At 70.2% G+C, this 44,435-nt stretch carries 43 protein-coding genes, 1 tRNA gene, 1 other RNA gene and 1 pseudogene (1 of these 46 cut by a window edge); 25 read left to right on the top strand and 21 right to left on the bottom strand.

The window, feature by feature from the left end:
* Positions 1–312, top strand: a pseudogene (locus MKK70_RS19110) (hypothetical protein); the annotation flags it as partial.
* Positions 313–553: 241 nt separating this feature from the next.
* Here MKK70_RS19110 and MKK70_RS19105 read toward each other — a convergent pair.
* The gene (locus MKK70_RS19105) at positions 554–1,228 is read right to left on the bottom strand and encodes an alpha/beta fold hydrolase (protein ID WP_243949359.1); all 675 of its coding nucleotides are present in this window, start codon (positions 1,226–1,228) and stop codon (positions 554–556) included.
* Between the two features lie 162 nt (positions 1,229–1,390).
* On the opposite strand from MKK70_RS19105, the gene MKK70_RS19100 reads away from it, so the two are divergent.
* From MKK70_RS19100 to MKK70_RS19065, 8 genes are all read left to right on the top strand, one after another.
* Positions 1,391–2,185, top strand: a complete 795-nt coding sequence (locus MKK70_RS19100; RefSeq protein WP_243949358.1) for an inositol monophosphatase family protein — start codon at positions 1,391–1,393, stop codon at positions 2,183–2,185.
* 70 nt (positions 2,186–2,255) lie between these two features.
* Positions 2,256–2,798 (top strand): adenine phosphoribosyltransferase, encoded by a 543-nt coding sequence (locus tag MKK70_RS19095; RefSeq protein ID WP_147725873.1) that lies wholly within the window; start codon positions 2,256–2,258, stop codon positions 2,796–2,798.
* Positions 2,799–2,990: 192 nt separating this feature from the next.
* The gene (gene rpmH, locus MKK70_RS19090) at positions 2,991–3,125 is read left to right on the top strand and encodes a 50S ribosomal protein L34 (RefSeq protein WP_082643292.1); all 135 of its coding nucleotides are present in this window, start codon (positions 2,991–2,993) and stop codon (positions 3,123–3,125) included.
* Positions 3,126–3,198: 73 nt separating this feature from the next.
* Positions 3,199–3,792 (top strand): ribonuclease P protein component, encoded by a 594-nt coding sequence (gene rnpA, locus MKK70_RS19085; protein WP_243949357.1) that lies wholly within the window; start codon positions 3,199–3,201, stop codon positions 3,790–3,792.
* Positions 3,782–5,626 (top strand): membrane protein insertase YidC, encoded by a 1,845-nt coding sequence (gene yidC / locus MKK70_RS19080; protein ID WP_243949356.1) that lies wholly within the window; start codon positions 3,782–3,784, stop codon positions 5,624–5,626. Before rnpA ends, yidC begins: the two co-directional genes overlap by 11 nt.
* 1 nt (position 5,627) lies before the next feature.
* A complete protein-coding gene (gene yihA / locus MKK70_RS19075) occupies positions 5,628–6,281 on the top strand; it encodes a ribosome biogenesis GTP-binding protein YihA/YsxC (RefSeq protein ID WP_147750177.1) in 654 nt (217 codons plus the stop codon).
* Positions 6,281–6,655 carry a DUF423 domain-containing protein gene (locus MKK70_RS19070; protein ID WP_243949355.1) on the top strand — a complete coding sequence of 125 codons (375 nt, stop codon included), beginning with the start codon at positions 6,281–6,283 and terminating at the stop codon, positions 6,653–6,655. The genes yihA and MKK70_RS19070 overlap by 1 nt, the downstream gene beginning before the upstream one ends.
* A gap of 65 nt (positions 6,656–6,720) precedes the next feature.
* Entirely contained in the window at positions 6,721–7,278 is a 558-nt protein-coding gene (locus MKK70_RS19065) for a sugar O-acetyltransferase (RefSeq protein ID WP_243949354.1), read from the top strand.
* 55 nt (positions 7,279–7,333) lie between these two features.
* Here the strand turns inward: MKK70_RS19065 and MKK70_RS19060 are convergent, their stop codons facing one another.
* A complete protein-coding gene (locus MKK70_RS19060; protein ID WP_243949352.1) occupies positions 7,334–7,996 on the bottom strand; it encodes a metallophosphoesterase family protein in 663 nt (220 codons plus the stop codon).
* Positions 7,997–8,240: 244 nt separating this feature from the next.
* Here MKK70_RS19060 and MKK70_RS19055 point away from each other — a divergent pair, with 244 nt between their 5' ends.
* Positions 8,241–8,648 (top strand): hypothetical protein, encoded by a 408-nt coding sequence (locus MKK70_RS19055; RefSeq protein WP_243949351.1) that lies wholly within the window; start codon positions 8,241–8,243, stop codon positions 8,646–8,648.
* A 58-nt stretch (positions 8,649–8,706) separates the two neighbouring features.
* Here the strand turns inward: MKK70_RS19055 and clpB are convergent, their stop codons facing one another.
* On the bottom strand, positions 8,707–11,337 hold the full coding sequence (clpB, locus tag MKK70_RS19050; protein WP_147725880.1) for an ATP-dependent chaperone ClpB: 2,631 nt from the start codon (positions 11,335–11,337) through the stop codon (positions 8,707–8,709).
* A 203-nt stretch (positions 11,338–11,540) separates the two neighbouring features.
* Between clpB and MKK70_RS19045 the strand changes: the two genes are divergently transcribed.
* Positions 11,541–12,311, top strand: coding sequence for an MOSC domain-containing protein (locus MKK70_RS19045; protein WP_243949349.1), 771 nt, complete (start codon positions 11,541–11,543; stop codon positions 12,309–12,311).
* A gap of 7 nt (positions 12,312–12,318) precedes the next feature.
* On the opposite strand, the gene MKK70_RS19040 is transcribed toward MKK70_RS19045, so the two are convergent.
* From MKK70_RS19040 to MKK70_RS19010, 7 genes are all read right to left on the bottom strand, one after another.
* Positions 12,319–12,564, bottom strand: coding sequence for a hypothetical protein (locus MKK70_RS19040; protein WP_147725882.1), 246 nt, complete (start codon positions 12,562–12,564; stop codon positions 12,319–12,321).
* A gap of 173 nt (positions 12,565–12,737) precedes the next feature.
* Positions 12,738–12,947: a hypothetical protein gene (locus MKK70_RS19035; protein WP_243949347.1), complete on the bottom strand. Its 210-nt coding sequence runs from the start codon at positions 12,945–12,947 to the stop codon at positions 12,738–12,740.
* Positions 12,948–13,221: 274 nt separating this feature from the next.
* Positions 13,222–14,589, bottom strand: a complete 1,368-nt coding sequence (locus MKK70_RS19030; RefSeq protein WP_147842541.1) for an aminotransferase class I/II-fold pyridoxal phosphate-dependent enzyme — start codon at positions 14,587–14,589, stop codon at positions 13,222–13,224.
* Positions 14,586–22,007: a type I polyketide synthase gene (locus MKK70_RS19025; RefSeq protein WP_243949345.1), complete on the bottom strand. Its 7,422-nt coding sequence runs from the start codon at positions 22,005–22,007 to the stop codon at positions 14,586–14,588. Before MKK70_RS19025 ends, MKK70_RS19030 begins: the two co-directional genes overlap by 4 nt.
* A 321-nt stretch (positions 22,008–22,328) precedes the next feature.
* Positions 22,329–23,657 carry a UDP-glucose dehydrogenase family protein gene (locus MKK70_RS19020; RefSeq protein ID WP_243949343.1) on the bottom strand — a complete coding sequence of 443 codons (1,329 nt, stop codon included), beginning with the start codon at positions 23,655–23,657 and terminating at the stop codon, positions 22,329–22,331.
* A 163-nt stretch (positions 23,658–23,820) separates the two neighbouring features.
* Entirely contained in the window at positions 23,821–25,968 is a 2,148-nt protein-coding gene (locus MKK70_RS19015; RefSeq protein WP_243949364.1) for a glycosyltransferase family 2 protein, read from the bottom strand.
* 19 nt (positions 25,969–25,987) lie between these two features.
* Positions 25,988–27,205: a hypothetical protein gene (locus MKK70_RS19010; RefSeq protein ID WP_243949341.1), complete on the bottom strand. Its 1,218-nt coding sequence runs from the start codon at positions 27,203–27,205 to the stop codon at positions 25,988–25,990.
* 234 nt (positions 27,206–27,439) lie between these two features.
* Here MKK70_RS19010 and MKK70_RS19005 point away from each other — a divergent pair.
* Positions 27,440–27,514, top strand: a tRNA-Val gene (locus MKK70_RS19005).
* A gap of 203 nt (positions 27,515–27,717) precedes the next feature.
* Here MKK70_RS19005 and MKK70_RS19000 read toward each other — a convergent pair.
* Positions 27,718–28,113, bottom strand: coding sequence for a TIGR02300 family protein (locus tag MKK70_RS19000; RefSeq protein ID WP_147842056.1), 396 nt, complete (start codon positions 28,111–28,113; stop codon positions 27,718–27,720).
* 178 nt (positions 28,114–28,291) lie between these two features.
* Here MKK70_RS19000 and MKK70_RS18995 point away from each other — a divergent pair, with 178 nt between their 5' ends.
* The gene (locus MKK70_RS18995) at positions 28,292–28,480 is read left to right on the top strand and encodes a hypothetical protein (RefSeq protein WP_147842055.1); all 189 of its coding nucleotides are present in this window, start codon (positions 28,292–28,294) and stop codon (positions 28,478–28,480) included.
* A 130-nt stretch (positions 28,481–28,610) separates the two neighbouring features.
* Here MKK70_RS18995 and ssrA read toward each other — a convergent pair.
* Positions 28,611–28,982, bottom strand: a transfer-messenger RNA (tmRNA) gene (ssrA, locus tag MKK70_RS18990).
* Positions 28,983–29,075: 93 nt separating this feature from the next.
* Here ssrA and MKK70_RS18985 point away from each other — a divergent pair.
* Positions 29,076–29,348, top strand: coding sequence for a DUF2312 domain-containing protein (locus tag MKK70_RS18985; protein ID WP_243932515.1), 273 nt, complete (start codon positions 29,076–29,078; stop codon positions 29,346–29,348).
* 53 nt (positions 29,349–29,401) lie between these two features.
* Here MKK70_RS18985 and MKK70_RS18980 read toward each other — a convergent pair whose 3' ends face one another.
* Together MKK70_RS18980 and MKK70_RS18975 are read right to left on the bottom strand one after the other, a co-directional pair.
* Positions 29,402–30,949, bottom strand: coding sequence for a GMC family oxidoreductase (locus MKK70_RS18980; protein WP_243949339.1), 1,548 nt, complete (start codon positions 30,947–30,949; stop codon positions 29,402–29,404).
* Positions 30,946–32,367, bottom strand: a complete 1,422-nt coding sequence (locus MKK70_RS18975; protein WP_243949337.1) for an alpha/beta hydrolase — start codon at positions 32,365–32,367, stop codon at positions 30,946–30,948. Before MKK70_RS18975 ends, MKK70_RS18980 begins: the two co-directional genes overlap by 4 nt.
* A 246-nt stretch (positions 32,368–32,613) precedes the next feature.
* Between MKK70_RS18975 and MKK70_RS18970 the strand changes: the two genes are divergently transcribed.
* The 3 genes from MKK70_RS18970 (at position 32,614) to rpsI (ending at position 34,369) form a co-directional block, all read left to right on the top strand.
* A complete protein-coding gene (locus MKK70_RS18970) occupies positions 32,614–33,192 on the top strand; it encodes a CoA-binding protein (RefSeq protein ID WP_243949335.1) in 579 nt (192 codons plus the stop codon).
* Positions 33,193–33,420: 228 nt separating this feature from the next.
* Complete coding sequence (rplM, locus tag MKK70_RS18965; RefSeq protein ID WP_147750196.1) at positions 33,421–33,882, top strand: 50S ribosomal protein L13; 462 nt, start codon at positions 33,421–33,423, stop codon at positions 33,880–33,882.
* Position 33,883: 1 nt separating this feature from the next.
* Positions 33,884–34,369, top strand: a complete 486-nt coding sequence (gene rpsI / locus MKK70_RS18960) for a 30S ribosomal protein S9 (protein ID WP_147842051.1) — start codon at positions 33,884–33,886, stop codon at positions 34,367–34,369.
* A gap of 136 nt (positions 34,370–34,505) precedes the next feature.
* On the opposite strand, the gene MKK70_RS18955 is transcribed toward rpsI, so the two are convergent.
* Positions 34,506–35,009 carry a hypothetical protein gene (locus MKK70_RS18955; protein ID WP_243932519.1) on the bottom strand — a complete coding sequence of 168 codons (504 nt, stop codon included), beginning with the start codon at positions 35,007–35,009 and terminating at the stop codon, positions 34,506–34,508.
* Positions 35,010–35,186: 177 nt separating this feature from the next.
* On the opposite strand from MKK70_RS18955, the gene argC reads away from it, so the two are divergent.
* From argC to MKK70_RS18930, 5 genes are all read left to right on the top strand, one after another.
* Positions 35,187–36,134 (top strand): N-acetyl-gamma-glutamyl-phosphate reductase, encoded by a 948-nt coding sequence (gene argC / locus MKK70_RS18950; protein ID WP_243949333.1) that lies wholly within the window; start codon positions 35,187–35,189, stop codon positions 36,132–36,134.
* A gap of 75 nt (positions 36,135–36,209) precedes the next feature.
* Positions 36,210–36,680 carry a DUF1348 family protein gene (locus MKK70_RS18945; protein WP_147858225.1) on the top strand — a complete coding sequence of 157 codons (471 nt, stop codon included), beginning with the start codon at positions 36,210–36,212 and terminating at the stop codon, positions 36,678–36,680.
* Between the two features lie 70 nt (positions 36,681–36,750).
* Positions 36,751–37,644, top strand: coding sequence for an acetylglutamate kinase (gene argB / locus MKK70_RS18940; protein ID WP_147727765.1), 894 nt, complete (start codon positions 36,751–36,753; stop codon positions 37,642–37,644).
* Between the two features lie 120 nt (positions 37,645–37,764).
* Entirely contained in the window at positions 37,765–38,478 is a 714-nt protein-coding gene (locus MKK70_RS18935; protein ID WP_243949331.1) for a pyrimidine 5'-nucleotidase, read from the top strand.
* Positions 38,475–38,879 (top strand): metallopeptidase family protein, encoded by a 405-nt coding sequence (locus MKK70_RS18930; protein WP_147727767.1) that lies wholly within the window; start codon positions 38,475–38,477, stop codon positions 38,877–38,879. The genes MKK70_RS18935 and MKK70_RS18930 overlap by 4 nt, the downstream gene beginning before the upstream one ends.
* A gap of 4 nt (positions 38,880–38,883) precedes the next feature.
* Here MKK70_RS18930 and MKK70_RS18925 read toward each other — a convergent pair whose 3' ends face one another.
* From MKK70_RS18925 to MKK70_RS18910, 4 genes are all read right to left on the bottom strand, one after another.
* Positions 38,884–40,128 (bottom strand): peptide ABC transporter permease, encoded by a 1,245-nt coding sequence (locus tag MKK70_RS18925; RefSeq protein WP_147842045.1) that lies wholly within the window; start codon positions 40,126–40,128, stop codon positions 38,884–38,886.
* A gap of 136 nt (positions 40,129–40,264) precedes the next feature.
* Positions 40,265–40,789 carry a DUF2937 family protein gene (locus tag MKK70_RS18920; RefSeq protein WP_147842044.1) on the bottom strand — a complete coding sequence of 175 codons (525 nt, stop codon included), beginning with the start codon at positions 40,787–40,789 and terminating at the stop codon, positions 40,265–40,267.
* A 71-nt stretch (positions 40,790–40,860) separates the two neighbouring features.
* Positions 40,861–41,862 carry a WD40 repeat domain-containing protein gene (locus tag MKK70_RS18915; RefSeq protein ID WP_147728007.1) on the bottom strand — a complete coding sequence of 334 codons (1,002 nt, stop codon included), beginning with the start codon at positions 41,860–41,862 and terminating at the stop codon, positions 40,861–40,863.
* A 49-nt stretch (positions 41,863–41,911) separates the two neighbouring features.
* Entirely contained in the window at positions 41,912–42,586 is a 675-nt protein-coding gene (locus tag MKK70_RS18910) for a YoaK family protein (protein ID WP_243949329.1), read from the bottom strand.
* A gap of 207 nt (positions 42,587–42,793) precedes the next feature.
* Between MKK70_RS18910 and MKK70_RS18905 the strand changes: the two genes are divergently transcribed.
* Both MKK70_RS18905 and MKK70_RS18900 read left to right on the top strand, forming a co-directional pair.
* Positions 42,794–43,219, top strand: a complete 426-nt coding sequence (locus MKK70_RS18905; protein ID WP_147728008.1) for a response regulator — start codon at positions 42,794–42,796, stop codon at positions 43,217–43,219.
* A 39-nt stretch (positions 43,220–43,258) separates the two neighbouring features.
* A complete protein-coding gene (locus tag MKK70_RS18900; RefSeq protein WP_147728009.1) occupies positions 43,259–43,624 on the top strand; it encodes a photosystem reaction center subunit H in 366 nt (121 codons plus the stop codon).
* A gap of 53 nt (positions 43,625–43,677) precedes the next feature.
* Here MKK70_RS18900 and MKK70_RS18895 read toward each other — a convergent pair whose 3' ends face one another.
* Together MKK70_RS18895 and MKK70_RS18890 are read right to left on the bottom strand one after the other, a co-directional pair.
* Complete coding sequence (locus tag MKK70_RS18895; protein WP_147728010.1) at positions 43,678–44,034, bottom strand: hypothetical protein; 357 nt, start codon at positions 44,032–44,034, stop codon at positions 43,678–43,680.
* Between the two features lie 4 nt (positions 44,035–44,038).
* The gene (locus tag MKK70_RS18890; RefSeq protein ID WP_147844422.1) at positions 44,039–44,266 is read right to left on the bottom strand and encodes a hypothetical protein; all 228 of its coding nucleotides are present in this window, start codon (positions 44,264–44,266) and stop codon (positions 44,039–44,041) included.
* Between the two features lie 56 nt (positions 44,267–44,322).
* Here MKK70_RS18890 and MKK70_RS18885 point away from each other — a divergent pair, with 56 nt between their 5' ends.
* A protein-coding gene (locus MKK70_RS18885; protein WP_187274659.1) for a hypothetical protein crosses the window boundary here: on the top strand, positions 44,323–44,435 show its 5' portion. Its footprint extends 31 nt past the window's final position; only the first 113 of its 144 coding nucleotides appear in the window; it begins with the start codon at positions 44,323–44,325; its stop codon lies beyond the right edge, outside the window.

The following is a 44,435-nucleotide window of genomic DNA, read 5'->3' as shown; positions in this document are numbered from 1 at the left end:
AAGGGCGGCTCCGTGCTGCTCGAGCCGGTGATGAAGGTCGAGGTCGTCTCGCCGGAGGAGTATACCGGCTCGGTGATCGGCGATCTCAACTCCCGCCGCGGCCAGATCCAGGGCCAGGACATGCGCGGCAACGCGAACGTCGTCAACGCCATGGTGCCGCTCTCTGGCATGATCGGATATGATCGACGGCTGCACTCGCTGGCTGGCGGTCGCGCTACGGTGGCCATGAGCTTCAGTCACTATGCTCCGGCATCATCGCCTGGTTGGGATCCATCCCCTCCGGCGGCGCCAGCGATGGCGTTGCGAGCATAAGGCTCGATTCGAGCGGCGCACGGCGATTGCGCCCTCGTCATGACGATAATGGTCGGTGCTGATGCCGCCCGGCAGCCAGACCGTCGGTCGGGGCCGACGCCGAACACGGCACCGTGACGCTTCTCCACTGCGAGCACCGGAAGGGCGAGAAGGCCTCGGCCAACGCGATCGCCTCGGATCTTCGCTTGGACGGGAACCGTCGCGTACCGGGACAAGCTGGACGGCGAAGCGGCGATGGCGCCTACCGTGCCGGGCCAATGACGTCGTCCGGCAGATCATGCAGATGGTCCGGGAAGCGGCCGTCCCTCAGGAAGGCGCCCGTCGCCTCAAACACGTCCGGATGGTTCATCAGCAGCGTATGCGCGGCATCCACGACAATCCAGTCGTGCGGTCCGGCGATGCGCGTGCGGGCGAGACCGACCAAGCCGTCGTGCGGGCCAGCAATGACACGTCCCGTGAACGGCAACCAAGCCCGCGTGCCGGCGATGATCCCGATCGAACAGGGTGGGATCGGCAGCTTGTCGGGCACGCCTGATCTCAGGTCGGCGAGTGCCGGACCAAGCATCGCCCGCGCGAGACGATACCGGAACAGGTGATCGGCCACTTCGCTGCCTCTGTTCGGCGGCGCCAACATCACGATAGCCCGAGAGTCATTCGGATCCGTCGCGAGGCAGCGCGCCACGAGTCCGCCCATCGAGTGGGTGACGAACGCGATGGCTCGACCGGTACGCTGCCGGAAAGCCTCGACCACAGGCTCGAGGCCCGTCGCACACGCATGAACCCCGCGGCTCTGCGAAGGATAGCCCGGGATGAGCGTTTGATGGCCCAGCGCTTCGAGGCGCCGCGCCAGCCGGGCCATGCTCCTCGGCGTCCGCCCAAGCCCGTGAAGCAGCACGATGGGGGTCAGTGACGACATCGCATCGCCTCGATCACCGCTCCTCGATTGCCAACCCGAATTGAATGCGGCGCCGGACCGGCCCGTGCGCGGATGACAGGCATACCCCGCCCGGCCCTCGATTCTGCGCCCGAGAGCGTTTAACGCGGCGTCAAACGACGCGCGAACGCTCGAGGCTCCCCGATGATCTCCTCCCCCCTGATGACCGTGATGGTCGATGCCGTGCGCAAGGCCTCGCGGGGGCTGCGGCGCGACTACGGCGAGATCGAGAACCTCCAGGTCTCGCGAAAAGGCCCCGGCGACTTCGTCTCGGCGGCCGACCGCAAGGCCGAGGAGGTGCTGCGCGACGCGCTGACGAAGGCGCGGCCGGGCTACGGCATGGTTCTCGAGGAATCCGGCATCGTCGAGGGCACCGACAAGAGCCACGTCTGGCACGTCGATCCGCTCGACGGCACCTCGAACTTCCTGCACGGCATCCCGCACTTCGCGATCTCGGTCGGGCTCGAGCGCGAGGGCCAGGTGGTCGCCGGCGTGATCTACGATCCGGTCAAGGACGAGCTGTTCGTGGCCGAGCGCGGCAAGGGCGCCTACCTCAACAACCGGCGCCTGCGCGTCTCGGGCCGGGTCGACATGGCCGACGCGCTGAGCGCCTACGGCACGCCCTATCTCGGCCGCGGCAACCATCCCCGCCTGCTGCGCGAGGTCGCCGCGGTGATGGCGGTCTCCGGCGGCACCCGCCGGATGGGCTCGGCGGCCCTCGACCTCGCCTACGTCGCCTGCGGCCGCCTCGACCTGTACTGGGAGCGCGACCTGCAGACCTGGGACATCGCCGCCGGCATCATCCTGGTGCGCGAGGCCGGCGGCTTCGTCACCTCGGCCGACGGCGCCTCGGAGCCCCTCGCCGTGAAGTCGGTGGCCTGCGGCAACGAGGGCCTGCACCGGGAGCTCGTCGCGATCCTGCGCAAGGTCAACGGCTGAGCGCCGAACTGGCCAGGGTGCGCGCCATCTGCTCTAAGCCGCCGATCACCACGAGGAAGGCCCGCCCGGCATGGAACGCCGCCACATCGCCCTGAAGGAATCGATCCGCTCGATCCCCGACTATCCGAAGCCCGGCATCGTGTTCCGGGACATCACCACGCTGCTCAGCGACCCGCGCGCCTTCCGCCGGGCGGTGGACGCTCTGGTGCATCCGTTCGCGGGCGGGCGGATCGATCAGGTCGCCGGCATCGAGGCGCGCGGCTTCATCCTCGGCGGGGCGGTCGCGCACCAGCTCTCGGCGGGCTTCGTGCCGGTCCGCAAGAAGGGCAAGCTGCCCCACAAGACGGTGTCGATCGCCTACACCCTCGAATACGGCACCGACGAGCTGGAGATCCACGTCGACGCGATCAAGCCGGGCGACCGGGTGCTGCTCGTGGACGACCTGATCGCCACCGGCGGGACCGCGACCGCGGCGGTGAACCTGCTCCGCCAGATCGGGGCCGAGGTGGTGGCCGCCTGCTTCGTGATCGACCTGCCCGAGATCGGCGGTGCGCAGAAGCTGCGCGACCTCGACGTGCCGGTGCGGACCCTGATGGAATTCGAGGGCCACTGACGCGCGCGGCGGCATCGGAGGCCCGCCAAAACGTTGACTCGGTAAATCCCATCCGCCATAAGCCGCGCAGTCGCGATGGCGCTCTGTTCGGGCGCCGTCCGCACGTGCATTCACAATTCAAAGACGCGTGAAGGTCGGGTGCGGCGTCAGCCGCCCGCGAGCGCGCCTCGACCTTTGGAGGCTTGAAGAGCCATGAAAAGAACCTACCAGCCGAGCCGCCTCGTCCGGAAGCGCCGTCACGGTTTCCGCGCCCGCATGGCGACCGCCGGCGGCCGCAAGGTCATCGCCCGTCGTCGCGCGCACGGCCGCAAGAAGCTCTCGGCCTGAGCGTGACCGTCGCGCCGCCCATCGCGGCGCGGAGGGTGCCCGAGGCGTGAGCGAGGCCGAGCTTCCCATGCCTATGACCGACTTGCCTGCGATCGATTTGCCGACGACGGATCTGCCGACGACGGATCGTGCGGCGATCGCGCGGCTGAGGCGGCGGCCGGACTTCCTGGCGGCGGCCGACGGGCGCCGCTTCCACACCGAGCGCCTGACGGCGCAGGGTCGCGTGCGCGAGGCGGGCGAGACCCGGGACGGCGAATCGATCGCCGGGCTCCATCTCGGCTTCACGATCACCAAGCGGGTCGGCCATGCCACCGAGCGCAACCGCATCCGCCGGCGCCTTCGCGCCGCGGTCGCCGAACTCGGGCCCGAGTTCGCCGCGGTCGCGGCCGACGTCGTGCTGATCGCCCGTCGCCCGGCGATCGACGCCGCGTTCGACATCCTCAAAGACGACCTGCGCCGGGCGATCCCCGCGGTGGCCAAGCCCCGCGGGCCGAGCGAGCGCGCCCGTCCGTCGCGCTCCGGCAAGCCGGGATCCGCGAAGGGCCGCGGCAAGGGGCAGGCGCCATCCCGGGAAGCGACGCCCCAAAGATCCGATCGCGCAGCGGCACCAGCCCGTGCGCCCTCAGCAACCTCGAACGCGTGCGACGGTGGCCCCGATGGGCAATGACAAGACGAATATGTTCGTGGCCATCGCCCTGTCGCTGGTCGTGCTGCTCGGGTGGAACTACTTCGTCGCCGCGCCGCGGGTCGAGCAGCAGCGCCAGGCCAACATCCAGAACCAGGCGGCCCAGCAGAGCCCCGGCGTGACGCCGGACGGCGTGCCCTCGCCGAGCCCGAAGGAGGGCGGCCCGGCCGCCCCCGTCGCCGGCACGCTGCCCAACGCCGCCACCGGCCCGATCGGCCGCACCGAGGCGCTCGCCCGCTCGCCGCGCATCAAGGTCGAGACCCCGGCGCTGGCCGGGTCGATCGCGCTCAAGGGCGGCCGCATCGACGACATCGCGCTGAAGAACTACCACGAGACCGTGGACGACAAGAGCCCGGAGATCGTGCTGCTGTCGCCGGCCGGGACGGAAGCGCCGTACTACGCCGAGTTCGGCTGGGTCGGCGCCGCCGCGGGCCCGCTTCCGACCAACGATACCGTCTGGACCGCCGACGGCCAGACGCTGGGCGTGAACATGCCGGTGACGCTGTCGTGGGACAACGGCGCGGGGCTGGTGTTCAAGCGCATCCTCGCCGTCGACGACAAGTACATGTTCACGGTCCGCGACGAGGTCGAGAACAAGGGCGCGAACGCCGTCACGCTCTATCCCTACAGCCTCGTCTCGCGCTGGGGTAAGCCGCACACCCAGGGCTACTACGTGCTGCACGAGGGCATGATCGGCGTGCTCGGCGGCGACGGCCTGCAGGAATACACCTACGACCACCTCGCCAAGGAGCCGGCCTACGGCGGGGCCGCCACCAAGGGCAAGGCCTGGGCGAACGTCACCGGCGGCTTCGTCGGCATCACCGACAAGTACTGGGCCGCAGCAGCGATCCCCGACCAGACGATGTCCTATACCGGCGCGTTCACCGAGCGCACCGACGGCGCGACCAAGATCTACCAGGCGAGCGTGCGCGGCGACGGCCGCAGCATCGAGCCGGGCGCCACCGCCTCGACCACCCAGCGCCTGTTCGCCGGCGCCAAGGAGGTCAACACGATCAACGGCTACGAGAAGAACCTCGGCATCAAGCAGTTCGACCTGATGATCGACTGGGGCTGGTTCCACTTCATCACCAAGCCGATGTTCCGGGCACTGGACTTCTTCTTTCACCTCTTCGGCAATTTCGGCGTCGCGATCCTGATCGTGACCTTCTGCCTCAAGCTGCTGTTCCTGCCGATCGCCAACCGCTCCTACGTCTCCATGGCCAAGATGAAGGCCGTGCAGCCCGAGATGACCTCCATCCGGGAGCGGTACAAAGACGATAAGATGAAGCAGCAACAGGCGATGATGGAGCTGTACAAGAAGGAGAAGATCAACCCCGTCGCCGGCTGCTGGCCGGTGCTGGTGCAGATCCCGGTCTTCTTCGCGCTGTACAAGGTCCTGTTCATCACCATCGAGATGCGTCACGCGCCGTTCTTCGGCTGGATCCAGGACCTCGCCGCGCCCGATCCGACCAGCATCGTCAACCTGTTCGGCCTGCTGCCCTTCGCCGCGCCGGACTTCGTCCATCTCGGCATCTGGCCGATCATCATGGGCGTGACGATGTTCGTGCAGATGAAGATGAACCCCGCCCCGCCGGACCCGGTGCAGGCGCAGATCTTCACCTTCATGCCGATCGTGTTCACCTTCATGCTCGGCTCGTTCCCGGCCGGCCTGGTGATCTACTGGGCCTGGAACAACACTCTCTCGGTAACGCAGCAATACGTCATCATGCGCCGCAACGGCGTGAAGGTGGAGTTGTGGGACAACCTGCGGAACACGTTCAAGCGCGGCGGCAAGACCGCGCCTGCGAAGAGCTGACGTGACACAGCAGGAGCAGGAAGATGCGGCGCTCGCCGAGAGCGGCCGCCTGCTGTTCGCGGGTGCGGCCGACTTCGTCGCGGCGGCGCCCTCGCTCGGGACGCTGCCGGCGATGGACGGCGTCGAGATCGCCTTCGCCGGCCGCTCGAACGTCGGCAAGTCGAGCCTCGTCAACGCGCTGACCGGGCGCAACACGCTGGCCCGCACCTCGCACACGCCGGGGCGGACCCAGCAGCTCAACTTCTTCCGGATCGGCGAGCGCCTGACGCTGGTCGACATGCCGGGCTACGGCTACGCCGCGGTCGGCAAGGAGAAGGTCGAGGCCTGGACCGACCTGATCCACGCCTACCTCAAGGGCCGCGCCAACCTCGCGCGGGTCTTCATGCTGATCGATTCCCGCCATGGGCTGAAGGGCATCGACACCGACGTGCTCGACGGGCTCGACAAGGCCGCCGTGAGCTACCAGATCGTGCTGACCAAGGGCGACGCCCTGAAGAAGTCCGAGATCGACGCGCGCATCGCCGGCATCCAGGCCGCGCTCGCCCGGCGTCCGGCGGCCTATCCGCAGATCCTGCTGACCTCGAGCCGCGACGACCGCGGCGTGCCCGAGCTGCGCGCCGCCGTGGCCCGGCTGATGGCCGAGCGCGGCGCCTGATGCTTGCCGTCAAGGATCGGGCCCTCGTCGCCCTGGCCTGCCTCGCCGGCGGGCTCGGCGTCGCAGCCAGCGCCGCAGCCGCCCACATCCCGGGGGCGGACAGCCTCAAGACCGCGGCGCAGTTCCTGCTGTTCCATGCCCCCGCGATCCTGGCCCTCGCCGGACTCGCCACCGCCGGCCTGACCCATGCGATCGCCACCCGGATCGCAGCCTGGGCGCTTGTGCTGGGCCTCGCGCTGTTCTCCGGTGACCTCGCGCTCCGCGCGCTTGCCGGGCAGCCGCTGTTCCCGATGGCCGCGCCGTCGGGCGGCATCCTGTTGATGGCGGGCTGGACCCTGGGGGCGATCGCGGCGTTCATCCCGGCCAGGCGTTGAGCCCCTGCCGGGACAGGCGCGGCTTCGACGACCGCTCTCTACGCCAACGGTGACGACGAGGCCCGATGTCGGGATCCGAGAAACAGAAGATGCTCGCGGGCGAGCTCTACCGCGCGGGCGATCCCGAGCTTCGTCGGGATGCCGCCGCCAACATGGCGTGGCTCGCGCACTACAACACCACGCTGGCGCTGCCGTCGGCCGAGCGGCACGCGCTGCTGGCCGCCCATCTCGGCGGCGTCGGCCCGAAGGCGGTGATCCGGCCGCCATTCCATTGCGACTACGGCTACAACATCACGCTCGGCCCGGAGGCGTTCCTCAACTTCGGCTGCGTGATCCTCGACGTGGTCGCGGTGACGATCGGTGCGTGCACGCAGATCGGGCCGGGCGTCCAGATCCTCACCGCGGACCACCCGCGCGATCCCGAGGCGCGCCGGTCCGGCCTCGAGTTCGGTCGCCCGATCGCGATCGGCGCCAACGTCTGGATCGGCGGGGCCGCCCTGATCCTGCCGGGCGTGACGGTGGGCGACGACGCGATCGTCGGTGCCGGCGCCGTCGTGACGCGGGACGTGCCGGCCGGCGCGACGGTGGTCGGCAACCCGGCGCGGGTCGTGGCTCCCCGATGATCGAGGGTTTGGGACGACTCGGCCGATCGCTTCGCATGGCGCAGGTCGGAGCCGGTCAGTCCGCCCGGACCTGCAAAAACGTCAGCGCCGGCCCCTGCGCATCCGAGAACACGCCCGCGGTCAACGCTCCGCCATAGACGGCGCCCGTGTCGAGGTTGGTCCGGAACGGGCGAACCTCCGGGTTGCCGCCGGTCTGCGGCGTGTGGCCGTGGACGACGTGGCGGCCGAAATCGTGATCCTCGGCGAGGAACGGCTCGCGGATCCAGAGGCGGTCCTGCACCTCGGCGGTCTCCGGGTCGGACCCCGGCCTGAAGCCGGCATGGACGAACCAGCGGCGGGCATCCGCATGCACCGTCTGCAGCCCTTCGATCCAGTCGAGCACGTCGCCGGGGATCGCGGCCGCCTCGTCCACGCCGAACGAGGCCAGCGTCTCCGCGCCGCCGTTGCGCAGCCACAGCGCGTCGGCTCCCGGGGTCGTCAGTGCGGAGAGCAGCATCGCCTCGTGGTTGCCCATCAGGCAGGCGACGCGCCCGGGATCGCTCCAGTGCAGGCGGCTGACCGTCCGCAGCACCCGCGCGCTGTCCGGGCCACGGTCGATGTAGTCGCCCAGGAAGACGAGGCGATAGGGCTCGCCCGCCGCATGGGCCTCGATGCGGGCGAGCAGGGCGTCGAGCAGGTCGGCGCAGCCGTGGATGTCGCCGATGGCGTAGGTCAGCATGTCAGCCGGATCGTTCCGTCGGTGGAAGGCCAGAAGCGCCGCGGACGGCGCGCGCGTCGCCGACGGCCAGAATGCATGGTTTGCCGCCCCGCACCACTCCGCCTGCCGGCGTCGCATTTCTCTCAACGCTGGGGTCGCGGATGTCACGAAGCTCCCGATGTCATGGGCTTCTCAATAACCATGATGTCGTGCGATAACCATGATGTCGTGCGATGTGATTGCGGTTTCGATTCGGAGACTCAAGATGAAACGCGTAATTGCATTTCTTCTGGCGACTTTTTACCTTGGCGTGTCTTCACATATCGCCTACGCACAATTTCTGGCTGACCAGGAGCGCGTCGTCGCGTCCGGCCAGAGCCAGAAGATCGGTTGGCGCATTTACCTCGATCCGGCCTGCCACTCGATGGGCGCCGGGTCGCTCGGCCTCATCGATCCGCCGCGGCTCGGCAGCGTCACGGTCCGTCAGGGACGGGAATATCCGAGCTTCGGCTTCTACAATCCGCGATCGCTGTGCAACACGCGGAAGGTGCCGGCGACGCAGCTGATCTACAGCACCGCCCCGGGAACGGTCGGTGAGGACAGCTTCACGGTCGAGTACATCGGGCCGCTCGGCAATCCGTTGCGGCAGCGATACCACGTCGTCGTGCGCTGAGCGCAGCGTTTCACGAGAACTGCGGCGCACCGGTTCGAAACCGGTGCGCCGCGCGAGGTCAGTTCAGCGTCACGTTGGCCGGCCGCCGCCGCGGCGCTGTCGCGGTGCCGGCGATGACGAGGCCGTCCGGCCCCACCGCCACCGGCACGCTCTCGCCGTCGTGGATCTTGCCCGACAGCAGCAGCTCCGCCAGCGGGTCCTGCACCGTCTTCTGGATCACCCGCTTCAACGGCCGCGCCCCGTAGGCCGGGTCGTAGCCGCGGTCGGCGAGCCAGGCGCGCGCCTCAGCATCGACGTCGAGGACGATCTTGCGCTCCTCCAGCAGCTTCTGGAGGCGGACGAGCTGGATGTCGACGATGGCGCCCATCTCCGCCCGCTTGAGCCGGTGGAACAGGATGATCTCGTCGATCCGGTTCAGGAACTCCGGCCGGAAGTGGCTTCGCACCACGCCCATCACGTCGTCCCGCACCGCGTCGGTGTCCTCGCCCTCGCTCTGCGCCACCAGATACTCGGCCCCGAGGTTCGAGGTCATGATCAGCAGCGTGTTGCGGAAGTCGACCGTCCGCCCCTGCCCGTCGGTCAGGCGCCCGTCGTCGAGAACCTGCAGCAGGACGTTGAAGACGTCCGGATGCGCCTTCTCGATTTCGTCGAACAGCACGACCTGATACGGCCGGCGCCGCACCGCCTCGGTCAGCGCGCCGCCCTCCTCGTAGCCGACATAGCCGGGGGGCGCGCCGATCAGCCGGGCCACGGAGTGCTTCTCCATGTATTCCGACATGTCGATGCGCACCAAAGCGGTGTCGTCGTCGAACAGGAAGCTGGCGAGCGCCTTGGTCAGCTCGGTCTTGCCGACGCCGGTCGGCCCGAGGAACATGAACGAGCCGATCGGCCGGTTCGGGTCCTGCAGGCCGGCGCGCGCGCGGCGCACCGCGGTCGAGACCGCTTCCACCGCTTCGCGCTGGCCGACGACGCGCCTGCCGATCGCGTCCTCCATCGCGAGCAGCTTGTCGCGCTCGCCCTCCAGCATCTTGTCCACCGGCACGCCGGTCCAGCGCGAGACCACGCCCGCGATGTGGGCCGGCGTCACCGCCTCCTCGACCATGCCGTCGCGCGCGACCGCGCTCTCGGCCGCGGCCTCGATCTCGGCGAGCCGCTTCTCCAGCCCCGGGATCACGCCGTAGGCAAGCTCGCCCGCGCGCTGGTACTGGCCCTGGCGCTGGGCGGAGGCCAGCTCGTTGCGCGCCTCGTCGAGCTTCTTCTTGAGCTCGGCGGCGGCGCCGAGCTTGTCCTTCTCCGCCTTCCAGCGCGAGGTAATGGTGGCGGACTGCTCCTCGAGGTCGGCAAGCTCCTTCTCGAGCCGGGCCAGACGGTCGCGGGAGGCCGAATCGGTCTCCTTCTTCAGCGCCTCGCCCTCGATCTTCAGGCGCACGATCTCGCGGTCGAGGTTGTCCAGCTCCTCGGGCTTCGAATCGACCTGCATGCGCAGGCGCGAGCCGGCCTCGTCCATGAGGTCGATCGCCTTGTCGGGCAGGAAGCGGTCGGTGATGTAGCGGTTCGACAGCGTCGCGGCCGCGACCAAGGCGGAATCCTGGATGCGGACGCCGTGGTGCTGCTCGTACTTCTCCTTGATCCCGCGCAGGATCGAGACCGTATCCTCCACGGTGGGCTCCGAGACGAAGACCGGCTGGAAGCGGCGGGCCAGCGCCGCATCCTTCTCGACATGCTTGCGGTACTCGTCGAGCGTGGTCGCGCCGACGCAGTGCAGCTCGCCGCGGGCCAGCGCCGGCTTCAGCAGGTTCGAGGCGTCCATCGCCCCATCGGCCTTTCCGGCGCCGACCAGGGTGTGCATCTCGTCGATGAACAGGATGATGCCGCCCGCGGCCGCGGTGACTTCGGACAGCACGGCCTTCAGCCGCTCCTCGAACTCGCCGCGGAACTTCGCCCCGGCGATGAGCGCGCCGAGGTCGAGGGCGAGAAGGCTCTTCTCCTTCAGGCTCTCGGGCACGTCGCCGTTGACGATGCGCAGGGCCAGCCCCTCCACGATCGCCGTCTTGCCGACGCCGGGCTCGCCGATGAGGACCGGATTGTTCTTGGTGCGCCGGGACAGGACCTGGATCGTGCGGCGGATCTCCTCGTCGCGGCCGATCACCGGGTCGAGCTTGCCCTCGCGCGCGGCTTCGGTGAGGTCGCGGGCGTACTTCTTCAGGGCGTCGTAGGCGTTCTCGGCCGAAGCGTTGTCGGCCGTCCGGCCCTTGCGCAGGGCGTTGATCGCGCCGTTGAGCGAAGCCGGCGTCACGCCGGCGGAGACGAGCGCCTTGCCGGCCTCGGTGTCCTTCTCGACGGCGAGCGCGAGCAGGAGGCGCTCCACGGTGACGTAGGAATCGCCGGCCTTCTCGGCAGCCTTCTCGGCGGTGTCGAACAGGCGCATCAGGTCGCGCGTCGCCTGCGGCTGGCTCGCGTTGCCGGAGACCTTCGGCTGCTTGGCGAGCCACGCCTCGATCTGCGCCAGGGCGACGCGCGACTGGCCGCCGGCCCGGTCGATCAGGCCCGCGCACAGGCCCTCGGGATCGTCGAGCAGCACCTTGAGCAGGTGGCCCGGCTGCAATTGGGGATGGCCCTCGCGCATCGCGAGGTTCTGCGCAGCCTGGACGAAGCCGCGGGCGCGCTCGGTGTATTTCTCGAAATTCATGCGTTCTTGTTTCCTACCGCTTCGGCCTCCGCCGCCCTGGAAGGCGCGATGTCGGCCCGAGACGCCGCCTCCCGACGAGGAACCGCCGCGGAAGGCCCCGGCGCCGATGGCCGCCGGTATCGAGGATGTGGTGTTGCAATTGCGCACCACAAGAGGGGGCAGACCCCTTGCATCGATGTGAAGATCCGGGCCACGGTGCCGGCATGACCGCGACGCTCTCCGCCCTCTACCGCTACCCCGTGAAGGGGTTCAGCCCCGAGCCGCTGGAACGGGCGGACCTCGAGACGTCGGGCAACTTCCCGGGCGATCGGCTCTACGCGGTCGAGAACGGCGATTCGGGCTTCGACCCGAACGCACCGCGTCATCAGCCCAAGACGAAGTACCTGATGCTGATGCGCGACGAGGCGCTGGCGCGCCTGCGCACCCGCTACGACGACGCCACCGCGACGCTCACCATCGAGGCCGAAGGCGAGACCGTCAAGGCCAAGCTCGACACCGAAGAGGGCCGGGCGACGCTTGAGGACCTGTTGCGACGCCTGCTGCCCCACGCCCTGCGCGGCGCGCCGCGAGTGCTGGCGGCGGCGGCGCAGACCGGATACCGCTTCACCGATTCCAGGATCGGCTTCGTTTCGCTGATCAACCTTGCCAGCGTGCGCGCGATCGAGGATTACGTCGGCGCGCCCGTCGATCCGCTGCGCTTTCGCGGCAACCTCTTCGTGGAAGGGCTCGCCCCCTGGGCCGAGCTGGAGATGGTCGGCCGCGTGCTCGAGGCGCCGAGCGGGCTGCGCCTCAAGCTGACCCAGCGCACCGTGCGCTGCGCGGCGACCAACGTCGACCCGGTCAGCGGCGTGCGCGACCTCGACATCCCCTGGGCGATCGACGCGCGTCTCGGCCACCGCGATTGCGGCGTCTATGCCGAGGTGATCGCCGGCGGGACCCTCGCGGTCGGTGACACCCTGACGGCGGTCGGCTGAGCCGCGCTCAGGACGCCCGGCGCACGACGACCACCGGGTCGGCTTCGGTACGCCGATGCTCGCACGAGACCTTGAGGTAGCGATGGTCGCCGCCGGGCAGCCCGGCCGCGGCGGCCATGGTCTGGGCGTGCATGATGCACTCCATCGGCGTGCGCGCCGGCGAGACGATCACGTCGAGCGCGGTCTCGCGGGAGCAATCCTGGGCCAGCAGCGTCCCGGCGCAGACGAGGGCAACGGACAACAATTCGGACATGACGGACCCCGTGTTCGAGCGATCGACAGGTCCGCGGGGTGCTCAGGCGTTCGAGCCACCGCGTGTTTCTTGTCCGGGCGTTCCTCGTCGTGACGTTTCTCTTGATGACGCTGTGGGGTTTGCAGATGTCGTGCCAGCTCGGCGAGGCCGGCCGCACCTGTGATCTTGCTGCATCAGCCCCGCGCGGCGAGCCAGACCGGCTCGGGCTCGGGGATCGGCATCAGCGCCGCGACCGCGTCGAGATCGACGATGTAGTTGTGGGTCAGCAGGCGCCACATCTCGGCCGGAGAGGCGGCCTCGCCCTTCAGGCCATCGACCGCCCGCGCGAGCAGGCCGGTATGGGTGAGGGTGGGGCGGGTCAGGAGCGGGTCGGAATGGAGCATCGTCGGCGGTCCCTGGAAGATCTCGTCAACGTTGCAGGTCGTGGTTAAAGGACCGTAAAGCCGACAATCCTCGAATGCTCGGGACAGCCGATCGCCATCGCGTTCGCCGAGGTTCGGAAGCACTCTTCGTCACCGAAAACCGATCGCCCAACCCTGGACTTGCTGATCGACGATCTACAGTCGCTCGATTCAGATTGCGTTGCTTGTCTCGATCACTGAAACGGAAAACGCCCGGGCTTCGAACCCGGGCGTTTGGTCTCGATCGATCGGATCGTCAGCTGCGCTTGGCCAGGAGCTGCTCGATCAGCGAGCCGCCCTTCTCGATGGCGGCGAGCTCCTCGGCGACCGCGGCGACCGTCTCGCGGATCTGCTCGGGCGTGTGCTCCGAGGTCATGAAGAAGCGCAGGCGCGAGGCGCGCTCGGGCACGGCCGGGTGGATGATCGGCTGCACGTTGATCCCGCGCTTGTACAGCCGATCGGACAACGTCACCGACTTCAGCGAATCGCCGACGATCACCGGGATCACCGCGAGCCCCATGCTGGTCCCGGTATCGAGCCCGCGCTTCTTCGCGCAGGCGAGGAACAGGGCGCCGTTCTGGCGCAGGCGCTCGACCCGCTCCGGCTCGTCGTGCATCACCGCGAGCGCGGCCTCGGCGGCGGCCGCGAGCGGCGGGGACATGCCGACGCTGTAGACGAAGCCGCCGGCCGTGCACTTCAGGTACTCGATCAGCGTCGAGGCGCCGCAGATGTAGCCGCCGCAGGCCGAGAGCGTCTTCGAGAAGGTGCCCATCCAGATGTCGACCCGCTTCGGGTCGATGCCGGCATGCTCGAACAGCCCGGCGCCGGTACGGCCGAGCACGCCGAGCCCGTGGGCGTCGTCGACCATCAGCCAGGCGTTGTAGCGCTCCTTGAGGGCGATGAAGCCGGCGAGGTCCGGCGCGTCGCCGTCCATGCTGTAGAGGCCCTCGATCACGATCAGGGCCCGGCGGTGCTCGTGCCGGGTCGCCTGAAGCAGGGTTTCGAGCGCGTCGAGGTCGTTGTGGGCGAAGGAGCGGCGCTGGGCGCCGGACAGCTGCGCGCCGGTGACGATGCTGTTGTGGATCAGGTTGTCGTGGAAGATCACGTCGCCCGGCTCGAGCAGCGCCCCGATCGTCGTGACGTTGGTGGCGTGCCCGCTCACCATCACCACGCAGGCCTCGGTCTGGTAATGCGCGGCCAGCGCCTTCTCCAGGCTGAGGTGGCCCGGCCGCTCGCCGGCCACGACGCGGCTCGCCGACGACGAGGTGCCGAACTCGGCGATCGCCGCGCGGGCGGCATCCGAGATGCGCGGGTGGCCGTTGAGGCCGAGGTAGTCATAGGACGAGAAGTTGACGAAGGACCGCCCGGCGATGCGGGTGGTCGCGCCGGCCTTGGTCTCGTGGACGTGGAAGAACGGGTTGTCGAGGCCGATCAGCTCGGCGGCCGAGCGCTGCAGCCGCAGCTCGCGGTAGCCGGGCAGGCTCGCGAAATCCTGCACCGAGGGATCGCCGACCTTCTCCGGCGCGCGGAGTGCGGTCGGCCGGGGCGCGTTGCGTCCCAGCCGGTTCGTCACGAAGCCCGCGAGCGCGGCGCGCCCCCCATCCGGCCGTGGCGATTGCGTCATGACAGGATCTCTTTGCTCTCGAGGCTCTTCTTCTCGACGAGATCCTGGAACGGCTGGAGCACCGCCGCATCGACCTCGCTGCCGACGTGCCTCGAAGCGAGGCTCAGGGCGACCCCGGCGGCCTCGTCCATCGGCGCCGAAACCGCCTGAATTAAGGACTCCGACAGCTCGTTGACGGTCATCCCCGACGACAGGCCCGCCGGCGGCGAATCGAGGCCGAAGCGCTCCTGCAGGCTGGCGCCGAGCTCGACGCCCATCAGCGAGTCGAGGCCGATCTCGGAGAGCTGGCGCACGCGGCTGATGTCGTCCTTCGGCAGGCGCAGGATGCGGGCAATGTCCTCGACGATCGCGTCGGACACGGTCTTGCGCACCGCGTCGATGTCGTTGCCCTTGAGCAGCGTGCCGATGCTGATCGCGGCGACCGCGCCGGCCTCCATCTGCTGGTCGGAGCCGAGGTCGTCGTAGCTCGGCGAGCGCATGGTCGCGAGGCGCTCGCGCGTCTTGCCCCAATGCATCGAGGCGATGGCGAGCACCGCGTCGTCGGGCGCCGAGCCCTGGACGCCCAGCGCATCGGCCATGAGGTCGAGGCAGCGGCGGGCCTCCATCGGCGTCACGCCGACGCGGCCGGCAAGCCCCTCCATCACCGTCTTGTTGCGGGCGAGCATGCCGACGTCGCCGATCGCGCCCCAGGCGACGGCCAGCGCCGGCAGCCCCCGGCGGCGGCGCTGGCGCGCCAGCCCCTCCATGAAGCCGTTGGCCGCGACGTAGGCGCCCTGGCCGGGATTGCCGATGAAGGTCGTGGCCGAGGAGAACACCACGAAGTAGTCGAGCTCACGGTCGCGCGTCGCGGCGTCGAGGTTCTGGGCGCCGATCACCTTGGGGCCGATCACCGCGTCGAGCGCGGCGGCGTCCAGGTTGGCGATCAGCCCGTCCTGCAGCACGGCGGCCGCATGGATCACGCCGGCGAGCTTGCGGCCCGACGCCTCGATCCCGGCGAGCAATGCATCCACCGCGACGCGGTTGGTGATGTCGCACGGCGTGGCCGCGACCGTCACGCCGCGGGCGGTCAGGTCGGCGACGACGGCCTTGGCCTCGTCGGACTCGGCGCCCTTGCGGCCGACGAGGAGAAGGTTCTTCGCGCCGCGGTCGGCGAGCCAGCGGGCCGCCACGCCACCGAAGCCGCCGAGGCCGCCGGTGATCAGGTGGACGCCGTCGGTCGAGACCGTGAAGGGCGTGTTGCGGGCGGTGAGCACGCGGCCGGGCTTCGGCGGCGCGATCACGATCTTTCCGACGTGTCCCGATTGCTGCATCAGCCGGAACGCGTCCGAGGTCTCGTCGGCGGTGAACGGCTGGTAGGGCAGGGGCTTGAGGCCGCCGTCGTTGAACAGCGCCATCACCTCGCGGAACATCCGTGCGCCGTCGTCGCCCTGGTGCTGCAGCACCTGGTCGAGGTCGACGCCGAAGTAGCTCAGGTTCCGCCGGAACGGACGCAGGCCGATATGGGTGTTGGCGACGTAGTCGCGCTTGCCCAGCTCGATGAACCGGCCGAACGGCTTCAGCGCGTTGAGCGAGCGCTCCATCGCCTCGCCGAACAGGCTGTTCAGGACCACGTCGACGCCGGTGCCGGTGAGCGCGCGGATATCGTCGACGAAGGCGAGCGAGCGCGAGTCGAGCACGTGCTCGGCGCCGAGCGCCTTGACCAGCGCGCGCTTCTCGCGCGAGCCGGCGGTGGCGATGACGCGGGCGCCCTTGAGCTTGGCGATCTGCAGGGCGGCGAGGCCGACGCCGCCGGCACCGCCGTGGACCAGCACCCATTCGCCGCGGCGCAGCCGGGCGCAGGAGACCAGCCCGTAATAGGCGGTGAGGAAGGCGACCGGCACGGTCGCCGCCGCCATCGGATCGAGGCCGGCGGGCGACGGCGCGACGACCAGCTCGGGCACGACGATGTGGGTCGAGAAGCCGGACTGCGCGAAGGCCACGACCGGATCGCCGACCTTGAAGGCCTGGACGCCGGCACCGACCGCGACGACGCGGCCGGCGCATTCGAGGCCGAGGCGGGGGCCGGCGAAGCCGTCCTCCAGGATCTCCTCGGGCAGCATCGAGAGCGCCCAGAGCACGTCGCGGAAGTTCAGGCCGGTCGCCTCGACGGCGATCTCAACCTCGCCGGTACCCGGCGCGCGGCGGATCGCCGGCCCCCAGACCATCTCGTTGAGGCCGCCGGTGTTGCTGCGCTCCAGGCGGGCGGCCTCGGCCGGCACCGCCTCGGGATCGATCCGCCTGAGCGTGTGACCGGGACGGAAGCGGATCACCCGGGTGCGGTCGTCGTCCAGGACGATCTCGGTCTCTTGCGTGCCCGAGAGGATCAGGTCGCGCAGGCGCTCGGCCGCGCGCTTCGAGCCGATCTCGGGGGCGAGGTCGATGCGGCGCACGTCGAGCGTCGCGATCTCGTTGGCCAGCGTGCGCGAGAACGCCCAAACCCCGGCCTCGACGGACGCGGCCTGCCCGCCGCCGTCGCGGGTCGCACCGGGCGAGACCACCCAGAGCTTGGTCTGACGCGCGCCGAGATGCTCGGTGCAGCGCTTCAGGCTGAGGCAGCGTTCGCGCAGCCGCGCCGCGGCATCGCCGCCGCGGGTGAAGGCGCCGGCCAGGAACACCACCGTGTCCGGGGTCTCGCGCTCCAGCTCCAGCAGCGAGGCCTCGGAGTCGAGGATGATCGAGACGTGCACGCCGGCGGCGACGAGCAGGGTCGCGAGCGACGAGGCGGTCTCGGCGGCGAACTCGTCGTCCGAGCCGATGACGAAGGCGAAGGTCTGCGCGGCGGCCTTGCCGGGTCGGGGCGGCGCTTCGGCGACGAGCAGGAGGTCGTCGCCGTTGACCGAGGCGGCGCGGTCGACCGCGACGCTGACGAGGCCGGTGGCGCTGAGGGTGCGCTGCCAGCCCGGGATGTCGTCGAGGCGGCCGACCGGCATGTCGCCGAACCCGGCCTCGAACCAGCCGGGGATCAGGCCGAAGACGAGGTCGCGGAACAGCGAGGCGCCGGGCTCGACCGCGAGCAGCAGGCCGCCGGTGGCGAGCGCGTTGGCCAGCCGCTGCGGCAGGTCGCGTTCGCCGCGATGCAACGCGCCGCTGGCCAGGATCAGGTCGAAGCCGGCGGCCGGAAGGTCCTCGGCGGCCTCGATCACCGCGACGCCGCGGGGGAGGGCGAGGCGAGCGCGCTCCGCAAGGCGCCGGTCGGTGTCGAACACCGTGAGGCGCGCCTCGGCGGATTCGGCGAAGGCTGCGACCTGGGCGGACAACGGCCCGAAGCCGACCTGGAGCAGGCGAAGCGCCCGGTCCTTCGGCAGCAAGCCGCCGCAGGCCTCGGCGATCCCGGCGACGACGTCGGCCGAGGCGCGGGCGGTGGCGCTGCGCAGGGTGAACGCGTCGAGCGCATTCTGCGGCAGGCTCGGAGCCTCGGTGAGAGTGCCGGCGAGCAGGCGATCGACCAGGGCGCCGACATCGGCCAGCAGGACCAGCTCGGCCGACAGCTCGGGATGGTCGGCCGCGATCCAGCGCATGATCTCGGTCGGCGCCGGCAGCGCGTCGCCGTCGCCGAGACGCCAGAGGTCGCCATCCTGCTCGGCGAGCCCGCTGCTTTCCAGGGCGTAGAGCGCGTTGACGAGCCACGGGCGCATCTCGTCCGGGACGCGCGCGTCGATCGCGACGGTGGCGCCCTGCTTCAGGCCGGAGGCGAGGCGGTAGGCGAGCGAGGTCGCCCAGCCCTCGAGCAGGAGATGCCCGGGCGAGAGCGGGGCGCCGGATGCGGCGCGGGCAGCCTTGGCGGCCGGCTTCAGCAGCGCGGCGATGCTCGACCGGCGGTCCATCGCGATCGCGGTCGGCTCGGTCGCGAGTTCCGCCGCTTGCGTGATCGCGTAGGCGGCGAGGTCGCCGCCGCCCTTGGCGCGCAGCGCCTGGAAGCGGCCCTCGCGGATGGTGGCGACGACCTCGCCCTCGGCGTCGAGGATGGTGAAGTCGGCCAGGATCGAGCGCTCGTTGCAGCGTCGGGTCCGGATGACGGCCCGCGCGATCGCGGCGCCGGGGCGCAGCAGCCGGACCTCGCCGAAGCGCACCGGGATGTAGGCCTTGCCGGCATTCTCGCCGAGCAGGTCGGCGAACAGCAGGATCAGCCCGTGGAAGCAGGCGTCGAGCCGGGCCGGCACGAGGCCGTAGCGCGGGTCGGCCTCGGCGGGAACGAGGTCGGAGACGATGGTGACGTCGTCGATCCGAGCGCTCGCCGCGACCTGGCGGAAGCTCGGGCCGAAGCCGAGCCCGGCCGCCTCGGCGCGCAGGTAGAGCTCGTCGCCGGTGAGCACGTCCTCGGACGGCATCTCGACGTCGGGCCGCACCGGCGGCGCGAAGGTGCCTTCGACGATCTTGGCCGAGGCATGCAGCTGCCACGGCGACGGGGTGAGCCGCGGGCGGCTCAGGACCTGAACCGCGTTGCCGGAGCCCGACATCCGCACCGCGACCTCGCGCAGGGCCTCCTCGCCGAACACCATCGGGGAGTGGATCTCGAACTCGGCGAGCACGACGTGGTCGCTGCGCAGGGCCTCGCGCACGGCGGCCAGGGCCATCTCGACGAAGCCGGCGCCCGGCATGATCGCCTGGCCCTCGATGCGGTGGTCGTCGAGCTCGGGGATCGTGGCGATGTCGGCGAAGCCGTGCCATTCCAGGCCGTCGACCTGGACGCGCGAGCCGATGAGCGGGTGGTACACGCGCGGGGTCGCCGCACCCAGGCTTTCAGTGGTGTCGCCGAGGCGGAAGGGGCGGCGCTGCCAGGGATAGGCCGGCAGGTTCAGGGCGCCGGCCGGCGCGTCGCCGAAGACGGTCCGCTCGTCCACGGCCGCGCCCTGGACCAGGGCGGCCGCCAGCGCGCGGGCGATCGGATCGCCGCCGCTGGCCTTCTTGTGCATCACGCCGACGGTGGCGTTGTCGATGCCGAGCGGCTCGATCGCGTCGCCGATATGCGACATCAGCGTCGCGCGCGGGCCGACCTCGACGAAGATGCGGGCGCCCTGGCGGGTCGCCTCCTGCACCGCCTCGCAGAAGCGCACCGGCTCGCGGATGTTGCGCCACCAGTAGGTGCCGCCGAACTGGCCGCCGTCGAGCACCGCGCCGGTCACCGTCGAGACCATCGCGGTGGTTCCGGGCGACGGCTTCAGGCCGGCGAGGTCGCGCAGCAGCGGCTTCTCGGTCGGGTCCATGAACCGGCCGTGGAAGGCGTAGTCGAGGTCGAGCTTGCGCCCGCGCCGGCGCTTGCGCGACAGCGCCTTGAGCGCGGCGTCGATCGCGGCGACGGGCCCGGCCACGGTGACGGCCTTGGGGCTGTTGTAGGCGGCGATGTCGAGGGTCGGGTAATCCTCGAGGAAGCCCTCGACCTCCTCGGCCGGCATCAGCAGCACCGCCATGGTGCCCTGGCCGCGCGTCGTCTCCTGATGATGGCTGCGGTAGAAGATGACCCTCACCGCCTGCTCGAGGCTGAGGATCCCGGCAGCCTCCGCCGCGGCGATCTCGCCGACGCTGTGACCGAGCACGAATTTCGGCGCGAGGCCGGCCGCGCGGAGGGCGGTGGTCGAGGCGCTCTGGATCGCGAAGATCAGCGGCTGCGAGACGCTGGTCAGTGCCAGGCGCTCGTCGAGGTCCTCGGCGTCCAAAGCCGCCTTGAGCGACCATTTCGAGTAGGCGGCGAACAGCGTGTCGATCCGGTCGAAGGCCGCGCGGAACACCGCGTTCTCGGCATAGGCCTCGCGGCCCATGCCGGCCCACTGGCTGCCGTTGCCGGAATAGACGAAGGCGACGTCGGCCGCCCGGTCGATCGCGGTGCCGGTGAGCGCGACGGCCGAGTCCTCGGCCTCGCCGACGGCACGGAGCTCGGCGGCGATGTCGGCCTTGCCGTCGAGGGTGATCGCGAGGCGGGACGACAGGCGCTCCCGACGATGCGCGGCGCCGGCCGCGATCCGATCGGCCTCGGCAGGGCCCGCGGCGTCGAAGCGGTCGGCATAGTCGAGGGCGAGCTCGTTGAGGGCGGCGCGGCTCTGGGCCGAGAGCAGCAGCACCTCGGGCGCGCGGGCCGCGGAGGCCGGCGCGGCCACCGGGGCCGGATCGGTCAGCACGACGTGGGCGTTGGTGCCGCCGAAGCCGAAGGAGTTCACGCCGGCGAAGCGCTGACGCGCGCCGCGTGGAATCGCCAGCGCCGTCTGCACCACGTGCAGGTTCATCTCGGCGAAGGGGATGTCGGGGTTGAGCTCGGCCGAGTGCAGCGACGGCGGCACCAGGTCGTGCTCGAGGGCGAGGCTCGCCTTGAGCAGGCCGGCGAGGCCGGAGACCGGCTCGGTGTGCCCGATGTTGGTCTTGATCGAGCCGATCGGCAGCGGGCTTTTGCGGCCCTTGCCGATCTTGCCGCCGATGGCGGAGGCCTCGATCGGGTCGCCCACCGGCGTGCCGGTGCCGTGGGCCTCCATGAAGGCCATATCGTCGAGGTCGATCTCGGCCTCGCGGTAGACCTGCTCCAGCAGCGCGCCCTGCGCGTAGCCCGACGGCAGCGAGATGCCGGTGGTGCGCCCGTCCGAGTTGACGCCGGACGCGGCGATCACGCCGCGCACGGTCGAGCCCCCGCGCCGCGCGGCCTCCGCCGATTGCAGCACGAGCACCACGCCGCCCTCCGAGCGGACGTAGCCGTCGGCGGAGGCCGAGAAGGCCTGGCACAGCCCGGTGCGCGACAGCATCTGCGCATTGGAGAAGCAGATGAAGTTGAAGGGGCTCGCCAGCACGTTGACGCCGGCCACGACCGCGGTGTCGACGCGGCCGGACCGGATCGCGGCGACCGCGTTGTCGAGGGCGACCAGGGAGGACGAGCAGGCGGTGTCGACGGTGAAGCTCGGACCCTTGAGGTCGAAGATGTACGAGATCCGGTTCGACAGGATCGAGAGTGTGTTGCCGGTCGCCGCGTAGGCGTCGCCCGACGGCACGTCGAGGATGCGCAGGTTGCCGTAATCGAGCGACGAGGCGCCGACGTACACGCCGATCGGGCTGCCGGCGACGCTCGAGGGGCGCATGCCCGCATCTTCCAGCGCCTCCCAAGTCAGCTCGAGCAGGAGCCGCTGCTGCGGATCCATCTGCTCGGCCTCGCGCGGCGAGATGCCGAACACCGCCGGGTCGAACGACCAGATGTCGTCGAGGACGCCGGCGGCCCAGGTGTAGCTCTTGCCGCGCTCCTGCGCCCGCGGATGCCCGAAGCGGTCCAGGGACCAGCGGTCCCCGGGAATGCGGCCGACGGCGCAGCGCGCCTCCGTCAGGAGCTGCCAGAGACCGTCGACGCTCGGCGCGCCGGGGAGCCGGCAGGCGCGACCGACGATCGCGATGTCAGTACGTTGTGTCACGTTTGATTCGCACACGCTCGTTAACGGAAAAACGGTTCAGTCGCCGGCAAGACAGCCCCCGGGCCGATGCTTAGTATGGCGCTAAATCGCTGTCCAACCTGAGGAAGGGACGACGGCATCGAAGTGGCCGATTTGCGGTCGGCTGTGGCGAACGTTCATCAACCTAAGCTTTGCCGCACACTGATATCACCCCGCATCTGAGCCGATGAAACCGGGTGAATTTGTGTTGAGAGCGCTGCATCATTGCCGCACGTCGCAACGACGTGCCGCCTGTCCCCAGGTCGGCGATGCGATCGCCATCGCGGGACGCGGATTGCCGGCTCAATCCAGCCGCGCTCGGCGATCGGACGCACGCCCCACGCCGGCGTAGCGGAAGCCGAGGCGCTCGACGTCCTGCACGCGATAGACGTTGCGAAGGTCGACGAGGATCGGCTCGGCCATGGTGGTGCGCAGGCGTTCGAGATCGAGCGCCCGGAACGCGTTCCACTCGGTCACCAGCACCAGGGCGTCGGCGCCCTCCGCGCAGGAATAGGGATCCTCGGCGTAGGCGATGTCGGGCAGGAGCGGGCGGGCCTGTTCCATCCCCTCGGGATCGTAGGCGCGCACGGTGGCGCCGGCATCCTGCAACCCCGCGACGATGGCGAGCGAGGGCGCATCGCGCATGTCGTCGGTGTTCGGCTTGAAGGTGAGGCCGAGCAGCGCGATCGTCTTGCCCCGCACCGAGCCACCGCAGGCCTGGATCACCTTGCGCGCCATCGCGCGCTTCCTCTGGTCGTTGACCGCGACCACGGTCTCGACGATCCGCATCGGCGTGCCAGCGTCCTGCGCGGTCTTCACCAGCGCCAGCGTGTCCTTGGGGAAGCACGAGCCACCGTAGCCCGGCCCGGCATGCAGGAACTTCGCGCCGATGCGGTTGTCGAGGCCGATCCCGCGGGCGACCTCCTGCACGTCGGCACCGACCCGCTCGCACAGGTCGGCGATCTCGTTGATGAAGGTGATCTTAGTGGCCAGGAACGCGTTGGCGGCGTACTTGGTCAGCTCGGCCGTGCGCCGTCCGGTGACCAGGATCGGCGCGGCGTTGAGGTAGAGTGGCCGGTAGACCTCGCGCATCACGCCTTCGGCGCGCGCGTCGTCGGTGCCGATGACGATGCGGTCGGGCCGCTTGAAGTCGTCGATCGCCGCTCCCTCGCGCAGGAACTCGGGGTTGGACACGACCCCGAAGGCGGCATCGGGCCGCGCCTCGCGGATGATGCGCTCGACCTCGTCGCCGGTGCCGACCGGCACCGTCGATTTGGTGACGATCACCGTGTAGCCGGTGAGCGCGGCGGCGATCTCGCGGGCGGCCGCGTAGACGTAGCTCAGGTCGGCGAACCCGTCGCCGCGGCGCGACGGCGTGCCGACCGCGATGAACACCGCATCCGCCTCGGCCACCGCCGCAGCGAGGTCCAGCCCGAAGCCGAGCCGGCCGCTGCGCACGTTCTCGGCGACCAGCGCCTCGAGGCCCGGCTCGTAGATCGGCATGCGACCGGCGCGCAGCGCCTCGATCTTGGCCGGGTCCTTGTCCAGGCACACCACCTCGTGCCCGAAATCGGCAAAGCAGGTCCCGGAGACGAGGCCGACATACCCCGACCCGACCATGACGATTCGCATGCAACCTCCGTCGTCGGCTCGGACACGCGCTCATTTCGCGGCGCACCATAATCGGGAAACCGTCGCGCGTCGAATACCCCCGGTCCGGCGACCGCGCCCGCCAAGGTCACGGAAGTGCGTCGTTTCTTTGCGCAAGGCGGCGCTACACGCGCCGAGCCGGCGGTTAAAGGCGGTAATGTGCCGAATTGCGCGAAAGGTTGACGTTGTAATAGGGGTCGGCCTTCAGTTCTGCGCCCCAGCGCTCCAGCATGGTGTTCGCCTCGCCTTCGAAGCGCGCGCGCTTCTCGGGCGTGTCTTCGCGCCCACGGCTCTTCGACTCGTGGTGGACGAGCCTGGAAAACGGCGTCCACACGATTCGATAGCCGGCCGCCCGGATGCGCAGGCACAGATCCACGTCGTTAAACGCCACCTTCAGGCGCTCGGCATCGAACCCGCCGACCGCCCGGAACACCTCCGCTCGCATGGCGAGGCAGGCTCCGGTCACCGCCGAGACCTCGCGCGCCTGGACCATGCGTCCGAAATAGCCGGGATCTTCGTCAGCGACCCCGTGATGCGAATGGCTTGCGACGCCGCCGATGCCGAGAACCACGCCGCCATGCTGCACCGTCCCGTCCGGATAGAGCAGCTTCGCGCCGACCGCGCCGACCGTGGGATCGAGGGCGGTCGCCACGAGTTCGCGCATCCAGCCCGGCTCGATCACCTCGACGTCGTTGTTGAGGAACAGCAGCACGGGGCCGGTCGCCGCAGCGGCGCCGCGGTTCGATAGGTCGGAGAAGTTGAAGGCCCCCGGCGCCGGCAGCATGCGCAGGCGCGGCTCACGAGCGTAGGCGGAAAACAGCGCGGCCGTCTCCGGCTCGCGGCTGTCGTTGTCAATCACGACGATTTCGATGTCGGGATAGTCGGTACCCGTGAACAGGCCGTCCAAGGTGACGCTCAGGAGCTCCGCCCGGTCCCGCGTCGGAATAATCACCGAGACGCGGGGTGGCGGCGTCGGCATCGGCCGGACGAGGCGGTTGAAGCCCAATGGTCCGCGTTCGGCCCGTGCCCCCCAGGGAGCGACGATCTCGGCGAGCGCGCTCAGGCGCGCGGCCTCGGCCTGAGCGAGGGACCGATCCGAGAACGTTCCCGAGCCGGTCGCCGCACGCCAATGATACAGCACCGCGGGAATATGGCGGATGCGGGAGGGATCGAGGCCATCGGTGAGGCGCAGCAGCAGATCGTGGTCCTGGCTGCCCTCGAACCCCGGACGCAGGCCGCCGACGGCCCGGAGCGCTTCCGTGCGGATCACCGTGAGGTGGTTGACGTAGTTCTGCCCGTACAGGAGCTCGCGGTCGAAATCCGGCTTGAAGTGCGGCTCGAAGCGGCGTCCGCCCGCATCGATCTTGTCCTCGTCGCTGTAGATCAGCACGAGGCGGGGGTCGGCGCGGATCACCCGCGCGACCTCGTAGAGCGCCTCAACGGGCAGCGCATCGTCGTGGTCGAGGAAGGCGGTGAAGGTTCCTGCGGCCATCGCAATCGCATCGTTTGTCGCTCGGGCGATGTGCCCGTTCTCGGAGCGGCGCTTGACCTTGATGCGTGGGTCCGCGGCGGCCTGCCGGGCGAGCAAAGCCGGGATCGCCGGGTCGGTCGAGGCGTCGTCGACGATGCACAGCTCCCAATGCGGGTAGAGCTGGTCGCAGACCGAGCGGAGCGCAGCGCGCAGCACCCGCGGCGACGGATCGTGCACCGGCATTGCCACCGAGATCAGGGGTGGATCGTCCCAGGCGAGGATCTCGGCGCGGATGCGGCGGCGGTCGGCCGGGCTCAAGGTGGCGCGGCGGCGAATCCAGGCTGGGTAGCCGCTCTCGGTGCGGTAGCGCAGGGCCCGGTCAAGGAAGCTGCGCCCGCGCACCCGCTTGCCGACGCTCCGCCAGTACACCGCCCAGAAGGTGAGCTCGGGCGAACGGAATAGGGCACGGGCGATCAATGGCAGCCGACCCCGGCGGTGGATGGCGATGCGGCTCGGCGTAGGCGCCCGCCCGCCAGCCAGCGCAGCGATCCGCAGAGCGCGCGCGGCAGCCGGCAACTGGCCGGTCCAGGCAAACACGCCGCCACCGAGGGGCTCGTCGGCCAGCGGCGTGCTGGCGCGGCCTTCCTCGGCCACGAGCACGCTCATCAGCATGCGCGCGTCGCGGGCCGCCCCTGGATCGTCGGTCAGGGTGATGGTGACCCAAGTTCCCGCGAGGTCGAGCCCAGAGAGGTCGATGCGCAGCCCGTTCGCGTCGTGGGCCACACTCAAGCGCTGCGGGGAACGGCGGCCGCTGGTAAGTATCGCCTCGACCTTGCTCACGTCATTCGGTCCAGTACTTTGCCAACGACATCAGCACGGCGTCGGACATCGCGACGTCGAACACCAGCATGTCATCGACGGCCCGCACGCCGCGCAGGCGTTCGGCGAGCGCCAGGGCTTCGGCCGGAACCGGCGTCGGAACCGGGACCGGCACCGTGCCCGCGAGGCCGAGCCGGTCGAGAAGGGTGGAGGCGAAGGCGTCGAAATAGGTCCGGTGTCCGACGATGCCGACGCGAGCGAGGATCTCGATCGCGACGATGGAGTTGCCCGGATGCACCCGGTCGTCGGGCAGGCGAGTACCGAGCTGGCGCGACAGCGGGTTGTAGAGCAGGTGGTAGGCAGGCTGGGGCAGCATGCGGAAGAAGCGCTTGAGGCTTTTCACGTCGGTGTAGTCGTAGCCCCCGGCAAACAGCGACGCCTCGGCGTAGCGCCCGATGCGCCAGCCCTCCGCGTCCTTGGCCGCCGCATCCGCCCGTTCCTTGAGCCACAGCATCCTCGTCGCCATCTCAACATAGGGATCCTGCACCAGGATCGCCGAGAGCATCCGGTCGGGGGGGAAATACTGCTCGTAGCGCGGCACGACGACCGCGCCGGACAGAAGTTGCGAGGTCGGCAGCGGGTTTCCAAAAATGCTCGATAGGATCTCGTCGGAGAGTCGGTGGAGATTGAAGTAGGAACTCCGGAAATACGGGAACAGCGCGTTCTGGATCGCGACCTCCGGATGGATGCCGGTGTTGATCAGCATCACACGGCGGTCGACGAGGTCTTCATCTGGGATGCGCCGGTGCACGAGCACGTTGGTGTCGGCATCGTACAGGTTGAGGCGGGGCATCTCCGAGAGACCCGGCACCACGGCGTCGTTCAGCTCGAATACGCATTGCCCGGTGGAATGCCATCCGTTCTGGCGAAACGGGTCGTGGACGATGCTCGCGGGCACATCGGTCAGGCGCAGGCCGTCGACGGACACGACGACCCGGCTGATCGCCAGCGGATTGTCAGGAACGATCCATCCGCGGATGCAGTGCTGCGTATCGAAGTCAATGTAGAACCGCATGTCGCATCGCTGCCGCGCCCAGTCCGGGCCCCAGTCCGGCGCGCCGATCCAGGCCCACCGAAATCGGGCCATAGCGCATTTTCGCACGCCCGTGCAGCGCCGGTTCATCCGGGCCCGGAGTAATCGCCCGAAAGCGCTCACCCTTGTTTTCCTGGCGCCAAGCACCGGCGGCGGCCTCGGCGAGCACTTCGCTCGACGCCCGAGATGAAATCCGTCCTTCCGGGCACGCTCCACGGAGCGCTTTTCGCGCTCGGTATACAGGGCGCTCGCCTCGAGCAGTGGCCGCCTGGCATTTGGGCTTGCCGACTATGGGAACGAACTTCGCGGCGCGCTGCGGCTTGCGCCGCCCCACGGCGGAGGCTATAGGCCCCCTACACCGAAGCGAAACGGCTTCGGCGAGGGCGCGTAGCTCAGCGGGAGAGCACTTCCTTGACATGGAAGGGGTCACAGGTTCGATCCCTGTCGCGCCCACCATTCCGCTTTCGTGGAATGATCGACGAACGAAGCGAGGGCTCCGCAGGGGGCCCTTTTTTCTTGGCCGAGGCGTCGTTTCGGACACGTTCCTAGGAGGACGCCGACGATCGCTCATCCCGACATGCGATCGGCTCGACGCACCGGGGGTGCATCGAGCCGGATCCTATCGCGGGGATCGAGCCGACCCGACCCGTCGCGAACGCTCAATCGTCGTCGTCTTCCTCGACGTCGACGAGATCGGTGGTGTCGTCGTCCTCGTCGTCGACCACGAGGGTGTCGTCGTCGGCGGTTTCGCCGTCGGCATCCGGCTCGATGACGTCGTCGCCCTCGGTGTCCGTGTCGGTATCCTTCTCGGTCTCCTCGGCCTCGACCTCGTCGAGGGAGACCAGTTCCGGACCGGCGGCATCGGCCTCGTCGTCGTCGGCGACCGGATCCTTGCGGGCGGCGATCGGCGCGGACCGGCTGGCGAAGGGGGTGAGGGCGGCGGTCGGGACGACCTCGCCGGAATAGGGGGAAACCACCGGATCACGACCGAGGTCGTAGAACTTCCTGCCGGTCGTCGGGCAAATCCGTTTGGTACCGAGTTCGGGACGAGCCACGTGCGCCTTCCTGTGTCAGTGCGATCAAGCCCCGTGATGTCGCGGGTTTTCGCGCGGTGTCAATTCATGTCGCTCGATGCGCGCATGGCGGCCCTGCATCGAAGACCGGAAAAAAGCAGTCCGGAACGCTGTCGGCGTCCCGCTCGTTCGGTCTCCACATCCAAGGAGACCAACGCTCATGAAGATCGCCATCCTCGCCGGCCTGCTCGCCCTCGGCGCGCTCGCCCAATCCGCACCGGCCGAGGCCAAGGGCTGCATCAAGGGTGCCATCGTCGGCGGCGTCGCAGGCCATATGGCCGGCCACGGCAAGATGGGTGCGGCCGCGGGCTGCGCCGTCGGGCACCACAACGCCAACAAGAAGCGCTGAGGGCTTCGCAGCGCTCGGCCCCGCCGTTTCTCGAGACGGCGGGGCTGCGAGCGCACATGCCGGGCCAGGTGGCCTGGCGCATCGAGCACGCGAACGCCGACGAGAAGGAAAAGGTGGGTCCCAGGGCCGAAGCCCCGGGTTCTGTTTCGACGGTTACCCTACCGCAAGATGCTTACGCCGCGAGGCGGGCATCCATGACAACGTTATCGTTGGCATTTAGGATTTGGTCAGGTGCCCGAAACGGGGGTTGCCCGCGTCGAACCGGTCGAGTCCCTACCGACAGTCGCATCGTACCTCACCGGAGTGAAGCTGAACTCGCGATCCCTTTACCGCCCAGTCGAACCTATTTCGCCCCCATCAGAAACGCAGCTCCGTCAGGCGTCGCCCGCTGCGTTCGTGGTGGAGGCGCCGGAGTACTGCCCTCCGGGTCCTGAAACGTTATTACGAACCGGTCATCAACCGCACCCCTGATATAGCCGGTCCCCGGCCGAAAATCCAGATCCCTCGTGCGGCGGCGTGCGGTCTCGCCTTAACCGTTCGCTCACCCCGATGCGCGACGAGCCGGCCGTGGCTTCTCGCGAACAGAGGTTCTTGGATGACCGACACGATTGGGATCGCCGGCGACCGCATCCGCTCCATCATCGAGCGGGTCGAGCAGGTCGACGAGGAGATCAAGGCGCTGATGGAGGCGAAGAAGGAGATCTTCGCCGAGGCCAAGGGTGAGGGCCTCGACGTGAAGATCCTCAAGGAGATCATCCGCCTGCGCAAGCTCGACCAGGATGCGCGCGACGAGCACGAGACGCTGCTCGACGTCTACATGCGGGCCATGGACGCTCCCGCCCCGAAGCCCGAGGCGATGGCAGCCTGACGTCGCGCGATCGGTCGCTCCGACGGGGCCCGCCGCCGGCGCGCCCCGTCGGATCAGGCCCCGCTCAGCACCTTCTCGGCACTGCGCAGGCTGAGAGCCATGATGGTCAGGGCCGGGTTCGCCGCGAGCGAGCTCGGGAAGGTGGAGCCGTCGCAGATCCACAGGTTCGGGACCTCGAAGGATTTCCCGAACGGGTCCACGACCGCGTTGTCGCCGTCATGCCCCATGCGGCAGGTGCCGATGGTGTGGGCGACCCGGTCGAGCGCCCAGATGTCGCGGGCGCCGGCCCGCGTCCACAGGTCGATCATCAGCTTCGTCGCGTGGGCGTTCAGCCGCTCCTCGTTGTGGCCGTAGCCGAAATCGATCGTCGCCTTGCCCATGCCCAGGGCGTCGGTCTCGTCGGAGAGCGTCAGCCGGTTGGCATCGCACGGCAGGGTCTCGCCGTTGATGCCGATGCCGGCGACGTGGTTGTAGTCCGCCAGGTAGTCGCCGAGCGCCTTGCCCCAGAGCTTGCGGCCGCGGGCCACCGAGTTGGCGAAGGTCAGCGGCGCGACGCCGAGGCTCTGGACGAGGTAGCCGCCGGCGAAGTCGGCGTCCTTCGGCCGGATCATGTCCTCGGTGATCAGCGATGACGGATAGCCCCGGTTGGGCCGCGTCTCGGCGTCGAACGTGCCCCAGACCTGGGTCGCGACGTGACCCATGTAGTTGCGCCCGACCTGCCCGCTGCCGTTGGCCAGCCCCGTATGCAGCAGCAGCCGCGGGGTCTCGACCGAGCCGGCGCAGAGGAACACCTGCGCGCAACGCTGGCGGCGGTCGACGCCACCCTGCCGGTAGACCACCGCGGTGATCCGGCCGTCGCGATCGCGCTCGAACCCGTGGGCCCGCGCCTCGGACCGGATCTCGGCGCCGTGGGCCACCGCCAGGGGAAGGTAGGTCACGTCCATGCTGGTCTTGGCGCCGTTGCGGCAGCCCTGGTGGCAGTAGCCGCAATTGATGCAGGCCGGGCGCAGGCCCCCGCCCTCCTGCGCGAAGTCGCGGGAGACCACGGCCGCAGGCGCATCGGTCGCGCGGATGCCCGCACCCTCGCAGGCCTGCGCCATGATCTGAGCCGACGCATTGCGGGGCACCGGCGCGAGGGGGTAGCGACGGCTCGCGTCCCACGGATAGCTCTGCGGGCCGGAGACGCCGATGAAGGCCTCGACGCGCTCGTAGAACGGCAGCAGCTCGTCGTAGCTCACCGGCCAGTCGACGCCCTCGCCGGTCTCGGTGCGGATCATCAAATCGCGCTGGTCGGCGCGCGGGCAGAACGCGCCCCAGTGCAGGGTCGAGCCGCCGACGCCCGTGCCGCTGTTGTTGCCGCCGAAGGCTTCCGGGGTCGAGCCGCCGCTCAGGCGCTCGTCGGTCCAGTAGATCTCGTCAGCGAGCGTCTCGTCGAAGGCGAAGCCCTTGGGGTCGAAGTTCGGGCCAGCCTCGAGGGCGACCACGCGCGATCCGGCGGCGGCGAGGCGCGCCATCAGCGGCGCGCCGCCGGCACCGGTGCCGATCACCACCGCATCGACGACCTCGTCGGTCGCGTAGCGCGTCATGGAATCGAGGTTCATCGTCCGTCCCCACCCTGCGCGACGGGCTCCCAGCCCTCGCGCTCGCCCAATCCGATCTTGGTGAAGCCCACCGGCCGCGCACCGTCGCCGCCCGCACCGATGCCGGAGAACCCGATCCAGGCGAGCGCCGCCGGATGGGCGAGCCAGGTGCGCACCACGTCGGCGCGCAAGTCCTCGAACCAGACGGTCAGCTGCTCCGGCGCGAAGCCGAGCGCCGATCCGCCCGGCAGGACGCCCTTCTCGATCGCCCGGAGCAGGTCGTCCTGCGCCGCGCCGTCGAGGGCGAGGAAGCGCCGACCGTCGGCGCCCGCCGCGGCATCGAGGCTGCGAAGCGCGGTCTTGTAGGCCGATGCGTCCGGCGGCAGGGCGGAGAACCGCCAGCCGTCGCCCTGGCCGCTCGCGAGCCGCGCGTCGATGCGGGCGGCGAGGTCGATCCCGGCGGCCTGCGGCAGGACGCGGGCGACGAGGGCGCGCAGGATCGCGAGCTCGATCGCGTCGAGGGCCCGCGGTCGATAGCTGGGATCTTCGGGCTCGGCCCGCGCGCGCAAGGCGTCGCGCAGGCGGCTGTTGACCCGGTCCGACGCGATGAGTCTCGCATACGCCGCGTCGATCACAGGCGTCTCGGCAAACGTCGTGTCGGGTGCGGCCGCATGGGCGCGGATCAGGTCGGCGACCGCGTCCGGCCGCTCGATCGGCAGCAGATGGCCGGCGCCGTCGAGGGTGACACGGCGCGATGAACCGAGATGCGGCGCCATTAGCGCGGCCTGCGCCTCCGGCCCGAGGTCGCCGTCCTCGCCCCCGGCGAGGATCAGGGCCGGGGTGCGCAGGATGCCGATGCGCTCGCACCAATCTTCGCGGCTTCCATCGCTGAGCCAGGCCCGCCAGGCCGCCGGCGCGGCGCGCAGCACGTCGGCGACCGCGGCTTCGGCGCGTTCGGCGGGGAGGGGAGAGCCGACGTTGCTCTCGATGAAGACCTGAGCTTCCGCCTGCCGGGTCGCCGCGTCGGCTCCGATCCAGGCGATCATCGTCTCGCGGCGCGCCTCTTCCATCGGCTCGGGGCTCGGCGGCGATCCCGCGAGCAGCACGAGGCCGGAGAGACCGTCCAGCCCCGCCTCGCCGTCCTCGGCACGGCGGGCCAGCGCGAGCGCCACCTTGGCACCCATGCTGTGCCCGGCGATCAGCCAGCGCGCCGGGGCCGCCGCACGGATCTTGCCCGCGACGTGATCGGCCATCGCCGCGACGTCGTAGCCCGGCACGTCGGCGGCGTCGCCGAAGCCGGGGAGGTCGATCGGGACGCACGCGACCGCGGCGCCGAGGCGATCGGCGACCTGCGCCCATTCCCGTGCGCTGCCGCCGAGGAAGTGCAGGCAGAACAAGGTCGGCGGCGGGGAGGGGGCGGACGGGACGTTCGGGCTCATGCCAGCAAAGTTGCGCGGGACGCCCGGCAATCAAGCGACCTAATTGCCGCGCTTGGTGCCGAATGCGGCGCGCGATGCCCCGCGCGACGTGGACCCGTGGCGCGGGGCCCGCCGCCGCCGGCGCGGCGATGGCCGACACCCGGGGGGCCGACCGCCGGAACGACCCGAGACCGTGCACCGGGTCGACCCGATCCGCGCGCAGCCGTAAGCAGAGCGGGCTGCGATCCGAAGAAGAAGCCAAGCCCGATGATCCCGACCCTCGACCAGGTTCCCGACGGCCTCGCCACCCGCCACGACCGCTACGCCGACGCGCATATCCGCGCCACGCTGCGGGCGACGCGCACCATCGCCCTGGTCGGCGCCTCGGCCAATCCGGCGCGTCCGAGCTGGATCGTGCTGAAGTACCTGCTCGATCGCGGCTACGCGGTGACGCCGGTCAATCCGGGGCTCGCCGGGCAGACGCTGCTCGGGCGCCCGGTGGCCGCGTCCATCGCCGAGATCGGCGAACCGATCGACATGGTCGAGATCTTCCGCAACTCCGCCGCCGCCGGCGGCCTCGTCGACGAGGCCTTGGCCCTGGACCCGCGGCCGAAGACGATCTGGATGCAGCTCGGCGTGCGCGACGACGCGGCCGCCGCCCGCGCCGAGGCGCGCGGCGTCACCGTGATCATGAACCGCTGCCCGAAGATCGAGTACGGCCGCCTGTCCGGCGAGATCGGCTGGACCGGCGTCAACTCGCGGATCATCAGCGCGAAGAAGCCGGTGCTCGCGGCCAAGGGCGTGCAGAAGTTCACCATCGCCCCGCGCGGCGGCGGAACGGATTGAAACGCTGCGTCCGCAGCCGGCGTAACAGCACCGGTTCCCTCCTTGCGGTATCCTAATACCACCAGGCCGAACCCCTTCCAGAACTTCGCTTTTCGGACGATGCGCGCCCGTGAAACGGCTTGACCTCGACCCTCGGCCCGTCTATCCAGCGCCCAACGCCGCCGCGTCCCCCGACGCGGCGGCGGCTCGTTTTTCGATACACCACCGAGCGCCAACGGAATTCGGCTTATGAAAACCTTTTCGCTGAAGCCCGCCGACGTCGACAAGAAGTGGATCGTGATCGACGCGGAGGGCCTCGTCGTCGGCCGTCTGGCTTCGATCATCGCCCTGCGTCTGCGCGGCAAGCACAAGCCCGCCTACACCCCTCACGTCGATTGCGGCGACAACGTCATCGTCATCAACGCCGACAAGGTGAAGTTCACCGGGCGCAAATACGTCCAGAAGGTGTACTACCACCACACCGGCTTCCCCGGCGGCATCAAGGAGCGGTCGGCCAAGTTCATCCTCGAAGGGCGCTTCCCCGAGCGCGTCGTGGAGAAGGCCGTCGAGCGCATGCTGCCCCGCGGCCCGCTGTTCCGCCAGATCATGGGCAACCTCCGGGTCTACAAGGGCACCAGCCACCCGCACGAGGCCCAGCAGCCGCAGACGTTCGACGTCGGCGTCCTCAACCGCAAGAACGTGAGCGCTTAAGATGGCGACGCTTCAGTCCCTCTCCGACCTCAACCGGTCGAACGCCGGCGGCCTCGACAACGAGCACGCCGCCCCCGTCCACGTCCAGAAGCTCGACGCCCAGGGCCGCGCCTACGCCACCGGCAAGCGCAAGGACGCGGTCGCCCGCGTCTGGATCCGCCCCGGCACCGGCAAGGTCGTCATCAACAAGCGCGCGGTCGAGGTGTACTTCGCCCGCCCCGTCCTGCGGATGATCCTGCGCCAGCCGCTCACGGTGGCCAACCGCGTCGACCAGTACGACATCACCGTTACGGTCGCCGGCGGCGGCCTCTCGGGCCAAGCCGGCGCGGTGCGCCACGGCCTCTCGAAGGCGCTGACCTACTACGAGCCGGAGCTGCGCGCGCCGCTGAAGCGCGAGGGCTTCCTCACCCGCGACAGCCGCGTGGTCGAGCGCAAGAAGTACGGCCGCAAGAAGGCCCGCCGCAGCTTCCAGTTCTCGAAGCGCTGATCGGCCCGGTCGGACAAAGGAAAAGGCGGCTCCTCGCGGAGCCGCCTTTTTTCTTGGTTTGGTCGAACCGCCGGCTCGCTTATCGCGCGGCGCTTCGAAGGGCGTCCGATGGAGTAGGCCGTCGAACCACTCCGTTTCAGGCGTGGACGGCCTTCTCCAGCTCGGCCTTGGACATCTTCGAGCGCCCGGCGACCTTCTGCGCCTTGGCCTTCTTCATCAGGTCGGCCTTGGTCTCGCCGGAGGCGGACTTGCGCGCCGCGGCGGCCTTCTTCGCCACGTCCTTCGGCTGCTTCGAGAACTGCTTGCCCTTGGCCGTGTCGCTGCGCTTCTTCTCGGTCGAGCGGTCGTACTGCTCGTCGGAGACCGCCTCGCGCGCCTTCTTCGGCAGGTAGCGTTCCCCGGTCTTGCCGCTCTCCTTGCCGGACTTCGTGTCCCACGCCTCGTCGGTCCACTGCTTGAGATGATTGTCGTCGGTCTTCTTGCCGGCATAGCCGCCGCCGGCCTTCTTGTATTCCTGGGTCGCGAGCTGAGCCTTGCGGGCCGACCATTGACCGGCCTTTCCGCCCTTGTCGCTCTTCGTGACCTTGTCCTTGGTCTTCTCCCAAAGCTTGGGGTCGGTCTTCTTCGCGGTCTCGGACATCGCTCGATCACCCGTCGTCGTGGATTTTGCCAACAACGAGAGCACGCCGGCCCCGTTCCGGCGGTGATGCGATGGCCTGTTGATGACGCCCGGCATTGACAGGCCGGCACGCACCGGCCACCTCCCGCACGGCGACGCGACGCCCCGGCGGCGGCCGGATTCGAGGGTGCGACGACGATGGCGGGCGAGAACCACAAGCCGACGGTGTTCATCGACGGCGAGGCCGGCACCACCGGGCTCGGCATCCGCGAGCGCCTGGAGCGCGACGGCAAGGTGACCCTGCGCAGCATCGCGCATGCCGACCGCAAGGATGCCGGCGTGAAGCGGGCGCTGCTCGCCGAGGTCGACCTCGTGGTGCTCTGCCTGCCGGACGACGCCGCCCGCGAGACGGTGGCGCTCTGCGACGCGCTGCCCGGCGGCGGCCCTCGCGTGCTCGATGCCAGCACCGCCCACCGCGTCGCGGCAGGCTGGACCTACGGCTTCGCCGAGATGGCCCCGGGGCAGGCGGAGGCGATCGCCGCCGCGCGCCGGGTCGCCAACCCCGGCTGCTATCCCACCGGCGCGATCGCGCTGCTGCGGCCCCTGGTCGAGGGCGGCCTGATCCCGTCCGACTTCCCCGTCAGCATCAACGCGGTCAGCGGCTACAGCGGCGGCGGCAAGAGCATGATCGAGGCCTACGAGGCCGGCTCCGCGGCCCCGTTCCTGCTCTACGGCCTCGGCTTCGCGCACAAGCACCTGCCGGAGACGCAGGCCTATTCCCGGCTCACCGCCCGGCCGATCTTCATCCCGTCCGTCGGCGCGTTCCGGCAGGGCATGCTGGTCTCGATCCCGCTCCATCTCGACGCGTTGCCGGGCCGTCCGTCCGCCGGCGATCTCGAGAACGCGCTCGCACGCTGGTACGCGGGGCAGGCGCTGGTGCAGGTGGTGATCGGCGCCACCACCGGCGCGCACAAGGAGCAGATCGAGCCGGAGGCGTTGAACGACACCGACCGCCTCGAGCTGCGGGTGTTCGGCTCGGCCGAGCACCGTCAGGCGGTGCTGGTCGCGCGCCTCGACAACCTCGGCAAGGGCGCCTCCGGGGCGGCGGTGCAGAACATCGGCCTGATGCTCGGGCTCGGCGCCTGAGCCGCCATCCGGCGCATTGACGTGGCCCGACGGCCCGCGAACAATCGGGCATCCGCAACAGGAGACCGTTCCAGCATGACCGAGACGCGCCCACCGCTGCCGCCGTTCGACGCCTTGTCCGCGGCGAAGAAGGCGCGCGGCGCCGAGGATGCCTGGAACACCCGCGATCCCGAGCGGGTGTCGCTCGCCTACACCCCCGACAGCTGGTGGCGGAACCGTTCCGAGTTCCTGACCGGGCGGCCGGCGATCGTCGCGTTCCTGACGCGCAAGTGGGAGCGCGAGCGCGAGTACCGCCTGATCAAGGAGGTCTGGGCCTTCCACGAGAACCGGATCGCGGCGCGCTTCGCCTACGAATGGCACGACGCGTCCGGGCAGTGGTTCCGCTCGCACGGCAACGAGCAGTGGGAATTCACCGAAACGGGCCTGATGCGCCGCCGCGAGGCCAGCATCAACGACGTCGCGATCGACGCGTCCGAGCGCAAGTTCCACTGGCCGCAAGGACCGCGCCCGGCCGACCATCCGGGCCTGAGCGACCTCGGCCTGTGACCGCGTTTCGCGGTTCGCCCGCGTTCCTGTAGAAGCCCGCGCGTCGCGATGCCGGCGCGAAAGGATGCCGATGACCGAACTGCCCAACGTGCACGTCCGTGCCGAAGTCCTGGCCCAGGCGCTGCCCCACATGCAGCGCTACGACCAAGAGATCGTGGTCATCAAGTATGGCGGGCATGCCATGGGCGACGCTTCGGCGGCCGAGGACTTCGCCGAGGACATCGTGCTGCTCGAGCAGTCGGGCGTGAAGCCGATCGTCGTCCACGGCGGCGGCCCGCAGATCGGCCGGATGCTCGACCGGCTCGGCATCCAATCCGAGTTCCGCGGCGGCCTTCGCGTCACCGACGAGGCCACCGTCGAGGTGGTCGAGATGGTTTTGGCCGGGTCGATCAACAAGCAGATCGTCGGCTGGATCTCGGCCGAGGGCGGCCGGGCGATCGGCCTGTGCGGCAAGGACGGGAACATGGTCCGCGCCAAGCGGGCGTCGAAGACCGTGATGGACCCCGAGAGCCGGGAGATGCAGACGGTGGACCTCGGCCTCGTCGGCGAGCCCGAGCATGTCGAGCGCGGCGTCCTCGACGCGGTGTTGAAGGCCGAGCTGATCCCGGTCCTGGCGCCGGTGGCGTACGGTGCCGACGGCAAGACCTACAACGTCAACGCCGACACCTTCTCCGGCGCCATCGCCGGCGCGCTGCGGGCCAAGCGCCTGCTGCTGCTCACCGACGTGCCGGGGGTGCTCGACAAGGACAAGAACCTGATCCCGGAGCTGACGGTCGAGGATTGCCGGCGGCTCATCGCCGACGGCACTATCACCGGCGGCATGATCCCGAAGATCGAGACCTGCATCTACGCGATCGACCAGGGCGTCGAGGCGGTCGTCATCCTCGACGGCAAGGTCAACCACGCGGTGCTACTCGAGCTCTTCACCGATTACGGCGCCGGCACCCTGATCCGCCGAAGCTGACGGACGAACGCACCATCGAAAGCGCCCGGGTCGTGCTTCGGCCCGGGCGACCGCATCGCGCCCCGCGGTCATTTTCGGAGACCGGACATCTCGAACAGAACCATACCCGGCGAGAGCCACGTGACGGCCCCGGATGCGCGCGGCTTCGAGGCCGTCGACACCTGGGTGTTCGACCTCGACAACACCCTCTACCCGAGCGACGCCATGGTGTGGCCGCAGGTGGACGAGCGCATCACGCTGTTCGTGATGCAGCTCTACGGCCTCGACGGGCTCTCGGCGCGTGCGCTGCAGAAGTATTTCTACCACCGCTACGGCACGACGCTGAAGGCGCTGATGGTCGAGGAGAACGTCGACCCGCACGCCTTCCTCGACTTCGCCCACGACATCGACCACGCGACGATCCGGCTCGACCCGGCTCTGGGCGACGCGATCGAGCGGCTGCCCGGGCGCAAGCTGATCCTCACGAACGGCTCGCGCAGGCACGCCGAGAACGTCGCGAAGAGCCTCGGCATCCTCGACCATTTCGAGGACGTGTTCGACATCGCCGCCGCCGACTTCGTGCCCAAGCCCGAGCGCGCGACCTACGAGCGTTTCCTCGCGCAGCATCGGGTCGACCCGACGCGGGCGGCCCTGTTCGAGGACATCGCCCGCAACCTCGCGGTGCCCCACCAGATGGGGATGGCCACCGTCCTCGTGGTTCCGGCCGCGATCGACCCCTACCGCGAGGCGTTCGAGCAGGAGGCAGTGCGGGGGGCGCATATCGACCACATCACCAACGACCTCGCCGGCTTCCTGCGCAGCTGCGTCCTCCCGGTGGCGAAGGACGCCGCGTGAGCCTCGCCGCCGCCAAGGCGCCGAGCCTCGCCGAGATCGAGGATCTGGCGCAGGCGGCCTTCGCCGCGCTGCCGGCGGAATTCCGGGCGCTGGCGAAGGACGTCCGCATCGTCGTCGACGATTTTCCCGACGACGACACGCTGACAGAAATGGCTTGCGACTCGGAGTTCGACCTGCTCGGCCTGTTCCGCGGCATCGGGCTGGCCCAGGCGGGCGAGACCGTGACGGGCCAGATGCCGAACACCGTCTGGCTCTATCGCCGGCCCCTGCTGGATTACTGGGCCGAGCACGACGAGACGCTCGGCCACCTCGTCGCCCACGTGCTGATCCACGAGATCGGCCACCATGTCGGGCTCTCGGACGCCGACATGGCCGGCATCGAGGCGGCGGCCGACCTCTGACCCGTCAGGCGCGCGGCGGCTCGCCCGGCGTCGGCAGCTTCAGGCGGCTGACCTTCGGGCGCCGCGTGCGGAACTGGCCGCGCTCGATCGCGACGAAGACCAGGATGGTGATGGCGAGCGTCGTCAGCCACCACACCACCGTGAGCCCGACGCCGATGCAGGCGATGGTGAAGGCGGCGGCGAAGCCCGCCATCGCCCCGGGAACCAGCAGCGGCACGTCGCGGCCCGCCCGGCGAATCGAAGCGTAGAGGGCGAAGGCGGCGGCGAGCGCCCCGACGACGCCGAGCTCGTACCACATGGCGAACAGCGCCGTGCTCGGGGCGTTCACCGGGATCAACCCGAAGACCCGGCCGCGCAGCGCCGTCTCGAAGCCGTGGCCGGTGATCAGCCGGACCGGCTCGGTGGTCACGATCCGCTGCCAGCTCTTCAGCGTCAGCACGCCGGGGCTGAGCGGCCCGAACAGGGCGGCGCCGATCGGTCGCGCCAGGAACGGCAGCAGCGGCGCCACGGCGAGCAGGCCGGCGGCTAGGCCCGCGGTGAGGCCGACGCCGAGGCGCGGCCGGAAGCTCGTCACGGCGAAGGCGAGGGCGCCGATCGCCAGCGCCGCGATCTGCCCGACGTTCGGCGAGACCGCCAGCGCCACGGCGACCACCACGGCGAGGCCCAGCGCCTCGCGGTCGCGCCGGCGCGAGCGCAGCCACGCCACCGAGGGCCAGAGCAGCAAGGCCAGGAGGGTGAGGCCGCGGTCGAGCGCGTTGTCGTCGTCGGGCACGCCGCGCATCAGGGTGTCGCCGAACAGGCCGAGCACGATGGCGACGATCGCCGCCGCGGTGACGCCGAGCGGCAGCAGGTAGAGGTTGGCCGAGCGCATCCGGTCCGGCAGCGCCATGTAGCCGGCGAGGGTCAGCAGGATCGTCGCGACGAGGTTGGCGAAGCGCTCGGAGGCGGCGCCGGGGAACGGCGTCCAGACCAGCGACAGCGCCATCCACACCAGCACGAGCAGGCCGGCGAGGAAGGCCGGCGCGCGCAGCAGCCGGGCGCTGCCCGACAGCAGCGGGCGCTGGCGCCCGTCGATGGCGCTGGCGATGATCAGCAGCGCGACCGCGATCGGGGCGAGGATCACCGTGGCGCGGCGCGCCACCTGCGCCACCACCGGCACGATCACGAACAGCCCGAAGAACCCGACGCGGCGCAGGAGCGCGGCCGCATCGAGCGCCGGGTCGATCGTTTGGGTGGATGGGCGCGCCATGGTGCGACTCGAAACCAGCGTGACGGCGACGTGCCCGGGAAACCCGGCCGCGCCCGTCCTTGCCTTCCCGCTTAAGCAAGCCGCGCGCTAGGGGCTGTAGACGCCCGGCCACACAGGGGCGCCGACGTCGCCCGCCTCAGGCGGTCGTGACTTCCGTCCGCGGCCGGCGGCGGACCACGCGGCGACCGACGTCGGACAGCACGCGCCAGCCGCCCCAGGCGGCGAGGAACCCGAGCAGCCCGGCCACCACCCCGTCCGTCGTGGTCGGCAGCGCCGGGTCGTAATCCTGGTAGGTGGCGCGGGCGAGCGGCACGTCCGGGTCGCGGATCACGGCGGCGAGCCGCCCGAGCGGGCTCGTGGCCGAGGCCAGCGCCTGCTGCTGCGCCGAAAGCCGGGCGAGCCGCTCGATGTCGTAGCGCGCCGCCTCGCCCCGCCGCGCGACCAGGGTGTCGGGGTTGGTGCGAAGCCGGTCGACCGCCCCGTCGCGGGTGTTGCCGGTGGCCTTGGCGTCGGAATCGAGCGTCGCGATCTCGCGCTTCAGCTCGTCGAGGGCGCCGCCGAGGCGCTGGGCGTATTGCTGGGCGAATTCGGGGCCCTGCGCCGCCAGCCCGCCGCCGAGGAGGCCGAGCGCCAGACCGAGGGTGCGGAAGACACGGAACACGGCATCGCCTCGTCGAAATGGTCGTTGCAGAAGAGCACGGCGACGGCGGCAGTTCCAGAACCCGGTCGGATTCAGGCCGGCAGGGTCAGCAGGCCCGCCGCGCCGTCGACGCATCCGAAGGCCAGCCGCCCGCCCTTCGCGTCCCAGGCGAGCGCCGAGATCGCGCTGCCCTTCACCGCCGGGCGGACCAGCAGCTCCGAGGCGTCGGTGAAGCGCACGAGCAGGATGCAGCCGTCCTCGTAGCCCATCGCCAGCACCAGGGCCTTGGGGTGGAACGCGACGCGCGAGACGCGGGCCGGGCGCACCCCGCACTCCCGCGGGGCCTTGCCGGTCGGGCCCTCCTTCGAATCGAACGGCCAGACGATCGCGGCCTCCGCGCCGCTGGTGGCGAGCCAGTGCCCGTCCGACGACCACGACACCGAGCGCACCTTGGCCGGGTAGCCCGACATCCGCATGTGGCCGCGGTCCGGCTGCAGGCGCCAGCCGTGCAGCGCGTTCTCCTGCATGGTCGAGACGACGAAGCGCCCGTCGGGCGACCACGTCACGTCGATGTGCGAGCCCTTCCACTCGACCATCTCGGCCGGGGTCTCGTGGTTCGGGTACCAGAGCGAGACGCCGTTGTAGTGCGACGCCGCGAGCCGGTAGCCCTTCGGGGCGAAGGCGAGGCCGCGGGCGGTGGAGGGGGCGGTGAGGGTCCGCTCGCGCCCCTTGGCGTCGCGGGCGACCACGCTGCGCCCGGCGGCGTAGGCGACCGACCCGTCGGGGTGCAGCGCCAGCGCATCGATCCAGGCGCCGCCCTTGGCGGTGGCGACCTCGGACAGGGTGCCGTCGGCCCCGATCGCCACGACGCGCCCGTCGTCGCCGCCGGTGACGAGGCGGTTAGCATCGCCGGCGGCAGCGAGGATGCCGGCCTCGGGATGGGCGGCGAGGCGGCTCGAGGTGCCGTCGCGGCTCAGGACGATCGTGCCGTCGCCGAGCGCCAGCAGCAGCGCGTCCTTCACGAAGTGCGCGGCGACGACGTGGGCGCCCGCCTCGATCGGCGCGACGTGGGTGGTCAGCGAGGTGTTGCTCATCGGGCGACTCGATCGGAACGAAGGCGGACAGGACGGGTGCGGAACGGGATCAGGCGGCGGGCGGCTCGGACATCATCGCGCGGTGGCGGAGCGCGAAGATCGCGGCGACCAGCGCGAGAACGCCCGATATCGCCGCCGGGATCACCAGGGCATAGAGGTCGAGGCTGGCATAGGCCACGGCGCCGGCGAGGGCGCCGACCAGGAGGGCGGCCCAGACCGCCCCGTCCCCGACCCAGCCGAAGGGCGGCCCGGTGCGGGTGAGCGCCTGCGCGATCTTCTGCCCGAGGCTGAACAGCGCTCCGGTGACGAAGGTGGTGCCGGCGCGAAACCCCTTCACCTGCGCCAGCACGGCGTTCTGCGAGCCCATCGCCACCGCCATGAAGAACGAGGCGATGCCGAGCTCCGGGATCGCGAGGCCGACGCCGAGGGCGGCCAGGATCAGCAAGGCCTCGTAGCCGAGCACCGCCGGCGTCGCCCAGGGGAAGGGGACCAGGATCGACAGCCCGCTGCCGAGGACCGCGCCGGCGAGGAACCCGCCGATCAGGACCGCCGGCAGCACCACGTGCGCGAAGTCGGCGTGCCCGAGGAAGACCGAGAGCTGCGTGGTGTTGCCGCTCATGAACGAGGTGTAGAGGCCGCCGAGGCGCACGAAGCCGAGGGCGTCGACGTATCCAGCGAGCGCCGTCAGCACGAGGCCGGTGCCGAGCTGCCAGGACCGGCTCACGAAACCCGATCCGGTGCGCGTTCCGTCAACACTCGGTTAACCATTCCCAGCGCCTCGTCCAGGGGCGGGCGGGCAGGGTTAAGGCTTCGCTCACCAAACCTCGGCAATTCGATGCAATCACGGCGAACGCCGGAGCACAGGGCCCCGTTGGTCTTGCGATCCGGCTGCGGGACCTTCGTTCCGCGCCGGGTGAGTTGGAGTTGCGTCATGATGTCCTTCGCCTGCGCCGCCATCGGCCTGCCGAGCTACCTCGACCGCGCGCCCACCACCGTCCTGGTGGTGGAGGACGAGCCGTTCGTCTGCGAACTGGCGGCGGAGGCGCTGCTCGACGAGGGCTACCGCGTCCTGACCGCCGCGGATGCCTGGGAAGCCGAGGCGATCCTCGCCCGGGAGACCGTCGATCTGCTCTTCACCGATATCGATCTCGCCCGCAACACGAACGGGATCACGCTGGCGCGGGCCGCCCGGGCGCATTGCCCCTCGCTCCCGGTGGTCTACACCTCCGGCGGCCGCGCCTGCCTCTCGCAGGGCGAGGCCGTCCCCGAATCGATCTTCGTGCCGAAACCCTATCGACCGAGCCAGCTGGTCGCGCTCACGAACGACATCCTGCGCAGCCACGCCCACCACGCCTGATCCCGATCCCTCGACGCACGACGCCCGGAACCCTGACGCATGCGCCTCGCTCACGCCGCCCTCCTGATGCTCGCCGCCGGCCTCGCCACGCCGGTCGAAGCCGCCTGCGACGTGAAGGGCGCCAAGATCGAGGAGACGATCGCCCGGAAGAGCGAGCTGCAGGAAGCCGCCAACAAGCAGACGGTGCGCGACCTGCGCACGCTGCGCGACGCGGCGATCGTGCTCGAAACCTATTCCTACGTCACCGAGTGCGAGCGCGTTCTGGAGATCGTGAAGACCCTGGCCGCCGACCCGGAAAAGACGATCGAGAAGGGCGACACCGACGAGGAGAAGGCCGAGGACCTGCAGGAGGCGCGCAAGCCCAAGCCCGCCTTGGAGCCGGCCGCGCCGGCCAAGCCCAAATGACTAAGCCCAAATGATCACGCCCACATGATGGGGAAGCCCGGGTCGGTCCGCCTCTACCAGCCGAACCGCGCGATCCGGGCGAGCTGCGCCTTGCCGGCGGCCTCGTCCCGGCCGAGGAGCGCGACCCGCTCGGACAAGCCGTAGGCGGTCGGCGAGAACGGCAGCGACAGCAGCACGACGCCCTCGGTCCGCGATCGGTTCACCGAGGCGATCAGGCAGGCGATCACGGGATCGTCCTCGGGCGCGCCGACGCAGTCGGCCCGCGGGCTGCCGAACAGCGGCCGGTTCGGCAGCGTCAGCTGGATCGTGGTGCCGCCGCGCCGGTCGGGGGCCGGCGGCAGGCTGTAGCTGCGCACGAACAGGGCCGGGACCAGCACCAGCAGCGCCAGGACGACGAGAGCCTTGCGCATGGCCTCAGCCCGGCTCGTCGAAGCGGCTGCGGAAGAACACCTCGCGCCCGGCGCCGTCGATCACCCGGACCGCCTCCGCCGGCCCGCCCGAACGCTGCGGGACGCGGGCGCGGGCGAACAGGCGCAAGGCGCGTTCCTGCGCGCCCTCGAGCCCGGCGCTGCGCACCGAGATCCGCGTCTGGACGTCGCCCGGCTCGGGGCCGAGGACTTCGATGTGAAAGGTCTCGCGCACCGCCGTGCCTCTGCCCTAACTCGGACGCATCGTCCACCGTCGCGAGACCTTCGCCCGTGAGCCCACTCAAGATCGCCGCCGCGGTCGCCGTCTGCGCCCTGCTGTTCTGGCTCGGCCTGCGCATCACCCGCGTGATGGTCGACCTCGGCATCCGCGCCGGGCATGCCGA

The organism is Methylobacterium sp. E-041 (assembly GCF_022829665.1).
Classification (GTDB): domain Bacteria; phylum Pseudomonadota; class Alphaproteobacteria; order Rhizobiales; family Beijerinckiaceae; genus Methylobacterium.
The sequence above is the reverse complement of the archived record's forward strand: the minus strand, read 5'-3'. Positions and strand labels throughout refer to the sequence as shown.

Excerpts from the sequence above, each read along its gene's own strand:
- MKK70_RS18945 (WP_147858225.1), top strand. The coding sequence starts at position 36,210 with ATGACCGAGACGCGCCCACCGCTGCCGCCGTTCGACGCCTTGTCCGCG.
- MKK70_RS19070 (WP_243949355.1), top strand. The coding sequence starts at position 6,281 with ATGCTTGCCGTCAAGGATCGGGCCCTCGTCGCCCTGGCCTGCCTCGCC.
- MKK70_RS18985 (WP_243932515.1), top strand. The coding sequence starts at position 29,076 with ATGACCGACACGATTGGGATCGCCGGCGACCGCATCCGCTCCATCATC.
- MKK70_RS18955 (WP_243932519.1), bottom strand. The coding sequence starts at position 35,009 with ATGTCCGAGACCGCGAAGAAGACCGACCCCAAGCTTTGGGAGAAGACC.
- MKK70_RS19055 (WP_243949351.1), top strand. The coding sequence starts at position 8,241 with ATGAAACGCGTAATTGCATTTCTTCTGGCGACTTTTTACCTTGGCGTG.
- MKK70_RS19095 (WP_147725873.1), top strand. The coding sequence starts at position 2,256 with ATGGAACGCCGCCACATCGCCCTGAAGGAATCGATCCGCTCGATCCCC.
- argB (WP_147727765.1), top strand. The coding sequence starts at position 36,751 with ATGACCGAACTGCCCAACGTGCACGTCCGTGCCGAAGTCCTGGCCCAG.
- clpB (WP_147725880.1), bottom strand. The coding sequence starts at position 11,337 with ATGAATTTCGAGAAATACACCGAGCGCGCCCGCGGCTTCGTCCAGGCT.
- MKK70_RS19030 (WP_147842541.1), bottom strand. The coding sequence starts at position 14,589 with ATGACGCAATCGCCACGGCCGGATGGGGGGCGCGCCGCGCTCGCGGGC.
- MKK70_RS18980 (WP_243949339.1), bottom strand. The coding sequence starts at position 30,949 with ATGAACCTCGATTCCATGACGCGCTACGCGACCGACGAGGTCGTCGAT.
- rnpA (WP_243949357.1), top strand. The coding sequence starts at position 3,199 with ATGACCGACTTGCCTGCGATCGATTTGCCGACGACGGATCTGCCGACG.
- rpsI (WP_147842051.1), top strand. The coding sequence starts at position 33,884 with ATGGCGACGCTTCAGTCCCTCTCCGACCTCAACCGGTCGAACGCCGGC.
- MKK70_RS18925 (WP_147842045.1), bottom strand. The coding sequence starts at position 40,128 with ATGGCGCGCCCATCCACCCAAACGATCGACCCGGCGCTCGATGCGGCC.
- MKK70_RS19020 (WP_243949343.1), bottom strand. The coding sequence starts at position 23,657 with ATGCGAATCGTCATGGTCGGGTCGGGGTATGTCGGCCTCGTCTCCGGG.
- yidC (WP_243949356.1), top strand. The coding sequence starts at position 3,782 with ATGGGCAATGACAAGACGAATATGTTCGTGGCCATCGCCCTGTCGCTG.
- MKK70_RS18975 (WP_243949337.1), bottom strand. The coding sequence starts at position 32,367 with ATGAGCCCGAACGTCCCGTCCGCCCCCTCCCCGCCGCCGACCTTGTTC.
- MKK70_RS18900 (WP_147728009.1), top strand. The coding sequence starts at position 43,259 with ATGCGCCTCGCTCACGCCGCCCTCCTGATGCTCGCCGCCGGCCTCGCC.
- MKK70_RS18905 (WP_147728008.1), top strand. The coding sequence starts at position 42,794 with ATGATGTCCTTCGCCTGCGCCGCCATCGGCCTGCCGAGCTACCTCGAC.
- MKK70_RS18915 (WP_147728007.1), bottom strand. The coding sequence starts at position 41,862 with ATGAGCAACACCTCGCTGACCACCCACGTCGCGCCGATCGAGGCGGGC.
- MKK70_RS19100 (WP_243949358.1), top strand. The coding sequence starts at position 1,391 with ATGATCTCCTCCCCCCTGATGACCGTGATGGTCGATGCCGTGCGCAAG.
- MKK70_RS18895 (WP_147728010.1), bottom strand. The coding sequence starts at position 44,034 with ATGCGCAAGGCTCTCGTCGTCCTGGCGCTGCTGGTGCTGGTCCCGGCC.
- MKK70_RS19065 (WP_243949354.1), top strand. The coding sequence starts at position 6,721 with ATGTCGGGATCCGAGAAACAGAAGATGCTCGCGGGCGAGCTCTACCGC.
- argC (WP_243949333.1), top strand. The coding sequence starts at position 35,187 with ATGGCGGGCGAGAACCACAAGCCGACGGTGTTCATCGACGGCGAGGCC.
- MKK70_RS18995 (WP_147842055.1), top strand. The coding sequence starts at position 28,292 with ATGAAGATCGCCATCCTCGCCGGCCTGCTCGCCCTCGGCGCGCTCGCC.
- rplM (WP_147750196.1), top strand. The coding sequence starts at position 33,421 with ATGAAAACCTTTTCGCTGAAGCCCGCCGACGTCGACAAGAAGTGGATC.
- MKK70_RS19035 (WP_243949347.1), bottom strand. The coding sequence starts at position 12,947 with ATGCTCCATTCCGACCCGCTCCTGACCCGCCCCACCCTCACCCATACC.
- rpmH (WP_082643292.1), top strand. The coding sequence starts at position 2,991 with ATGAAAAGAACCTACCAGCCGAGCCGCCTCGTCCGGAAGCGCCGTCAC.
- MKK70_RS19045 (WP_243949349.1), top strand. The coding sequence starts at position 11,541 with ATGACCGCGACGCTCTCCGCCCTCTACCGCTACCCCGTGAAGGGGTTC.
- MKK70_RS19040 (WP_147725882.1), bottom strand. The coding sequence starts at position 12,564 with ATGTCCGAATTGTTGTCCGTTGCCCTCGTCTGCGCCGGGACGCTGCTG.
- MKK70_RS19105 (WP_243949359.1), bottom strand. The coding sequence starts at position 1,228 with ATGTCGTCACTGACCCCCATCGTGCTGCTTCACGGGCTTGGGCGGACG.
- MKK70_RS18970 (WP_243949335.1), top strand. The coding sequence starts at position 32,614 with ATGATCCCGACCCTCGACCAGGTTCCCGACGGCCTCGCCACCCGCCAC.
- MKK70_RS19060 (WP_243949352.1), bottom strand. The coding sequence starts at position 7,996 with ATGCTGACCTACGCCATCGGCGACATCCACGGCTGCGCCGACCTGCTC.